The 49,382-nt window shown below is 69.4% G+C and carries 49 protein-coding genes; 13 read left to right on the top strand and 36 right to left on the bottom strand.

The annotated features are described in order from the left end of the window. Positions 1–208, top strand: a 208-nt coding sequence (locus RIC11_RS19455; RefSeq protein ID WP_350214061.1) for a hypothetical protein, incomplete at its 5' end; no start/stop codon positions are given. A gap of 183 nt (positions 209–391) precedes the next feature. Then, positions 392–556 (top strand): hypothetical protein, encoded by a 165-nt coding sequence (locus RIC11_RS19450; protein ID WP_350214060.1) that lies wholly within the window; start codon positions 392–394, stop codon positions 554–556. A 333-nt stretch (positions 557–889) separates the two neighbouring features. On the opposite strand, the gene RIC11_RS19445 is transcribed toward RIC11_RS19450, so the two are convergent. Both RIC11_RS19445 and RIC11_RS19440 read right to left on the bottom strand, forming a co-directional pair. Continuing rightward, the gene (locus RIC11_RS19445; protein WP_350214059.1) at positions 890–2,266 is read right to left on the bottom strand and encodes a tyrosine-type recombinase/integrase; all 1,377 of its coding nucleotides are present in this window, start codon (positions 2,264–2,266) and stop codon (positions 890–892) included. A gap of 61 nt (positions 2,267–2,327) precedes the next feature. Then, entirely contained in the window at positions 2,328–2,861 is a 534-nt protein-coding gene (locus RIC11_RS19440) for a hypothetical protein (protein ID WP_350214058.1), read from the bottom strand. A 340-nt stretch (positions 2,862–3,201) separates the two neighbouring features. Between RIC11_RS19440 and RIC11_RS19435 the strand changes: the two genes are divergently transcribed. Beyond that, the gene (locus tag RIC11_RS19435; protein WP_350214057.1) at positions 3,202–3,789 is read left to right on the top strand and encodes a hypothetical protein; all 588 of its coding nucleotides are present in this window, start codon (positions 3,202–3,204) and stop codon (positions 3,787–3,789) included. On the opposite strand, the gene RIC11_RS19430 is transcribed toward RIC11_RS19435, so the two are convergent. The 14 genes from RIC11_RS19430 to RIC11_RS19365 all read right to left on the bottom strand — a co-directional run bounded on the left by RIC11_RS19430 (position 3,758) and on the right by RIC11_RS19365 (position 17,842). After that, entirely contained in the window at positions 3,758–4,021 is a 264-nt protein-coding gene (locus RIC11_RS19430) for a hypothetical protein (protein ID WP_350214056.1), read from the bottom strand. The genes RIC11_RS19435 and RIC11_RS19430 overlap by 32 nt on opposite strands. Positions 4,022–4,024: 3 nt before the next feature. Continuing rightward, positions 4,025–5,560: a hypothetical protein gene (locus tag RIC11_RS19425; RefSeq protein WP_350214055.1), complete on the bottom strand. Its 1,536-nt coding sequence runs from the start codon at positions 5,558–5,560 to the stop codon at positions 4,025–4,027. 182 nt (positions 5,561–5,742) lie between these two features. After that, a complete protein-coding gene (locus RIC11_RS19420; protein WP_350214054.1) occupies positions 5,743–6,048 on the bottom strand; it encodes a hypothetical protein in 306 nt (101 codons plus the stop codon). 195 nt (positions 6,049–6,243) lie between these two features. Further along, positions 6,244–7,251, bottom strand: coding sequence for a hypothetical protein (locus RIC11_RS19415; protein ID WP_350214053.1), 1,008 nt, complete (start codon positions 7,249–7,251; stop codon positions 6,244–6,246). Positions 7,252–7,300: 49 nt separating this feature from the next. Next, positions 7,301–8,140, bottom strand: a complete 840-nt coding sequence (locus tag RIC11_RS19410; protein ID WP_350214052.1) for a hypothetical protein — start codon at positions 8,138–8,140, stop codon at positions 7,301–7,303. 13 nt (positions 8,141–8,153) lie between these two features. Next, positions 8,154–9,119 (bottom strand): S49 family peptidase, encoded by a 966-nt coding sequence (locus RIC11_RS19405; protein ID WP_350214051.1) that lies wholly within the window; start codon positions 9,117–9,119, stop codon positions 8,154–8,156. Next, complete coding sequence (locus RIC11_RS19400; RefSeq protein ID WP_350214050.1) at positions 9,119–9,331, bottom strand: hypothetical protein; 213 nt, start codon at positions 9,329–9,331, stop codon at positions 9,119–9,121. The genes RIC11_RS19405 and RIC11_RS19400 overlap by 1 nt, the downstream gene beginning before the upstream one ends. A gap of 10 nt (positions 9,332–9,341) precedes the next feature. Continuing rightward, complete coding sequence (locus tag RIC11_RS19395) at positions 9,342–9,596, bottom strand: hypothetical protein (RefSeq protein ID WP_350214049.1); 255 nt, start codon at positions 9,594–9,596, stop codon at positions 9,342–9,344. A 366-nt stretch (positions 9,597–9,962) separates the two neighbouring features. Further along, a complete protein-coding gene (locus RIC11_RS19390; RefSeq protein WP_350214048.1) occupies positions 9,963–10,433 on the bottom strand; it encodes a hypothetical protein in 471 nt (156 codons plus the stop codon). Between the two features lie 677 nt (positions 10,434–11,110). Next, positions 11,111–11,302, bottom strand: coding sequence for a helix-turn-helix domain-containing protein (locus RIC11_RS19385; RefSeq protein ID WP_350214047.1), 192 nt, complete (start codon positions 11,300–11,302; stop codon positions 11,111–11,113). Positions 11,303–11,443: 141 nt separating this feature from the next. After that, complete coding sequence (locus tag RIC11_RS19380) at positions 11,444–12,148, bottom strand: hypothetical protein (protein ID WP_350214046.1); 705 nt, start codon at positions 12,146–12,148, stop codon at positions 11,444–11,446. Between the two features lie 682 nt (positions 12,149–12,830). Next, complete coding sequence (locus tag RIC11_RS19375; RefSeq protein ID WP_350214045.1) at positions 12,831–14,387, bottom strand: alpha-N-arabinofuranosidase; 1,557 nt, start codon at positions 14,385–14,387, stop codon at positions 12,831–12,833. 260 nt (positions 14,388–14,647) lie between these two features. Beyond that, positions 14,648–15,994, bottom strand: coding sequence for a GDSL-type esterase/lipase family protein (locus tag RIC11_RS19370; RefSeq protein ID WP_350214044.1), 1,347 nt, complete (start codon positions 15,992–15,994; stop codon positions 14,648–14,650). Positions 15,995–16,207: 213 nt separating this feature from the next. Next, on the bottom strand, positions 16,208–17,842 hold the full coding sequence (locus RIC11_RS19365; RefSeq protein ID WP_350214043.1) for a sulfatase family protein: 1,635 nt from the start codon (positions 17,840–17,842) through the stop codon (positions 16,208–16,210). Positions 17,843–18,171: 329 nt separating this feature from the next. On the opposite strand from RIC11_RS19365, the gene RIC11_RS19360 reads away from it, so the two are divergent. From RIC11_RS19360 to RIC11_RS19350, 3 genes are all read left to right on the top strand, one after another. Next, entirely contained in the window at positions 18,172–21,168 is a 2,997-nt protein-coding gene (locus RIC11_RS19360; RefSeq protein WP_350214042.1) for a PSD1 and planctomycete cytochrome C domain-containing protein, read from the top strand. A gap of 35 nt (positions 21,169–21,203) precedes the next feature. Continuing rightward, complete coding sequence (locus RIC11_RS19355; RefSeq protein WP_350214041.1) at positions 21,204–22,682, top strand: DUF1501 domain-containing protein; 1,479 nt, start codon at positions 21,204–21,206, stop codon at positions 22,680–22,682. 114 nt (positions 22,683–22,796) lie between these two features. Continuing rightward, a complete protein-coding gene (locus tag RIC11_RS19350) occupies positions 22,797–23,894 on the top strand; it encodes a hypothetical protein (protein ID WP_350214040.1) in 1,098 nt (365 codons plus the stop codon). A 170-nt stretch (positions 23,895–24,064) separates the two neighbouring features. Here RIC11_RS19350 and RIC11_RS19345 read toward each other — a convergent pair whose 3' ends face one another. Then, entirely contained in the window at positions 24,065–24,319 is a 255-nt protein-coding gene (locus RIC11_RS19345) for a hypothetical protein (RefSeq protein ID WP_350214039.1), read from the bottom strand. A gap of 17 nt (positions 24,320–24,336) precedes the next feature. Then, positions 24,337–25,770: a threonine synthase gene (gene thrC, locus RIC11_RS19340; RefSeq protein WP_350214038.1), complete on the bottom strand. Its 1,434-nt coding sequence runs from the start codon at positions 25,768–25,770 to the stop codon at positions 24,337–24,339. Positions 25,771–26,130: 360 nt separating this feature from the next. Between thrC and RIC11_RS19335 the strand changes: the two genes are divergently transcribed. Both RIC11_RS19335 and RIC11_RS19330 read left to right on the top strand, forming a co-directional pair. Next, a complete protein-coding gene (locus tag RIC11_RS19335; RefSeq protein ID WP_350214037.1) occupies positions 26,131–26,481 on the top strand; it encodes a TraR/DksA family transcriptional regulator in 351 nt (116 codons plus the stop codon). Between the two features lie 33 nt (positions 26,482–26,514). Further along, positions 26,515–27,144: a signal peptidase II gene (locus tag RIC11_RS19330; RefSeq protein ID WP_350214036.1), complete on the top strand. Its 630-nt coding sequence runs from the start codon at positions 26,515–26,517 to the stop codon at positions 27,142–27,144. Here the strand turns inward: RIC11_RS19330 and RIC11_RS19325 are convergent. The 3 genes from RIC11_RS19325 to RIC11_RS19315 are packed head-to-tail and all read right to left on the bottom strand — an operon-like array spanning position 27,134 to position 31,789. Beyond that, entirely contained in the window at positions 27,134–28,159 is a 1,026-nt protein-coding gene (locus RIC11_RS19325; RefSeq protein WP_350214035.1) for a hypothetical protein, read from the bottom strand. The genes RIC11_RS19330 and RIC11_RS19325 overlap by 11 nt on opposite strands. Continuing rightward, the gene (locus RIC11_RS19320) at positions 28,143–30,122 is read right to left on the bottom strand and encodes a hypothetical protein (RefSeq protein WP_350214034.1); all 1,980 of its coding nucleotides are present in this window, start codon (positions 30,120–30,122) and stop codon (positions 28,143–28,145) included. The genes RIC11_RS19325 and RIC11_RS19320 overlap by 17 nt, the downstream gene beginning before the upstream one ends. Further along, on the bottom strand, positions 30,122–31,789 hold the full coding sequence (locus tag RIC11_RS19315) for a MotA/TolQ/ExbB proton channel family protein (RefSeq protein ID WP_350214033.1): 1,668 nt from the start codon (positions 31,787–31,789) through the stop codon (positions 30,122–30,124). The genes RIC11_RS19320 and RIC11_RS19315 overlap by 1 nt, the downstream gene beginning before the upstream one ends. A gap of 341 nt (positions 31,790–32,130) precedes the next feature. Between RIC11_RS19315 and RIC11_RS19310 the strand changes: the two genes are divergently transcribed. Together RIC11_RS19310 and RIC11_RS19305 are read left to right on the top strand one after the other, a co-directional pair. Next, positions 32,131–33,450, top strand: a complete 1,320-nt coding sequence (locus RIC11_RS19310; RefSeq protein ID WP_350214032.1) for a PEP-CTERM sorting domain-containing protein — start codon at positions 32,131–32,133, stop codon at positions 33,448–33,450. A 121-nt stretch (positions 33,451–33,571) separates the two neighbouring features. Continuing rightward, entirely contained in the window at positions 33,572–34,663 is a 1,092-nt protein-coding gene (locus RIC11_RS19305) for a M24 family metallopeptidase (protein WP_350214031.1), read from the top strand. 17 nt (positions 34,664–34,680) lie between these two features. On the opposite strand, the gene RIC11_RS19300 is transcribed toward RIC11_RS19305, so the two are convergent. From RIC11_RS19300 to RIC11_RS19280, 5 genes are read right to left on the bottom strand one after another with little or no spacing between them, the layout of a single operon-like run. Further along, positions 34,681–35,316, bottom strand: a complete 636-nt coding sequence (locus RIC11_RS19300) for a MarC family protein (RefSeq protein ID WP_350214030.1) — start codon at positions 35,314–35,316, stop codon at positions 34,681–34,683. Beyond that, a complete protein-coding gene (locus tag RIC11_RS19295; protein ID WP_350214029.1) occupies positions 35,313–35,927 on the bottom strand; it encodes an inorganic pyrophosphatase in 615 nt (204 codons plus the stop codon). Before RIC11_RS19295 ends, RIC11_RS19300 begins: the two co-directional genes overlap by 4 nt. Before the next feature lie 13 nt (positions 35,928–35,940). Continuing rightward, positions 35,941–36,210 (bottom strand): DUF6959 family protein, encoded by a 270-nt coding sequence (locus tag RIC11_RS19290; RefSeq protein WP_350214028.1) that lies wholly within the window; start codon positions 36,208–36,210, stop codon positions 35,941–35,943. Further along, a complete protein-coding gene (locus RIC11_RS19285) occupies positions 36,207–36,512 on the bottom strand; it encodes a nucleotidyltransferase domain-containing protein (protein WP_350214027.1) in 306 nt (101 codons plus the stop codon). The genes RIC11_RS19290 and RIC11_RS19285 overlap by 4 nt, the downstream gene beginning before the upstream one ends. Before the next feature lie 44 nt (positions 36,513–36,556). Next, positions 36,557–37,885, bottom strand: a complete 1,329-nt coding sequence (locus RIC11_RS19280; protein WP_350214025.1) for a 6-phosphofructokinase — start codon at positions 37,883–37,885, stop codon at positions 36,557–36,559. 213 nt (positions 37,886–38,098) lie between these two features. Here RIC11_RS19280 and RIC11_RS19275 point away from each other — a divergent pair, with 213 nt between their 5' ends. Beyond that, the gene (locus RIC11_RS19275; RefSeq protein WP_350214024.1) at positions 38,099–38,398 is read left to right on the top strand and encodes a Rho termination factor N-terminal domain-containing protein; all 300 of its coding nucleotides are present in this window, start codon (positions 38,099–38,101) and stop codon (positions 38,396–38,398) included. Between the two features lie 36 nt (positions 38,399–38,434). Here the strand turns inward: RIC11_RS19275 and accC are convergent, their stop codons facing one another. The 8 genes from accC to RIC11_RS19235 all read right to left on the bottom strand — a co-directional run bounded on the left by accC (position 38,435) and on the right by RIC11_RS19235 (position 46,514). Then, the gene (gene accC, locus RIC11_RS19270; RefSeq protein WP_350214023.1) at positions 38,435–39,787 is read right to left on the bottom strand and encodes an acetyl-CoA carboxylase biotin carboxylase subunit; all 1,353 of its coding nucleotides are present in this window, start codon (positions 39,785–39,787) and stop codon (positions 38,435–38,437) included. Positions 39,788–40,013: 226 nt separating this feature from the next. Further along, positions 40,014–40,532, bottom strand: a complete 519-nt coding sequence (accB, locus tag RIC11_RS19265; protein ID WP_350214021.1) for an acetyl-CoA carboxylase biotin carboxyl carrier protein — start codon at positions 40,530–40,532, stop codon at positions 40,014–40,016. Between the two features lie 287 nt (positions 40,533–40,819). Then, positions 40,820–42,265, bottom strand: coding sequence for a Gfo/Idh/MocA family protein (locus tag RIC11_RS19260; RefSeq protein ID WP_350214019.1), 1,446 nt, complete (start codon positions 42,263–42,265; stop codon positions 40,820–40,822). 113 nt (positions 42,266–42,378) lie between these two features. Further along, entirely contained in the window at positions 42,379–43,512 is a 1,134-nt protein-coding gene (locus RIC11_RS19255; protein WP_350214017.1) for a DUF6807 domain-containing protein, read from the bottom strand. A gap of 34 nt (positions 43,513–43,546) precedes the next feature. Next, the gene (gene hisB, locus RIC11_RS19250) at positions 43,547–44,134 is read right to left on the bottom strand and encodes an imidazoleglycerol-phosphate dehydratase HisB (protein ID WP_350214015.1); all 588 of its coding nucleotides are present in this window, start codon (positions 44,132–44,134) and stop codon (positions 43,547–43,549) included. Positions 44,135–44,351: 217 nt separating this feature from the next. Continuing rightward, positions 44,352–44,606: a hypothetical protein gene (locus RIC11_RS19245; RefSeq protein WP_350214014.1), complete on the bottom strand. Its 255-nt coding sequence runs from the start codon at positions 44,604–44,606 to the stop codon at positions 44,352–44,354. A gap of 84 nt (positions 44,607–44,690) precedes the next feature. Further along, entirely contained in the window at positions 44,691–45,629 is a 939-nt protein-coding gene (locus RIC11_RS19240) for an alpha/beta hydrolase (protein WP_350214012.1), read from the bottom strand. A 408-nt stretch (positions 45,630–46,037) separates the two neighbouring features. After that, the gene (locus RIC11_RS19235) at positions 46,038–46,514 is read right to left on the bottom strand and encodes a hypothetical protein (protein WP_350214010.1); all 477 of its coding nucleotides are present in this window, start codon (positions 46,512–46,514) and stop codon (positions 46,038–46,040) included. Positions 46,515–46,639: 125 nt separating this feature from the next. Here RIC11_RS19235 and RIC11_RS19230 point away from each other — a divergent pair, with 125 nt between their 5' ends. Continuing rightward, complete coding sequence (locus RIC11_RS19230) at positions 46,640–47,038, top strand: hypothetical protein (protein WP_350214008.1); 399 nt, start codon at positions 46,640–46,642, stop codon at positions 47,036–47,038. A 53-nt stretch (positions 47,039–47,091) separates the two neighbouring features. Here the strand turns inward: RIC11_RS19230 and RIC11_RS19225 are convergent, their stop codons facing one another. Beyond that, positions 47,092–47,577: a DinB family protein gene (locus tag RIC11_RS19225; RefSeq protein ID WP_350214006.1), complete on the bottom strand. Its 486-nt coding sequence runs from the start codon at positions 47,575–47,577 to the stop codon at positions 47,092–47,094. Between the two features lie 301 nt (positions 47,578–47,878). Here RIC11_RS19225 and RIC11_RS19220 point away from each other — a divergent pair, with 301 nt between their 5' ends. Continuing rightward, entirely contained in the window at positions 47,879–48,598 is a 720-nt protein-coding gene (locus RIC11_RS19220) for an SP85-like N-terminal domain-containing protein (RefSeq protein ID WP_350214005.1), read from the top strand. Between the two features lie 303 nt (positions 48,599–48,901). Here RIC11_RS19220 and RIC11_RS19215 read toward each other — a convergent pair whose 3' ends face one another. After that, the gene (locus RIC11_RS19215) at positions 48,902–49,093 is read right to left on the bottom strand and encodes a hypothetical protein (RefSeq protein WP_350214003.1); all 192 of its coding nucleotides are present in this window, start codon (positions 49,091–49,093) and stop codon (positions 48,902–48,904) included. Positions 49,094–49,382: the final 289 nt, after the last annotated feature.

Below are 49,382 nucleotides of genomic sequence, written 5' to 3'. Positions count from 1 at the left end.
CCGGCAAGAAACGTCGGAGCGGTACGTGGGCGACTTCTCGTGGAAGCCGGTCGAGCCCAGCAAGCGGGAGAAGTCGCCAGCCGACTACGAGCCGCCCAGCGGCGACGACTACGAGTTCCTGAAGCTCGAGGCGGCGACCGCCGCGCAGCTGGCCGCCGAAGCCGCGGCGGAGTGCGAGCGGCTGAGGCAAGCGATTCGAGACGAGTGACAGAGTGCGCCCGCGCGGTCGGGTCGAGGGTCAGGGGCTAGGGCCTTCGCCCCGAGCTTTCGGCCCGGCCCGCACGGGTGAGTGGTTCCCGCCGGTTCACCGGCTTTCACCTGGTGATGAACCCGATGCGTGACGCCAGACAAGTCGAGAACTGGATCGGCGACGGAACGCGGAGCCGAACCGATGGACTGGAAGCCCGGCTGCGGGCTGCCCGGTCCCGACGAAATCAGCGAAGCCTGCGCCGCGATCAGGGCGACGTGGGACGAGGCGACGCGGGCGAAGCGGGCCGTGGTCGACGTGCAGCCGGTCGAGTTGGCGATCGTGCGGGTGGCTGAGCTGGGGGAGTAGGCGCCGACGACGTTGTTGTCGACGACCAACACCAACACGCGGCGGTGACGCTCTGTCGGCCGCGTTTTAGAGGGCTCTTCTCTGTGAGCCCATAGGAGCCCGTCTCACGCGTTCTGGCGCAGGGGCGGCTCTGTTGTCACGGGTGGGGCTTCGGGCGCGCTAGGCGGCGCGTGCGGGGCTCGGTTTCTTGGCGACCGGGTTCTCGGCGCGCTGATCACCGCGAGCAACGGGCCGATCCTGACCGGTGCAGGCCAGCGGGGGTACGTGTACCCCCAACCCACTGCAAACGACTGGCAATCAACGCGAACGGTTGCAGCCTCCGCCCGTGATAGCTTAAGTTAGCACGGAGTTTCGGGGGTTCTTACACGTTTGCAGGGAGCAGGCGTCCCGCCAAGCCTGATAAGGTAGAGGTCCCAAGTTCGAGTCTTGGTACACCCACTCCCCGGCCATCTGCTGGATGGCCTCTTGGGCGGTAGTGAGCGGCATCGCGGCGGAACTCGCGGCAAGCTCGCGGTTTACGTCGCAGCCGTCCGGGGCGGGCTGCCGCTCGTTCCCGCTCAATGCCGGCAGGGTTTGCAGCGCATTTGCAGCGCACGCCGCGCGGGCGAAGTCGTCGTCCGTGATCTGCAGGTAGTGCTTCCGAGCGATCAGTCGGCTGTGGCCGATCCACTTCGCTTCCTTCGCCTCGCCGTACTCGTTCGCGACCTCCGTCGCGCGGGTCGCTCGGCAGTTCTGGAACAGCTTCGGCCAGGGCTCGACGCCGGCCCGCTCGACGATCCGCCCCATCTGCGTCCGCAGGTTGTCCGCTGAGTCGCGGGTCTTCGTGACCACGTTGCCGTCCCCCGGCGTCGCGAGCCCTGGCATGGTGGCCGCGTGAGCCTCTTCGAGGATCGAACGCACCTCGGGCCACAGCGGCACGAACCGCATCCCGTGGCCGTCGTGGTGCGCGGTCTTGTCGCTGCGAACAATGAACCGGTTCTGGTCCCACAGCACGTCGCCCCACCGCAGAGCGAGAACTTCGGATGGACAGCGGAGCCCTCCAAAGCGCGCGAGGCCGAAGATCAACTTCCACTCGACCGACGGGCAAGCGGCGAGCACCTTTGCGGCGTCGGCCACGCTCACGAAGTGCTCCCGCTCCCGGTTCTCGACCGGCTGCGACGGCATCCCGTCGAATGGATTCCGCTCGATCAGCTCGTCGGCGATCGCCGCGTTGAACAGCTTCTTAGCGTTGGCGACCCACTTCCGGAGCGTGTTCTCTGCCCTGCCCTTCGAAGCCGCAATCCGCCACCGCGCGGCGTCACCCTTTCGGATGTCGCGTAGCGGCTTGGCGTCGCCAAAGAACTTCCGCAGGTGCTTGTGGGTGGCTTCGGACGCGGCGATGGTCGACGCCTTCACCTTGGGGTCAGCTTGCCGCTGCTGCGTGTAGGCTTCGATGAACGCCCCCAGCGTGCCGCTGGACCGCTCCGGCGCGAGCCCGACCCTCGCAAGCTTCGCTGCGAGCCGGTCATTCAGGCCGGCGAGCCAACGGCTGGTTTCGAGGTCCAGCCCCATGCCGCACACGTGCGCAGCGATCACGTACTCGATCCGTCGCTTGAAGTCATTGGCGTGCCGCTTGGGCACCTTGCCGAGCGTCAGCGTCTGCCGGCGCCCGTCGCGGTCCTCGAACTGGATATACCAGCCCCCGCGGTTGTTCTTGGCGAGTGTCGCCATGATCCCCCCCCTGTACGAGAGAAAAGCCCGGCCGCCCCGCTCGGGGCGGCCGGGCGGGTTGTCAGTCTTCCACCTCAGCGAGCGGCTCCTCGCGGCCGGGCGGGTTGTCACTCTCGCCGCCCGTTCGCAGGCAGCGGAGAACCAGCGCGTCGAGCCGCTCCATGAGGTTCGCCGAGCGGTCGATCAGCTCCCAGCACCTCGCCCCATCGGCGGGAACGCCGTGGCTGTGCTGCGACAGCTTCTCGTAGAGCTTGTGAAAGTGCCGCTTGTCGTTCTTCGACCAGAATCCGTGCCTCCAGAGCAGGTGGCCGAGGTCCGTTGGCCGCTTCTCGGACCGCACCCGATCCCAGACCGGGGAGACCATCGCGGCGCGCCGGACCCTCGCCTCGATTGCGGCCCGGCAGAGGCAGACCGCGGCGTGGTGGTAGCCGGCCCGAGCGAGGAACCGGGCCTCGTCGATCTGGTCACCCGCGGCGAATTCGGCGCGGACCAGCGGCCGGTAGCGGCGGAGCATCGGCGCTCCATACCACCACGCCACGAGGGCTTGCGTCCAGCGGACCCGCAGAGGCGGGTCCGCCCATCCTGTAGCAGCCATCCAGGAGGCTCCTTTCGCCCGGCCAGAGCGGCCCAGGCGCAAAACAAGCGCGTCGCTGCGAAGGCGTTGTCAGGCGGCCGTTGAACCGCCCCCGGCCCTTACGGGTACCGGACACCTGCGCAGCGACGCGCTCGGTTTTCAACGGAATATTCGACATGGCTTCAACGGTGCAGGCGGGGCTGACAGGCCCCAGGTAGCTTTGACGGGGGCGATTTTCGCTCAGCGGGGCGGCGGGGTAAAGGCCGGTCTTGCGACAACCGGCGGGGGCGGCGAGGCTGCCGATCAGGCGAATCCCTGCACTTCAACTCCAAGGTCACCGGAGGCTAGGCGAAGTAATCGCATGGCGAACAAACACTCAGAACGTGAGTCAGCGCGTGACGCGCCCGCGCGGCTCGGGGCGTTGGTTGCATTTATCGTTTCACTGGCGGCGCTCTACATCGCGTGGTCCACCTCGCCGCTCTACCACGCTCCGCCTACCGCCTTGGACGCGAGCGTCGTCTATGCAAGCCGAAGGATTAACGACGGTGAGCGGCTTTCACTGGCGACCCTGCAAATCCAAAACACTAGCTCGCGACCAGCTCGATTCATTTCAGGGGAGATCGTTGCTGATGGGCGCGATGCGAGGCTCAGTCTCTCTCGCCCGGGGACAATCCATCGAGTCGTGGACGGCTTCGACACTCGATTCTATTTCGAAGTCTCACGCCTGAGCGGAGGCGACATGCTTGACATCACGTTGGAATTCGACCCGAAGCCTTACGAAGAGAGGTTCGTTCGCCTTGGGGGCAACGAGGAAGATGTGATGATTGGCTGGCCGGCTTTCCAGAACGTGGTATGCAGCCGAGGCGTCATCGGGGTTGATCAGCTTGGTGAGTCGCGGGTCGGCGCTCCAGTGCCCGCTACTGTTCCTCCGGCGAAGGGCGTGGACTAGTGACGAAGCTGACACGCTCTTCCAGCGCCCGAACGTCCTCCATGTACTCGAGCCGCAGCAGCTCTGCCTCACTGACGCCGGCCTGCTCGACCTTCGCGGCGAGGTCCGCGAGCCAACGGTCGGTCGCCTGACCGACAAGCAAGTCGCACTCGAGGTCCTCGTCGAGCGACAGCTTCTGTCTGACGACGGCCTTGAGGAACGCTTTCACAGTCGGGTGGGCGCCCACGCGCATGATTCACTCTCCGCCCGGGTTGGCGCCGCCCTCGGCCGCGTCGGCCGACCGCTCGCTCGCCTCGGCCGTCCGCTTGAGGTAAGCGCGTATCTGGTCCTCGAGGCCCTGTGACATGCCCTCCTTGCCGGTCTGCTGCTCGTAGACCGTGTCGGCGTCGAGTTCTGCCTGGAGGTACGCCCGATCACCGTAGGCGAACGCGGCCATATCGTTCATCCAGCCGCCCGCGTAGCCCACGCCGGCCGCAAACCGGTTCCCCCCCTCGTGGGCCCTCGCGATGCCTTCGTCTTCGATCGCTTGCCGCAACGCGGCGCCCGGGGCGAGCTCGGCCGTCTCGGCCACCAGCCGCCGGCCGCGCGCCTCGTCGGCCGCGAGCTGGGCCCCGAACACGGGGTCCTTGGCTAGCTCGCCGGCCCGCTGGCCGACCACGTCCCGCTCGGGCGCCGAGGCGATGAGGCCCTGTTGCTGGTCGAAGAACTCGAGCTGGTCGCGCAGGTTGCGGAAGCCGCTGAGCGAGCGGCTGTTGGTGAGGATGCTCGACTCCTCGGCGCCCGCGTCGACCCGCGACTGGATCGCGGCGATCGTCTCGCGGAGCGTCCCCTTGCCGAGCCCCTTCTTGTCGACCTCGCCGAGGAACGCCCGCAGCCGGTTGGCGGCGATGTCTTGGTTGGGGCTCTGCTGGATGATCGTGGTCAGCGCCGCCAGGCCCGAGTCGCCGGAGAAGCCTAGCGCGCCGAGCTCCGAGCCAAACCGCGTGCTGGCCGTGGCGATGCTGGTCGCGTCGGTGTCGGTCGCCTCGGAGGCTTGGAGGATTTTCTGAGTCGTGTTCTGGAACGAGCCGAAGCCGAGCGTCCCTTGGGCCTTCTTGACCTTGGCGGCGAACGTCGCCAGGTTGCCCGGCGCGACGAGCTTCGGGGCGGCCACCTCCTCGATCAGGAAGTCCCGCTCGGCCCCCTTCACGCCGGAGGAGCCGAGTTGGAACGCGATGCCGGCGCCCTGCGCCATGTCGTTGGCGATGCCACGCCGCACGAGGTCGGTCGCGAGCTCCTTGTTCCCCGAGAAATTGGCGAGCTGCTGGAGCTCCCCGACCGCGTCGATCGCCGCGCGGGCCCGCTCGACCGCTTGGTCGGCCGCCTGGGTGATCGCCTGGTAGAGCTGGCGCCCGGCCGACAGGGCCGTGTTGACGCTAATCAGGCCGGCCGCGTAGGTCCCCAGCTTCAAGACGGCCGACTCGCCGAAGGCGCGCTTGCCCGAGTCGCCGGTCCGGTCGAGTTGCCGCTGGTACTTCTGGGCGACCTTGGCGGCGTCCTCGATGCCGACCTTGCCCTGCGCCACCATTTGCGCGAGCTCCTCGAACTTGCGGTTGACGCGGCGTACGGGCTCGGCCTTCTCGGCGATCGAGCGGATCGCGCGTTCCTCGGCCGTGAGCTGCTTGACCGCCTTGCCCGTGGCGCCCTCTTGCTCCTTGATGAGCTTGTTGAGGTTCGCTAGGGCGCGCTCGGCCCCGCTCGAGTCGATTGTGTAAGTGTCCTTGAATGCCATGGCGTCACCTCGTGAGATCGAGTTCTGATTCGTCGACTGCTTCGGTTCGGGGCAGTTCCCACGTTGGCTCTAGTCCTACGTGGCGGCGCCGCCGGTCAGCCTCGGTCCAGGTGTCTCGGATTCGCTCGCACCCAGCCGCGATTTCCGCCGGCGTCGGGTCGGCGGGCCGGCGGTCGTGGTCGTCACTCGTCATCCAGGAATAGCGGGTCGAGGTCGAGCGGTTCGGCCGGCTTCAGCAGCCCGCGGAGGGCCAGCTCGATGCACCCGCGGCCGTAGACCCGCATCGGCCGCACGTCGCGCCGCACCATGTCGGCCGGCGCCCGGCGGAGCACCTCGCGGCGCACGTAGTCGATCGACACGTCGAGCGCGTCGGCCAGCTGGCGGACGGTGAGCCAGCTCGACTCGCGGCGCTCGTTGTTGACCTTGCCCATGGCGAAGCAGCACCCCGACGCGTTGTTACTTACCCAGACCCCGGCGCCCGTCCGCACAAAAAAAGCACTCGATTGCCGGCTACGCCGACCCCGGGAGGCCCGGCGGGGAAGAACCTAGGCCGCCCCCGGGGGGGCCGGCGCCGCTCCCCCAGGCCGCCCCTAGCGACGCCTCGCCGCCTTGGGGAGCGGGAGGCGTCGCAGGGCCTCCCCCGCCACGGAGAAGCGGGAGGAGGCAGCGGCGCGGGCCTGGGGCTAGGTCGGCTGCTCGGCCCCGTCGACCAGCAGCAGCCGCGCTCCTTCGGGGTAGAGCACCTTGTGCACGAACGAGCCCCGCGCCCGGACCACTACCGAGCTCGGCCGCTGCTCTTTGTACCGCTCGGCGCGGAACACAATCCGGTCGTCCTCGATGTCGCCGAACTGGTCCCAGACGATGGTCCGGCCGTAGCAGTACTCGGCCGGGTCGTCGGTCACCGGCACGCGGGCCAGCACCGCCTTGCCCTTGGGCCACAGCCGGACGAAGTCGCGCGACGGCAGGCGGTTGCGGGTCGCGTTGGCGACGAACACGAAGTCCAGGTCCAAGGCGATCGCCAAGCGGCGAGCGTTGACCGCCATCGTCAGTTCCGACGGCTGCACGTGGACCGCGCCGGGCAGCCGGGGCTGTACGTCGGCGGAAACCAACGCGTCCCGCATGTCCGACCGGTCGAGGAACAACGCGTTGGGCTCGCCGCCGAACTCGTCGAAGAACGCGTCCCGCTGGGCGTCGACGTCGGCGAACACCGTGGCGGCGCCGTCGCTCCAGGCGGTCAGGCCGCCTTTAATGCGGGAGACGTCGTAGCTGGCCTCGGCGGTCGCGGCCACGGCGATCCGCCGCTCGAACTCACGCCGCAACATGTTCAGCAAGCGGCCCTGCTCGGATCGCTCGGCGCTGAGCACGTCGTCGAAGCTGTTCGAGCGCTCGTCGTCGATGGTCGCCTCGTGGCCGTAGGTCTTCACCTCGTACGAGTCGGCGTCCCACTCGGCCGAGCTGCGTTTGAATGTCCCGTCCGGCTTCCGCTCGGTGCCGTAGTCCTCCAGGAACATCTCCTCCTCGGGCCGGAACTTCGGGTACTGGCCCGACCCTCGGGTCCGCAGGCTCAGCGGGAACAACCGGTGCCCCACGTAGCCCGCGGCGCCCATCGAGTCGTTGAACGCCCCGAGGGTGACCGAGTACTCGTCCCGGACCTCGAAGGCGGTGTTGTCGGCGGTTAGTGTTGCTGCCACGTTTTCCTCCTGAAGGGTGACGCCACCTGGCGGCGCTTCGGTGCTCGTGTTAGTTGCCGGGCGTGACGCCCTTCTCGACCCAGTCCCGTAGCGGCGCGTCGGCGAACTCGAGGAGCTTGTCGACCTCCGGCTCGAGCGCCGCGACCTCCGCCCTGGCGTCCGCGATCTTCTCCGCGGCGACGCGCCGCAGGTGGGTCTCGTAGCGAGCCGCGTCGAAGCTGTCGCCGCCGAACACGCCCGACGAGATCGCGCGGCCGTCGCCGTACCGCTGGAAGTAGGTCTTCAGCTGGCCCGACTTGTAGGCTTCCTCCAGGCGGTGGAGGACCGAGAACGTGTTTTCTTCGTCGACGAGGTGCTCGAACTGCTCGAGCGTGTTCCGGGCGGACTGCAATCGCTTCGCGGCCCCGGTCTGGTGCACGGCCCAGCGGCGGTGCTCGTGCTCTAGACGCACCGACTCGGGCGCGGCGTTCTCGAGCAACTGCAGGGCGTGAGACCGCTTCGTCTGGTCGGCGCGGCTCAGCCCCTCGGGCTCGGGGAGCGCCTCGAGCGTCGCGCGGGCGGCCCGGACGTTCCGGGCGGCGTTCACCAGCCGCGCCAGGTGGCCCTGTCGGTCGATGCCCACCAGCCCGACCTGGCGGAGCAAATGCCAATCTCCGGCCCGCAGGTAGAACGCGGCGGGGTTGGCGTCCGGGTACTGATCGACGAGGGCGCCCAGGAGCGCGTCGGCCGCGTCCAACAGGTCGCGGCCGGGCCGGTGGGCGTCGTCGACCTCGGGGGGCGACTGAACCGGAGCGACCTCCGGCGCGGCGGCCTTGCGGCGTGTCGGTCGCTTCTTGGGCTTCGCGCTCGTGCTGGTGAGGGCGCCTAGGTCGAAACCATCCGTGGCCATCGTGCCTCCGTGTTCAAAAGTAGATTCCGCGTCGATACCGTTCGTCGCGCTCGGACTGGCGCCGCCTCTCGGCGCTCCAAGCGTTGACCTCGGCGGCCAGTTCGGGGAACTCCCCACGGACCGCGTTGCGGACCGATTCGTCGGCCCTCCAGGCTGCCGACACGCCTGCCCTCTTCTCGATCAACTCGCAAAGCTGCTTGTAGGCCCGCTCCCCTTTGAGCTTCGCGTACTGCTGCCGGGGCGTGGGGGGCGTGGGCGCCTTCCGCATTCGAGTAAACACGTCCTCAGCCAGAGCGACCTCATCGACCATGGCCAGGCGGAGCGCCTGCCGCGCCGTGTAGACCTTGGCTTCCATCACCGTGCTGAGTTGGCTGCGGCTGAAGCGGCCGGACCGCTCGAGGCGGCGCTCGAAGCTGGTAGTGGCCAGGTCGACGCGCTGCTGCACGTCGGTGACCATCTCGTCGCTGATCGGGACGCCCGGGTGGCCGGCCGCCTTGCGCGGGTGGCTGGTCACCGGGATCACACGCAGCCCGGCCGCGGCGAGCGCCTGCGACGTGTCGACCAACATGCAGAGCGTGCCGCAGCTGCCCAGCAGGGAACTCGGCGTGGCGATGATCCGCGTGGCTTGCGAGGCCAACAAGTAGGCGAGGCTGCAGCAGTAGCCCTCGGCGAGGGCGACAACCTCGCGTCGCTTCGCGAGCCGCGCGATCAGCTCCGCGGTCTCCTCGCCGCCGCGCACCAGGCCGCCCGGGCAGTTGAAGTGCAGGACGAACGGCCGGCCGGTCACCTCCTGGGCCCGAAGCAGCCAACGCCGCAGCCGCTCGCAGTCGGGGGGCGTGAGCGCGCCGTCGACCGTCGCCACGTCGTACGCGTTGGCGCCGCTCGCCTCGCGGAACGTGAGGTCGCACAGGTCGTCGGCGAGCAGCCGCTGCGCCATCGCGGGCAGCACGGCCGCCACCTCGCCGCTGAGGGATCGCATCAACGGGCCTCCGCGAGCGTTTCGAGGTGGCGCCGCCGGATCAGCTCGAGGTCGGCCTCGCTGTAGTGCGCGACGCCGTTCAGAACCCACGTCGGCTCGATGCCGAGCGCGTCGGCGATCTCACCGATCCGCGCGGGCATCAGCTGCAACAACTGCGCGGCGGAGCCAACGGAGCGGACGCGGAGCGTGCTGTAAGGCAGTTCGAGTCTCATGGCGGCGAACCTACCAGGCGCGGGTGGTGAGATTTCCCGAAGCGGGAAACTCTTCGCAGATTCGGTACGGCTCGTGGCACGTGCGGCAGTGCACGAGCCGAGTGACGGACCCGTCGCCGCCCGACACGCTGCGGGTCCGGTCGTAACCGGCGCCGCCGCAGTGGGGGCAGACGGCGCGTTCCACGTACACGGTCGGCGCGGCCGACCAGTCGGTGCGTGGCTTGCGGCCCTCGCCGCGCTCCGGGGCGGGCTCACTCGCTCCCACACGGCGCCTCCTCGGCTACGCCGTACCAGACGGGAAAGCCTGCAGTGAGTCCGCACGCCGCGCAGTCGCGCCGCAGCGAGTAGCCTCCGTGAATCGGTCGGTCGACGCTGCTTGTCGATCCGCAGCGAATGCACTGCCACCCAGCAGCACCTTGAACCACCCGGGGCGGTGGCCCGCTGGCGTTCAGCAGGTAGGCGACCAAAGCCGGCTCGTAGCGGCGGACCAGGTCGCGGTCCTCGTCGCTGAGCGATTGCGCCGGGTCTTCGATTCGCAAGCTGCCATCGGGCTGAAATCGGAGCCACGCGCCTCGTTCGGCGAGAGCGCCGGCCAACATGGCCGCGGGGTTCACGTGATGGGCGAGACTGCTCACAGGACGGCCTCCGTTTGCCTGGCCGCGAGCGCGTCGAGCAGCGCGTCCTCTCGCCAGTTGGTGGGCATGCGACTGAGCTCCCGGCGCTGCCGCTCGTCGGGGATCGCTTCCCGTTCGAAGGCGGCGAGCTCGGCCGGCGTCATCGCCGCCAGCTGCGGCCGAACGGCTTCGCGGCGGCGCAGCTGTTCGATCTCGCGATCGCGTTTGTGTCGGAGCTCCTCGGCCGTTCCCGGCTTCCCTCGCTCTCGATCGCGGCGCCGCCGCTGCTCGCGGTCCGGGTCAAATGGAGGCCAGAAGTTCGACGCGCTATCGCCGGGCTGCAGGCGGCTGAGCCGGGCGGCGAGCACCCCCTCCGGCGACCGCCAGAGATCGCGGTGGCGGATCCACCAATCGAGGTGCGACTCGAACTCGTCGGGCGTGCAGCCGTTGGCCGCGGCGGCGGCCGCGCTCTCCGCTGCGGTTCGCACGCCGAGCCCCTCCAGCTTTCTGATCAGTCCCCCCCAATCCCCCGACGCCACGGAGGGGGTTGGGGGAGGTGGTTCATTCATTCCTTCTTTCTTTTGCGGTCCGTGTGTCGGTCCACATTCAGGTCCGGGCTCCGGTCCGAGGTTCGGTTCGCCGGCGGGAGCGAGGCCGCCGAAATCGCTGGCAGATTCCCGACTTACGCCGTTCGGGGTCTGGTCCGAGGTCCGGTCCGACCTTCGGTCTGAGGTCCGGTCCGACCTCTGGTCCGCCTCTTGGACCTCCGGTCCGAGGTCCGGTCCGACCTTCGGTCCGCCTCGCTGTGTCTCGTCGTAGCAACGTATTACGGTCACAGAGTTTGCGTTCATCTTCCTCCGGTCCACCCTCCGGGCCGTTTCTAGGTCGCGGAGGTACCTTTTCACCTTGCCCTCAGACCACCGCCACCTGGCTGCGAGCGTGGCGATGCTGTGACAAAGCTCGCCTCGCCGGAGGTCGATTCGCCGCCCACCGACGACGGCCGAGCCGGGCGCGTACCGGGCCAAGCTCACAAGGTCGATCCACGCCTGACCGCGCGTGAACGGCTCAGCGAGCCACTCGTCGGACTCGAGATGATCGCGCGGGACTATGATCCATCCAGGCATATCGCCGGCCTCCCTTGCCGATCACACCGGCCCTCATGGGGTCAGTGCAGGGAGATTCCGTCGCGATCAATCCGCTCGATCTCGGCGTCCGGCACGCGGATGGATCGTCCGAATCGGACGACTTTGAGTTTGCCCGACTGGTGCCAACCACGGACGGTCTTCTCAGAAACGCCGTAGCGTTTCGCAACCTCCGGCAGCGTCTTGTGTGCCGGCAGCTCTTGGGTACGAGTCACGACTTCTCCCTCGATGCTCTGGACGGGGCAGCCCTACCGCTGGCTGCCGCTCAGCACATCGAAGACAAGCGGCTGAACTAGCTCAACGCCCTGTTCGCGCGAACACCGAGAATGTTCGCGCGAACAGCCCGTGTTCGCGCCCTACCAAGCTACAGTTCCGCGTCGCTTAGCAGCGCGCAATCGGGCCAACACTCTCTTCGCGAGTTCCTCGTCGCCCAGTGTTTCCCGGGCAATCTGAGCCGCTGACTTGCTTCCGCCAGCTCCCTGTTTTAGGGCGAGGAGTAGGTCTCGGGAGTCTGGATCATCCGGCAGACTTTCTCGGGCTTTTCCATTGCTGTTCGCGCGGACACCCAGGATGTTCGCGCGAACATCACCTCGATCGCCCATTCCGAGGAGCCCGACGAACTTGCTGGCAGGGACGCCTTGCAGTGCCACGACCTTCGACGGGGGCGCCGCGTCACCTAGAAGCCCAGCACGATTTCCTTCGGCGCCAGCTTCAAGCAGGCAGTGCCTGAGCACCCTACACGCGTCAGCTACGAAGGCGGCGTTCAAACCCTCGGTAGCGGAAAAGAAGTCCCACTGCGGTTGCCAGAGCTTCCAGGAGGAGTGGGAGGTCTGAGCGTCGAGTTCGGCCTGCAGATCCGCACCAAGAGCAACGAGCTTAGACCATTCCAAGTGGGGCGACTCCGCCCATCGGCCCGCGGCTGCGATCAGCTCGGCGCTCGCCGCTCCGGTCTGGAAGATGCCGCTCAATCTGGCTCTGTTTACAATCGCTGATGCGAACAATCGCTCGAACTCATCGAGCTGTGCGATCGCATGGTTCGCAATTTCCGCCGATCCGGGCATCCCACAAGCTCCAGGCTGCCGGGCCCGGCAGCCCGGCGCCGCCGCCTGGAGAGGGCGACGCCGGGCGGCCGACGGCGGGAGCTAACCGCCTGGCCCGTGAGTCACGTTTCCGCGCGGCCGGCGGCCGAGCGGACCCTGGCATCCTACCGCGGCCGCTTCGGGCCGTCGGGCTCGATTTTGCAGCGCAATAGCAGCGCATCAGCCAGCGATCGCAGTAATTCCGCGGCCGCAGCGGGGTCGTTCGAGTCTTGGTACACCCATTCCCCGGCCATCTGCTGGATGGCCTCTAGGCCGGCAGCGAGCGGCAACGGGTTGTAACCCGTGGCAGGCCCACAGGTTCCGTTGGGGTCGCTCGGATAGGCCTGCGCTGCGGCCGCCCGTTCCCGGCAGGTTCTGCTGCCGATTTGCCGCGCGGGCGAAGCCGTCGTCCGTTATCTGCAGGCAAGGCTTCCGAGCTGCTTCCGAGCGGCTTCCGAGTGATCAGTCGGCTGAGGCCGATGCCACTTCGACTCGGGCACGCTGCCGTGCGCCTTCTCGGGCTCGACGGACTGCCACGTTGGCTGCAGCGGCTACGGGGCCATTGCGTGCAGAGTCGGAATGGCCGGTCCGTTGTTGCGAATCCGACGCGCTCACGACGGAAGTGACGCAGCCGCTCCGCGGGGCGGGGGCGGCTGGTCCGTCGCTACTCTTGCAGCGTCAGCACGACGACCGACCGGGGCGGCGCGTCGACGCGGAGCGCCCCGTCCCTCAGCCGCGCGCCGTCGAATTCTTTCGGCTTCAGGCGGTTGGGTTCGTCGAACGTGTTGTGCGCGTCGAGCTCGTCGGCCGTGAGCACGCGGCCCGACACCGAGCCGGCCTCCACGCCCGGCAGCTCGCAGTCCAGCCGCGCCCCCTCGGTCGCGTGCGCGTTGACGATCGACACGGTGACCGCGCCTCCCTCGGCGCGCGAGGCGGACACGCTCAGCGCCGGCATCGACCGCTCGCCGTGCCGGTACGGCGGCGTGTCGAGCTCGACGGGCAGGCGCTGCGCGTCGTGGTGCGGCTTGTAGAGGTCGAACACGTGGTAGGTCGGCGTGAGCAGCAGGTCCGGCCCGTCGGTCAGGACCATCGCCTGCAGCACGTTGACCGTCTGCGCGATGTTGGCCATCACCACCCGGTCGTTGTGCTCGTGGAAGATGTGCAGCGTGAGCGCGGCCACCAGCGCGTCGCGCAGCGTGTTCTGCTGGTAGAGCGCCCAGTCGGGCGTGCCGGGCTCGCCGCGGTACCACGTGCCCCACTCGTCGACGTACAGGCCGATCCGCTTGTCGGGGTCGACCGGGTCCATCGCGTCGGTCGTCTCGCCGATCGCGCGGCGCATGTTGAGCGAGTCGCTGAGGATGCCGATCCACGCGGCCTCGTCGAAGCCGGTCGCCGGCCGCTTGTCGCGCCACGGCGCGTCGACCGTGTAGTAGTGCAGCGAGTAGCCCTGCATCTGAGGGTTCGCACGCTGCATGACCACGTTGTTCCAGTTCTTGTCGAACCCGCTCGGGCCGCACGCGATCCGCACCAGGCGGGAACCGCCGAAGTCGCGGCAGTAGTTCGCGTAGCGGCGGAACAGGTCGGCGTAGTACTCGGGTCGCATGCTGCCGCCGCAGCCCCAGTTCTCGTTGCCCACGCCCAGGTACTTCAGCTCCCACGGCGCCTCGCGGCCGTTCTCGCGCCGCTGGTTGGCCAGCTCGCTGTCGCCGTCGTAGGTGATGTACTCGACCCAGTCGCGGAGTTCTTCCGGCGTGCCGCTGCCCACGTTGCCGGCCAGGTAGGGCTCGGCGCCGAGGGTCTCGCACAGGTCGAAGAACTCGTGGGTGCCGAACGCGTTGGTGTCGACCACCTGCCCCCAGTGGATGTTGACCCGCTTGGGCCGCTGGTCGCGCGGGCCGACGCCGTCGCGCCAGTGGTAGTCGTCGGCGAAGCAGCCGCCCGGCCAGCGGAGGTTGGGGATGTCGATCGCCCGGAGGGCCTCGACCACGTCGGTCCGCAGGCCGCCCTCGTTGGGGATGTCCGAGTCGGGGCCGACCCAGATCCCGTCGTAGACGCACCGTCCCAGGTGCTCGGCGAAGTGGCCGTACAAGTGGCGGCTGATGCGGCCGCCGTCCCGGTCGCCGTGGATGGTGGCCGTCGCCTCGACGGCGTGGACCGTGGCGGCAGTCGATAAGCAGAGGGCAGCGGCCAGGGCCGAGCAAAGGAAGCGGGGCACTTTCATGGCGTCGACTGAATCGAGAAGAGGCTTCTTGTAAGACGAGCAACCCGGCGGGCCGGGGCTCTCTTTTTAACCTGCCGCCGCCCCGGGGGGCGCCCGGGCCGTTCGTCCGTCGCGGGCGAAACCGCCGATCTCTTTGGCCGCCAAACGCGGCAAGCCGCTTGTGAAGCGATACAAACGCGACACTCTTATTTCGCGCGTGTAACGCTAAACGCGCCGCTTTTCGAGCTTAAGCCGTTGCGGCGTCTGGAGTTGGTGATCCGTTACACGGCCCCGCGCTGTAACGTTATTCCCCGGGCGGCGCACCGATCCAAAACCGGTCGATTGTCGCCCCCCCGCGCCCGGCCCGGCCGCGAATTGGCCGCGCGGGCGGGGCGGGAACCACGAAGCAACCCAGGAACGAAGGGTGGCGCCGCACGCGCCGCTACAACTCGCCGCCGGCCGGAGCGGCATGCGGCGGGCGCCGCCAGCAACAAGAGCAGCGTCGAAGCCGCCGGCTCGGGCGTCGGCGAGGGGGCCGCCGCGTCGGCAGGCGATTGGTAGCTCGCCGCCCAAGCTTGGTAGTCGGTGTTGGTGACCTGGCGGTCGCCGTTGGCGTCGCCCAGTTGGTACGGCGTCAGGTCCGTCAGGCCCAGGCTGTCTCGCCAGACGGTGTAGTCGGCCGCGTCGACCGAGCCGTCCCCGTTGAAGTCGGCCGGCGTGAACGCGGCTGCGGGGCTGAGCGCCTGCTGGTACAGGTCGTGGGCCGCACCGAGCACGGCGTAGTTGAGCAGGGTGTAGCCGCTCTTGCCGAGCGCGGCGTCGGAGAAATTGCTGCGGTACCCCGACGGGTTCGACGGGTGGACGCCATCGCCGGACACCAGGCGCTCGACGTCGTACACGCTGCCGGCGCCGTCGTAGATCAGCGCGCCGTTCCATTGGTCGCCCGGCGCGCGCGCGAGGATCTCGCCGTGGTAGTCGACCAGCGGCACGCCCTCCTCGAGCGCCAGGTCGGCCAGCGCTTCGGAGTACCGCTGGGCCGCGGCTTCGTAGCCGCTGCGTGGCGGTGGGCTGATCAGGATCGGCGTGGTCCCGTTGCTCTTGATCGCCGCGACGACTTCCCGCAGGTTCGCCGCGTAGTCCGCCGGCTCGGCCCCTCGCGCGAGGTCGTTGGTCCCCCACATGACCAGCGCGATCTCTGGGTTGAGCGTGTCGAGCCACACGTCGACGTTGCGGCGCCCCGGCTCGCCGCTCGGCTCTAGCGGCCACGCGCTGGTTGACCCCGACTTCGCGCCGGTCGCGGCGCTCTGCCAATTCCAAACGTCGGCCGGGGTGCGGCCTTGAAGCCAAGCGAGCGCGGCTTGCGAGTCGGCCGTCGTGTTGCTGTGCCGGTACCGAAGCGGACCGAAGTAGGCGCCGCTCACGGAGATGCTGTCGCCGAAGCGTGCGATCGTGCCGGCGCGGCCCGTGAAGTTGGCGTGGACCGCCTGCATGGGCTCGGTCCAGTAGGCCGCCGAGCCCTCGGCGTTGACGAGCAGCCCAGCGATCAACGCGGCCGCGAGCGGCGGCGCCAAGCGTCGGGCCGAAGCGGCGCCAGCCGAGAAGGAGGGCAGCAGCGATAGGTTTCTCATGCGGCCAGTTTACTCAGCGCGGAGCAACGGCCGCCAACCGCCGCGCGCCGGCGCCGGACGGCTTGCCGCAGCGGGGGTCGGTCGGCTCTTGCGATTCGGCCGCGAGCGGCCGGCGCCGGCTCTTGGTTCGCGGGCTGCGGATCGCCGCGCCCGCGAGTCGGTTCGTTCACCGCGGCGCGTGGGGGTCGCTCCGTTGCCGGTTCGGCGTCGGCGTCAACCGGTCTGGCTGGGCGCCGGCGCGGCGACGGGCGACACGTCGGTGTCGTCGCGCGCTTCGCTGGCGAGGCGCTCCAGCTGCTTCTTGAGCCGCGCGGCCAGGTCGGCGTAGGCGGGGTCGCCGTACAGGTTTTGCATCTCGTCGGGATCGGCCCGCAGGTCGTACAGCTCCCACTCGCCGCTCTCGTAGAAGTGGATCAGCTTGTACCGCTCGGTCCGCACGCCGCGGTGCTTGGCGACGTTGTGCACGTCGGGGTGCCCGTAGTAGTGGTAGAAGATCGCGTCGCGCCAGTCCTCGGGGGCGGGGCCGCCGGCGAGCAGCGCACGGAGCGAACGGCCCTGGACCTCGCTCGGGACCTCGGCGCCGGCCGCGTCGAGCAGCGTGGGCGCGTAGTCGAGGTTCTGGACCATCTGGTCGACCACCCTGCCCGGCCGCGTGACGCCGGGCCAGCGCACGACGAGCGGCATCGCCAGCGACGGCTCGTACATCCACCGCTTGTCGTACCACCCGTGCTCGCCCAGGTAGAAGCCCTGGTCGGACGAGTAGACCACCACCGTGTTCTCCGCGAGGCCGCTCTCTTCGAGGAAGTCGAGCAGCTTGCCGACGCTGCGGTCCACGCCGCGGATCGTCCGCAGGTAGTTCTTCATGTAGCGCTGGTACTTCTGGCGGACCCGCTGGTCGCCCTGCGGCGCTTCGGCGTTGAACCGCTCGTTCCCCGCGGCGAGCCCCGCGTCCCACGCCGCGCGTTGCTCGGGCGTCATGCGCGCGAGGTTATGATGGCCGGAGCGGTCGGCGGCGTAGCCGGCCTCCTCGGACGTGGGCTGCGTGTCGAGGAACAGGTCGTAGTTGGGGTGCATGTGCGTGCGGATCGACATCTCGGCCGCGCGGGCGGGGCTGGCGTTGTCGGCCAGGTCGTCGAACAGGTTGGGCGGCTCGGGGATGTGGTCGTCCTCGTAGAGGCCGAGGTCCTCCGGGGCGGGCATCCAGTTGCGGTGCGGCGCCTTGTGTTGGCACATCATCAAGAACGGCTTGTCGCCGCCGTCGACGCCGCGGTTCGCGCTCCAATCGCGCAACCACGACAGCGCCATGTCGGTCACGATGTCGGTGCAGTGCCCCTGGACCTCGATCGTCCCCTCGGGGGTGCGGAACTTCGGGTTGTAGTAGGCCCCCTGCCCCGGGAGCACCCGCCAAAAGTCGAAGCCCTGCGGGTCCGACCCCAGGTGCCACTTGCCGACGATCGCGGTCGCATAGCCGGCCTCCTGCAACTGCTTGGGGAAGGTCCACTGGTCGCCGTTGAAGCGGTCGCCGTTCTTGCGGAAGCCGTTCAGGTGGCTGTGCTTGCCGGTCAGCACAACGGCGCGGCTCGGGCCGCAGATCGAGTTGGTGCAGAAGCTGTTGCGGAACAACGCGCCGCTCTGGGCCAGCCGGTCGATCTGCGGCGTGGGGTCGAGCCCTGCGAGCCGCCCGCCGTACGCCCCGATGGCCGCCGGCGAGTGGTCGTCGGAGAAGATGAACAGCAGGTTCGGGCGGCCGGCGGCGCCGGGCGATTCGGCCGCGCACGCGTGGCTGCACAAGCTTGAAACTAGCAATGCCGCGGCCACGCAGGCAGCCGCCGGGCGGTTGGTCAGCATGAGTTGGATCCAGAGAAGAGGGTAGCGAGTCGGGCCGAGCCGCGGTCGGTCGCCGTTCGGCGGGCCCGAGGCGCCGGCCTTCCCACCTAAGGCTGGCCGGGGCTGCGCCGACGGTCAACTCCGGGCCGGGCCTTTTGGGGCGCGATTTAGGGCCGAACGGAACCCTGACGATCGCCGCCCAGCGGGTTATCGTTGTGGTTGAGCCGCGGCCCAGCGCGTAAGGCTGCGGGCCGCTCCTTTTCCTGATTGGCCAGTTCACCGGGCTCTCGATGCGACTCCGCGACGCTTCCTGTCGGACGATTCCGCCCCTTCGGCCGCTCGCGGTGGGGATGCTCTGCTTCACTCTGCTCGACGCGCTGCTTAGCACGGCAGCAGCGCGGGCGGCGGAGCCGGCGCCGAGCTTCGCGCACGAGGTCCGCCCGCTGCTGTCGGACCGCTGCTTCGGCTGCCACGGTCCGGGGACCCAAGAAGCGGCGCTGCGTCTCGACACGCAGGAGGGCGCGACCGAGTGGGCCATCCTGCCCGGCGACAGCGAGTCGAGCGAGGTCATCGCCCGGGTGTCGCTGCCCGAGGGGGACGACCTGCGCATGCCGCCCGAGCACGCCGGCAAGCCGCCGCTGTCGCGCGAGGAGGTCGACCTGCTCCGCCGCTGGATCGACGCCGGCGCGTCGTACGGCGAGCACTGGGCCTTCGCGCCGATCGAGAAGCCGTCCCCGCCCGACGGCGAGGCCGGCGCGTCGGAGATCGATCGCTTTTTGAATCGGCGGATCGAAGAGAAGGGGCTCGCGATCCAGCCGCAGGCCGACAAGCGCACGCTCGCGCGGCGGCTGACGCTCGACCTGACCGGCCTGCCCCCCACGCCGGCGGAGGTCGAAGCGTTCGTTTCCGACGACTCGCCCGAGGCGTACGAGCGGTTGGTCGACCGGCTGCTCGCGTCGCCACGCTACGGCGAGCACCGCGCGCGTTACTGGCTCGACGCGGTCCGCTACGGCGACACGCACGGCAAGCACCTGGACAACTACCGAGAGATCTGGCCCTACCGCGACTGGGTCGTGGCGGCGCTGAACGCGAACAAGCCCTACGACGAGTTCCTCGTCGAGCAGATCGCCGGTGACTTGCTGCCCGACCCGACGCGCGAGCAATTGATCGCGACCGGCTTCAACCGCTGCAACGTCAGCACCGCCGAGGGCGGAGTGATCGAGCAAGAGATCTACACCGACAACGTGCGCGACCGCGTCGACGCGTTCGGCACGGTCGTGCTGGGCCTCACGGTCGGCTGCGCGAAGTGCCACGACCACAAGTACGACCCCCTGTCGCGGAAGGAGTACTACTCGCTCTTCGCGTTCTTCAACAGCATCGACGGCGGACCCAACGACGGCAACGTCCGAGACCACGCCCCCGCGATCCGCGTGCCGAGCGATCAGCAACAGGCGCGGCTGGAGGAGTTGCAGGCGAAGCTCGGTGGCCTGCGGCGGGTCTACCTGCGGGACGATCCGCGGCTCGATGCGGCGCAGCGCGATTGGGAGGACGCGTTAGTCGCGTTGGCTGGGCCCGGGGTGGCCGAGGCCCTCGTGCCCACGCCGGTCCTCTACGCCAGCGAGTGGCGGACCGCCGGGCCCTTCACCGATAACCTCAAGAACGTGGTCCACGGCGCCGCCCCGGCGGAAACCGACGCGTTCGACCCCGATCAGACGTGGACCCTCAAGGACGGCCGCACCGTCGGCTGGGAGGTCCGCCCCGACTGGGTCGACGGCCGCCCCCACGCCGCGCTGCCCGGCAGGCTGGCGAGCAACGTCGTGTGCCGCACGATCACCGTGGACCGGCCGACGGAAGTAGAAGTCGCGGTCCGGTCCGACGACTCGCTCCGCGTCAAGCTCAACGGCGCCGCCGTTTACGACCACAAGGCGCAGCGGCCGCTCTCCGAGGGGCCCGACCGCTTCAAGATGACGCTCAAGCCGGGCGACAACTTCCTGACGCTCCGCGTCGGCAACGTCGAGGGACCGAGCGGGTTTGAGTTCGAGGTCCTCGACGCGACGGTCTTGCCGACCGAGCTCGTCGACATCGCCGGCACGGCGCCCGGCGAGCGTTCCGAAACGGACGCGCTCTTGATCCGGCAAGCCTTCCGCGCCCGCACGGCGGAGTTCCCGGAGCTGGAAGACTTGCGACAACAGGTCGCCGCCGTCGAGGCGGAGTGGCTGGCGGTGGATCGATCGGTGCCGTCGACGCTCATCTTCCGAGAGAGGCCCGAGCCCCGCGTGGCTTACGACCTGCTGCGCGGCGAGTACGACGCGCAGGGCGACCCGGTCGAGCGCCGCGTGCCGGCCTTCCTGCCCGCGCTGCCCGGCGACGCGCCGCAAGACCGGCTTGGGCTCGCGCGGTGGGCCGTGTCGGAGGACCAGCCGCTCACGGCCCGCGTCGCGGTCAACCGGTACTGGCGGCAGCTCTTCGGCGTGGGCCTGGTGCAGACGGCCGAGGACTTCGGCTCGCAGGGCTCGCCGCCGTCGCACCCGGAGCTGCTCGACTGGCTCGCCGCCGACTTCGTCCGGCACGGGTGGGACGTCAAGCGGCTCTTCAAGCAACTGGTGACGACCGAAGCCTACCGGCGGAGCTCCTCGGCCGCGGCCGAAGCGTGGCGGGACGACCCGCCGAACCGCTGGCTCGCGCGCGGGCCGCGGCACCGACTCGACGCGGAGGTCCTGCGCGATCAGGCGCTCGCCGCGAGCGGGCTGCTCGTGGAGCGGCTCGGCGGCCCGCCGGTCCGCCCGCCGCAGCCCGGCGGCCTTTGGAAGGCGGTCGCGTACGAGGCGTCCGACACGGCCGAGTTCGTCGCCGACACCGCGCCGGAGAAGGTCCACCGCCGCAGCCTGTACACGTTCTACAAGCGCACCAGCCCGCCGCCGCAGTTCACCGTGCTCGACGCGCCCACGCGCGAGTCTTGCACGATCCGCCGCGAGCGGACGAACACGCCGTTGCAAGCGCTAATGCTGATGAACGACCCGCAGTACGTCGAGGCGGCCCGCGGCCTCGCCGAGCGCGTGCTGCGCTGGGACGGGCCGCCCGGCGGAGGCCCGACCGACACCGCGCGGGCCGCCCGGATGCTGCTGCTCGCCACCGGCCGCCCCGCCGATGAAACTGAGGCCGAGTCGCTCGCCGAGGGCTACCGCGGAGAGCTCCGCCGATACCGCGGCGCGCCGGAGGCCGCTGCCGCGCTGGTCTCGATCGGCGCCGCGCCGCCCGACCCGGCGCTGGACACGGCCGAGCTCGCCGCGTGGACGATGACCGCGAACCTCGTGCTGAACCTGGACGAGGTCGTCACCAAGAACTAACGGCTGCACCCGACACGCCCTCAAGACCCAACGGTATGGACCACCACGCCTACAACGCGCTGCGTAGCGCGATGACCCGCCGCCACTTCTTCGCGCGCGGCGCGATGGGGCTGGGCGGCGCCGCGCTCTGGTCGCTCTCGCACGGCTCGGCCGCGGGCGGCGGGGCGGCCTCGCCGTCGCCGCTGTCGACGGGCGGCTTGCCCGGCGTGCCGCACTTCGCGCCGACCGCGAAGCGCGCGATCTACCTGTTCACGGCCGGCGCGCCGAGCCAGATCGACCTGTTCGACTACAAGCCGAAGATGGCCGAGATGTTCGACAAGGACCTGCCCGAGTCGATCCGCGACGGCCAACGCATCACCACGATGACCTCCGGCCAGTCCCGCCTGCCGATCGCGCCCACCAAGTACAAGTTCGCCCGGCACGGGGAGTCGGGCGCGTGGGTCAGCGAGCTGCTGCCCAACATCGCGAAGCTGGCCGACGAGGTCACCTTCGTGAAGACCGTCAACACCGAGGCCATCAACCACGACCCGGCGATCACCTACATCTGCACCGGCGACCAGCAGCCGGGCCGCGCGAGCCTCGGCGCGTGGCTCTCTTACGGGCTCGGCACGGCCAACGCCGACCTGCCCGCGTTCGTCGTGATGACGCCCCGCTGGAGCGCCAAACGCGACGCGCAGGCCCTCTACAGCCGCCTGTGGGGCAGCGGCTTTCTGCCCGGCAAGTACCAGGGCGTGTCGCTCCGCTCCGAGGGGGACCCGGTGCTGTTCCTGTCGAACCCCGACGGCGTCGACCGCGCGGCGCGGCGGCGGATGCTCGACCGGCTCGCCGAGTTCAACCGGCGCACGCTCCAGCGGGTCGGCGACCCGGAGACCCAGACCCGCATCGACCAGTACGAGATGGCCTTCCGCATGCAGGCCTCCGTGCCGGACCTGACCGACTTCTCCGACGAGCCGCAGAGCGTGCTGGACATGTACGGGCCGGAGGTGAACGAGCCGGGCACGTTCGCGGCCAGTTGCCTGCTCGCGCGGCGGATGGCCGAGCGGGGCGTGCGGTTCACGCAGATCTTCCACCGCGGCTGGGACCAGCACGGCGACATCAGCGGCGACCTACCCGCCCAATGCGGCGACGTCGACCGACCGACCTGGGCGCTCGTGACCGACCTCAAGCAGCGCGGCCTGCTGGACGACACGCTCGTCGTGTGGGGCGGCGAGTTCGGCCGCACGATCTACTGCCAGGGCGGCCTGTCGCGCGAGAACTACGGCCGCGACCACCACCCGCGTTGCTTCACGATCTGGATGGCCGGCGGCGGGGTGAAGAAGGGCCTCACCTACGGCGAGACCGACGACTTCAGCTACAATGTGGTCAAAGACCCGGTGCACATCCACGAGCTCAACGCGACGATCCTGCACGCCCTGGGCATCGACCACAAACGCCTGACCTACCGCCACCAGGGCCTCGACATGCGTTTGACCGGCGTGGAGCCGGTCGAGCCGGTGATGGAGCTGCTGGGGTGATCGGGATATGCTGAACAGACTGAAGTGGCTTTGCAGCGGCATGTTTCGCCCTGAAAGCCAATTATCGTCGAGCTCTATGCCGTACCGAACCGGCAACCGAATGGAGTCGAGCGGATGGCCGGACAGCAGAAACGCCGCCCATCGCCGCGGCCGTCTAGTTTCATCATTAATGGCAAGAACGGACCAATCGAAGTCCCCGTAATGCCATATCCATGGCCGGAGCCGGGTACGTTCTCATGGAAAATGAAGGAGAAAGGCTACCCCCTCCTGACACCGGAAATCGCGTCGATCACATCGCTAGCTCCGGAGCATCTGGAGTACATGCTCGGTTGCCGGATTGTCAACTATCACAGGGGAGGCTTCCGAGAGCTGCACGTTCCGCAGTACACGTCCGGCTTGAGCGCCGACATCTTGCGTTTCGCATTGGGCAGCGAATGGTTCGAAAGAGCGGTGAACGCGGAGTCGGCATCACCGATAACTGAATACCTTTGGCGGCCGCCGAACGATCATGCGGCCGAGGCTCGGACTCGCCGCCGCGCAACGGTGCTCGCAGAAGGCATCTTTAACTTGCAATCCGTCCCTGGACTGTCATATCGGACACGACTCATCGCGAAAAACCAGTCTGATCTGCAATCTGCAATCGGCGAATTCGAATGTGCGGGCGTCCTCGCATGCCTGAATCGGCAATTCTCGTTCGTTGAGCCGACTGGAAGGAAAGGGTGCGACTACGATGCCCATTTCCTCTCGCCCGCCGGCAGACAATTATGTTGTGAGATAAAGGCCAAGAGCACTTCTTCGTTGCCGTCACCGCAGACCATTCTAAATACATTGGAGTCTGCACGAAAGCAGCTGCCGAAGGAGCGGCCGTCAATTATATACCTCCGAGTACCAGAGCATTGGTCGAAAGAAACCGACCTAGAGGCTTGGTTCCTCAGAGCGACGGAGAAGCTTTTTCGTCAATCGAATCGCGTTGTCGCGGCTGTGCTAGCCGTAGAAACATGGACCGAGATCAAAGATCACTCCATTTGGCGCACGCGGTTAGAAACGTACCCGTACTACAACCATCGATCGCGGTTCTTCGACGAAGATGTACCACAAGCCCTGGAAGTCTGGCGGACCGATCGCGAAGTTGAGTGGTTCAGTTTGCAGAACTACGTTCGCGAAAGTCTGCCGCGCCTTTGCCAGCGAGTTTGGCCTCACATCGGGTTGTAGTGAAACTCACGACTGCTCCCGAAAGTTATACGCACGGCGACTCGTGGCCGGGCACATAGTGAAGCGGAGTTGCTAGCGATCTAGCTATACGCTTTCGCATGTTAGGCGCGGGTCGGCTCTGGGGGCGACGCCATGCGACTCTCTCAGCACCCGGTGAAGCACCAACCGAATCAGTGACTCGATTCGCCCGCCGACTCGGCGGCCGGTTCGCACGGCTCGACGGCCGTGACATGCAGCAGCGAGCAAATCTTGAACTCCGCGGGCACGCCGTCTTCCACGTCGATGCCCACAAGCAGCTGGCTCTTCGTCAGCAGGGCCATCTCTGGATGGCGGACCTCGTACTCCTTGCCACTCGACAGCGTCACCCGAAACGGCTTGAAGGGCCGCTCGGTCAGCAGTTCGTGAAACGTCTTGTAGCTGATCACTGACGTTCTCCCGGTTCTCAGCTGTTCAGCTGGATCGTCCGCACGATCGCGTCGAGGTCGTTGTCGACCTGCACGGCGCGGTTGGCGAACGTCGCGGTGCTGACGCCGCGGCTGCCCAGCACGCGGTTGAACTCGTTCTGGTCGCTAGAGTGGTACGCGACCGTCGCGGTGGGGTCCTTCAGCTGGTGACCGGTGAGCACGCACACGACCCGCTCGCCGCGGTCGATCACGCCCTCCTCGCGGAGCATCTTCGCGCCGGCCACGCTGGCGGCCGAGGCCGGCTCGCAGCCCAGCCCGTTGGCGGCCACGCGGGCCTTCGCGTCGAGGATCTGCTGGTCGGTCACCTCGCGCACCACGCCGTCCATGCACTCCAGCGCCCTGAGGCACTTCATCAGGTTCACGGGGCGGTTGATCTCGATCGCGCTGGCGATCGTGTCGGCGCGCTCGGAGGCCGCGTCGAGTTCGGCGTAGTAGCTGTCGACGATCTTCGTGTCCGGCTGGCCCTTGTTCCACCGCAGGCCGCGGTTCTCGTAGAGCTCGTACAGCGTGTCGGCGCCGGCCGCGTTGATGACCGCCAGCCGCGGCGTGCGGTCGATCAGGCCCAGCTTGTGCAGCTCGTGGAACGCCTTGCCGAAGGAGCTCGAGTTCCCCAGGTTGCCACCCGGCACGACGACCCAGTCCGGGACCTCCCAGCCGAGCGACTCAAGCACGCGGAGCATGATCGTCTTCTGCCCCTCGAGCCGGAACGGGTTCACGCTGTTCACCAGGTAGATGCCCAACTGCTGCGACACCTGGCGCACACGCATCATCGCGTCGTCGAAGTCGCCGGCGATCTGCACGGTGAGCGCGCCGTAGTCCAGCGCCTGCGACAGCTTGCCGTAGCTGATCTTGCCGGAGCCGATGAAGATCACGGCCTGCATCAGGCGGCTCATGCCGCAGTACAGCGCGAGCGAAGCGGAGGTGTTGCCGGTCGACGCGCACGCGGCACGCTTCGCGCCGATCAGGTGCGCGTGGGTGAACGCGGCGGTCATGCCGTTGTCCTTGAAGCTGCCCGACGGGTTCATCCCCTCGTACTGCAGCATCAGGCGGCCGGCGTCCATCCCCACGTAATCGCTCACCCCCGGCGACGGGTGCAGCGGCGTCTGGCCCTCGCCGATCGTGACGATCTTCTCGTCGGGGGCGAAGGGCAGCAGCTCGCGGAACCGCCACACGCCGGAGCGCTCCAGCGGCTCGTTCCGACGGGCCCACTTCGCCTCGAAGTCGCGGAGCGAGCGGGGCGCGGGCAGGCGGTCCCAGTCGTACGAGATGTCCAGCAGCGAGCCGCACGCGTCGCAGCTGGTGCGGACCTCGGCGATGTCGTACGTCGCGCCGCAGCCGGGCATGACGCACTGCTGGAACGCGGCGTCGGTCTTGGTCGCTTTGGCGGCGGCGTGAATAGCGGCGGCGGTCATCCGCGGGCTCCTGGCCGGGCGAGAGGGGGATTCGGAAGGACCTCGCGCAATCCTATCGCACGCGGAAAGCGGGGCGGCCCGACAATCCGCGCAATGCGTTTTTGTTCAACAACTTACGCAAAGTTTACTTCGGCCCGACCGCGTCCGCAACGTGACCCCCAATCCGCGCACCGGCGCGTCGCCCGTCGGCGAACCGCCCGGGTTCGGCGATCCGATAGACGCACAAGCCGACTCCTGCGTAAACTAGCGAGTCTATGCCGCCCTCACCGGGGCCGGCGGGCATCGGACGACCCGCCCGGCGGAGGGCCGCCCCCGTGATAGACGACCGCCGACCTAGCGAGAGGAACGGAGAAAGCCCGGATGAAGAAGGCAGACCTGCAGACCTACCGCGACCGCCTGCTTCAGCTCAGAGCCCGCCTGCAGGGCGACGTCAAAGCGTTGGCAGACGTGGCCCTGCACGAGGCGAACGGCAACGCGATGCCGATCCACATGGCCGAGCTAGGGAGCGAGAACTACGAGCAAGAGTTCACGCTCAGCCTGATGGAATCCGACGAGGGGGCGATCGCGTCGATCGACGACGCCCTCGCCCGGATCGAGCAGGGGACCTACGGCAAGTGCGCCGAGTGCGACGGCGTCATCCCCAAGACGCGGCTCAACGCGATCCCTTACGCCTCGATGTGCGTCGGCTGCGCGCAGAAACAGGAAGGCTGACGCCCCCGACCCACGAGACCCACGGAGCCGCCCGTGTCCAAGGGATTGGACCCCCGCCCCCCCGCCCGACGCGTCCCCGCGAGCCGCGGGGTGGCGTTCGCCGCCGTAGCGGCGGCCGGGCTCGCGGCGGACCTCGTGTCGAAGGCCATCGTGTTCGACTGGCCGGCCAAGCTGACCGGCGAGGTCGTCTACTGGTGGTGGCCCGGCTATGCCGGCATCCAGACGAGCCTCAACCAGGGGGCCCTCTTCGGGATCGGCCACGGCGCGGTGGGCGTGTTCGCCGCGGTGAGCGTGGTGGCGGCGATCGCGATCCCCGTTTGGCTCTTCTACGGCCGCGCGGCGCACGACTGGTGGCTCACGGTCACGCTCGCTCTGGTGATGGCCGGCGTGCTGGGCAACCTGTACGACCGGCTCGGCCTGCACGGCGAGGTCTGGCCGGACGGGCACCCGCTCGCCGGGCGGCAGGTCTACGCGGTCCGCGACTGGATCCTCTGGCAACTGAACGACCAGTGGCGGTGGCCCAACTTCAACCTGGCCGACGCGTTCCTCGTGGTCGGCGCCGGCACGCTGCTGGTCCGCGCGTGGCTCGAGCCGCACCCGGAAGCCGAGCGTGCGCCAGCCCAGCGGCCCGCAAGCGAACCGGCCGAGTCGGCTACTGCGTGACGGCGTCGTGGCCGTTGGAGCTGAAGCCGATCGGCGACCCATCGGACTTCAGCGATTGGGCCACCCGGAACCCCTCGTCGCGGAATCGTTGGCTGACTTCCGGAGCGGATTCGAAACTGTCCGCGTACACGATCAGCCGCACCACGTGCTCTTTCGGGTCGAGCAGTTCCAGCCGCGATCTCGTTTGGCCGGTCGGCGAGAACGCCTCCTCGAGCGACTCGCCCCGCAGCGGCACGACCTCGCGCAGCACCATCTGCGACAGGGTCACCTGGATGCCGACCCGGGGCCCGACCGCCTGCACGCTCCAGGCGATCTCGGCCTCGCCGCCGAAGCCCTCCAGCGGCCCGACCTTGTGCCGCGTGGTCACGGGCCGCGACGGGTTGGTGATCGTCGGCGGCTGCAGCTTGCTCTTCAGCTCGTTGGTGATCTCGTCGAGCGGCACGTAAACGAGCCGCTTCCCCTTGAGCCGGAACGACACCGTGTCGGTCGCGCGGCCGTCGACGATCGGCGTCGGCGAGATCTCGACGGTCTCGACCTCCGGTTCGGGCTCGACCGTCGCCAGGGCGATCCGCTGCGCTTCGAGCTCGTCCAGCCGGCGCCCCGCTTGCGCGAGGGCGGTGTGCACGTCGAGCTTTTCGCGGTCGCCTTCGCTCAGGGCGGCGCGGGCGTCGTCCAGTTCGGCGCGGAGCTTGGTCACGTACAACGCGCCGGCCTCGCGCACGTGCTCCCGGTTCTGCGCGTCGGTAGCGACCGAGCGGACCTGGCTCCGCAGGTCGCTCACGTCGCGCTCGTGCTCGCCGATCCGCCTCGCCAGCCGCTCGATCTCCGACTCGGTCTCGGCCAGGCGCTCGTTGGGCGACGCCGGGATCTCGACCCTCGGGGTGAACGCTTCGCGGCCCGCGCGCACGCCGACCACGACCACCAGCAACACCAAGATGCCGACGATGTTCGCGACGACGTCCAAGAACGAGTCGCCGCCGGGGATCTCTTCGCCGTCGTCAACGCCGCGTCGCATCGGGGCCTCCTAGGTTGACCGCCGCGCGGGCGTTGGCGTTCCGAGCGTTGAGCCCGGCGGCTTGCAGCAGCTCAACCAGCTCCGCCGCGCGGGCCGCGCCGTCGCGGCCGGAGCGGATCGAGAGCCTCGGGTCCCAGTACATGCCCGGGCCGGCTATGCCCCAGGACTCCGCGTGCTGCTCGAGCGACTCGAGCAGGTCGTTCAAGTGCGCGGGGGTGGGCCCGGGCATCGCGACCACCTTCACCGGCCGGTTGGTTTCGTCCGACAGCAAGACCACGCGCTCGCTCTCGACCAGCAGCTGAATCGGCCGGACCACCGGCACGCCGCTGCGGCCCGCCCGCCGCGTGCTCGCGCCGCCGCCGCCGCCCCCCTCCTGGGCCGCCGGGCCAGAACCCATTACGGCCGACACCGACGCCGGCGCCGAGCCCTCGCTCTGCTGCGCGGCGCTGGCGCTCATCGCCGAACCGCCCGAGCCGCCGGGGCTCTGGTTGTCGCCGCCGCCGGCGGGCCCCGCGGTCGCGGCGTCCGACGGCGCGGCCGAACCGACCGCCGTGGCGTCCGACGGCGCCGCCAAGCTTGGCGAGCCGGCCGCAACCACCTGGCCCGGATCGGGGGAATCGTTCGCTCCGCCGCCGAGGGCGTTGTCAGAGCCTTCGGCCGCGCCGGTCTCTTCGCCGGTCGGCGCGGGACCGGCGGCGCCCTCCGCGGCTGCGTAGGTCGCCACACCGCCTGGCAGGGGCCCGCCCTCGGGGTCCGGGCCGCCGGGGCCGACGGCCGCGTCGGGGGGCAAGCCGCCCGCCGGATCGCCGCCACCCAACACGGCGCCGACCGTCTGCGCCCCGCTCACGCGGAGGCCGCTGAACGGGTTGCTGGCGTTCGGGTCGGCCCGGCTGACCCGCAGGCCTGGCGCGCCGCCACCGGCGGAGTCGCCGCTGCCGCCGTAGCCGCCGATCTCTCTCGAATCGCCGCGGCCGAGCTGGTCCGCTGCCCGCATCGCCGTTGCGAGCTGCGGCGTGATCCGGCTCAACGCGGTTCGTTCCGACTGGGCGGTCGCGACCGCGTCGGTGACCCAGCGGTAGAGCACCGGGTTGGGGTCCCCGTACTCCATCGGCCAGTCGGCGCCGACCGGCTGGTAGCCGTAGTCGACGCCCGCCTCTTCCAGCGCGGCCCGCGTCATGTAGTAGGCGTTGATCCCGTCGGGCCGGACGATCAGCAGCGGGTAGGGCCGGCCCGCTTCGTTCGCGGCGCGGGCGTCGGGGTTCTCGCTGTAATAGCGCGCGACCGCCCGCTCCGCGGCGCCGACCGGGTTGCTGAACTGCGGGGCGATCAGGTCCTCCCACACCAGCCGCACCCCCTCCGGCTGCAGCACCACGCCCTCGGCGGTGCACTCGAAGTAGACCGGCGGGCGGACCGTGCCGGACGTCTTGTCGCGGAGCGGGACCACGGCGAATCGCCGCTCGCGACCGGCGGCCGCGTGCTTGTACTGATCGAGCTCGTCGACCGACTCGTTGATCAGGCGGTTGAGCCGCTCCAGCTCCTCGCGCGCGGCCTTCAGGTCCGCGCCGGCTTGCTGCTCGACCTTGAAGAGCTCTTGGGCCTCGGCTTGCAAGGCCTCGGCTTCCTCGCGCAAGCGGCGGACGTGGTCTTCCACGCCGGACAGCTTCTCTTGCTCCTCCTTCAGGCGCCGCTCCCCTTCGGCCTTGAGATCGGCCAGCCGCCGCTCGATCTGGCGGAGGCGCTCCAGCCGCTCTTGGGCCGCACCGAGAGACTCTGCCGACTCGGACTGACCGTCGGCCTCCGCCTGCGCGGCGACGCGGGCCTCGTCGGCCTCGGCGGTAGCTTGCTTGCGCGTGACCTCGGCGATCGCCACCAGCAGCACCACCAACGCTCCCATCGCGCACAGCAGCACGGCGAGGAACGGGAAGAGCGAGAACGCCGATTGCTCGCCGCGCTTCGGGCGCATCAGGCGGCCTTCTTGGGTGCGGCCTTGCTCGGGGCGGTCGCCGGGGCGCCGGCGGCGGGCTCGCGGCCGACGCGGGCGCTGAGCAACTGGATCGCGGCGGAGAGGCTCATGAGCGTCTCCTCGAAGTTGTGCGTGCGGCCGAGCGTCGACAGGTTCCGGTTCAGGGCCTCTTCCAGGCGGGCGACTTGGCCGGTCGACTCGACGACGCGCGTGAGCACCTCGCCTTGGCGGACCAGCTCCTTCTGTTGGTCGAGCGTCGCGGTGGCGCCGGCCACGAGGGCTTGCTGCATCTCGCGCACGACCTCTTCGCTGCGGCGGATGAGCTTCTCTTGCCGGTCGGCGGCCACGACCATCGCCTCGCCGAGCGCGGCCTCGACCTCGCCCAGGTGGCGGCGGTTCTCGCTGGCCAGTTCGTGCTCGGCGGCGGTGAGGGTCTCGCCGTGTTTCTCGAGGGCTTCGACGAGCAGCTCCGCCATCCGCTCGAGGCCGTCGCGCAGGTTGCCGAGCAGCCCGTCCGCGCCGGTCACGATCCGCTCGGTCTCGCGCTGGGTGGTGGTGCGGATCGCGTCGGCGTGCTCCGCGTGCAGCTTGGAGAGCATCGCGAACTGATCGCGGATCGCGGCGCCCACCTGGCTCTGCTGGCCGCGCAGGCCCTCGGCCAATTGCGCGAGCTGCTTCTCGACGCCGTTGGTCAGTCCGGTCGCGTGGTCGCGGAGGCCGTCGCGGAGGCCGTTGGACAGCGTGGTCGTCAGCAGCTCGCCCACGCCGGCCGTGGCCTCGCGCCACTTCGCGTTGGTCTCGTCGATCGCGTCGCGCCAGGAGTCGACCTGGGTCGCCGTGAGGCGGTCGATCGCGCCGACCACCTGCTCGCACATCCGGCGCACCGCGGCCACGTTCGGGTCGTGTTGAGAACCGTACTGCTGGAACCGCCCGATCAGCTGCCGCGCGGCGGCGCGATCGATCTCGTTGAGCAGACGCTCCTCGACCTGCTCGACACCGAACATCGCGAACCACAGCACCAGCATCAGCCCCATGGCTTGGGTCGTGGTGATGAACGCCACGGCCAGCGCGGGGATCATCTTGTTGAGCGAGTCTTCGAGCTGGTCGGCCGCTAGCGAGAGCGTGCCGAGGGCCATCGTGATGCCAACCACCGTGCCCAGCATGCCCACGATCGGCAGCACCGCCCGCACCAGCCGCGGCAACGCGTAGGCGGTCGCCGCGCGGTCGCGGTCGGCCTCGGCCAGCCGCGCGAGCTGCTCGTCGAGCGTGTCGGCCGATCCGGAGTCGCGGATGTACTCCAGCGCCTCGCGGAGCCGGGCCACGAGCCGCGACCGCCGCACCGGCGCGCGCAGCGCGTCCAGGCGCGACAGCAGGGCCGCCGCGTCGGTAGCCGGGACCGGCGCGGCGGGCGCCGGGCCGAGCGGCTCTAGGCGGGTCGCGCCGAACTGCCCCGCCAGGCCCACCAGGCGCATCACGAGCGACGCCGAGCCGACGAAGAACAGCAGCGTCGCCACGTACTCGATCGGGTGCGACGCGAAGTACTCCTGCATCGTTTTGCCCGGCAGCAAGCCGGTCTGCAACGACGCGTAGAACGCGAGCGTCGCGAGCCCGCCCCACAACAAGGGCAGCCGGAGCAGCCAATTTGCTAGCACGTTGATCGGCGCCATCGGATTCCTTTCCGGTTGGGCTCAGCAGACGTTGGGGCGCGTGTATAGCTCTTGCCCGCCGGGCTGTGGAGCCCGCTCTATCGGCTTTGTCGGCGCCACCGGCGCAACCGGCTTAATCAATCCGGCCAAGCCCGCTTATTCCAGCCGGTTGCGGGGGGCGCCGGATGCCCCGGATCGGGGGCTCGGCCGGGCGGCGCCGGAACTGCCTGCTGGCGTGACGACCGCCCCGGCGTGACGGCCATCTAGTTGCCCAACTTACGCGTTCGGGCCTACGATAGGTGGGGCGGTCCCGCCCCCCAGGCGGGCCCCCGCAACCGGAACAGGCGAACAGAGGACACTAGGTGGCACTTTCATTCCACGGCGCACTGGCGCCCTACGGCGGACTGGCCCGACTCGGCGGACTGGTTTGCGTCGCTGGGCTAGCGATGCTGCTCGCTCCCGGTGCGGCCGACGCGCTGGTGATCAAGAGCTTCGATCCCTACGAGCCGGGCCAGGTCAACCCGAACCCGGACCTCATCAACACCGACCCGCCGGGCAACGGGCTCGACTTCGCGAACCTGGCGACGAACCGGTCGGGGATCTACCTCGGCGACCATTGGTTCCTCACCGCTTGGCACGCGCAGCCCGGTGGGAGCACGCCGACCGGCAATGTGCAACTCGCCGGCAGCAGCTTCCCGGTGATCGCCCAGAGCGCGGTCCGGATCGCCAACAGCGGCGGCGGGCTCGACGCGTCGTCCGACCTGCTGATGTACCGGATCGGTCTCGATGCGGCGGGCAACTCGCCCGAGGACCTCGACTCGGGCATCCAGTCGATCGTCATCGCCGATCAGCTAGCGTCCACCGGCACGACGCTCACGATGTTCGGCCGCGGCGCCGCCCGGCGACAGAACGAAGACAACACCCAGACCGGCACGTACCAGTTCAGCTCGAGCGGCGCGATCCTGGAGAGCGGCACGGGCGCCTACGAGGGCTTCCTCACCAGCTCCTCCGGCAACGTCTGGCAGTGGGGCGAGAACCGCCGCTACGGCGGAACGCGCACCTTCAGCGCAGGCCCGCTGGTGAACGACACCCGCGGCTTCGTCGTCCGCTTTGATGAGTTCGGCCTGGAGCACGAGGCCCAGGCGGCCAGCGGCGATTCGGGCGGACCGGTCTTCTGGCAGGACGGCGGCCAGTGGGTGCTCGCGGGGCTGCACCACGTGGTGTTCTCGGCGAGCAGCACGTCGAGCAGCGTCAACCTGCAAACCGCGTTCAACGCCCAGACGGGCATTTCGGACCTCTCGAACTCGTTCTACCGCAGCCAGATCCAAGGGCTGCGCGACCAGACCGAGTACTCGCTGCTCGGTGACATCGACCTCGACGGCGCCGTGACCGGCGAGATCGTCGGCGGCGTGGCCACGGGCGACCTCGCCGCGATGGCCGCCAACTGGATGCACTCCGCGCCCGAGGGGGACCTCAAGACCTGGGTCCGCGGCGACATCAATCAAGACGGCATCACCGACCTGGACGACTTCGTGCTGCTACGCGACGCGCTCGGCGGCGCGATCGAAACGGCTGATTTCGCGGCCGTGGTTTCGGCCTATTCCGCCGCGACGCCAGAACCCTCGGCGGCGGCGCTCTTGCTGACCGCCGCCGCGGCGGCCGCCGCACGCCGGCGCCGCTGAACGGCCGGGTTGGCGCCCGGGCGGGGCACTTGCGGCGGGGCACTTGCGGCGGAGACTCGGCAGCGGGGATACTCCCACGCTTTTCGCCCCCAGGGCGAGTCCCGCCCCCCGCGAGCCTGCGATGCCCTCGGACCACGCGAAACGGCGCCAGAAGCTGCAGAAGCTGCTGTCGCGCGAGAAGCTCGACGCGCTGCTGGTCACGAGCTTCACGAACGTCACCTACCTGACCGGCTTCACCGGCGACGACAGCTACCTCATCGTCACGCCCGACGACGCCGTGCTGGTCACCGACCCGCGGTACACCGAGCAGCTCGAGGGGGAGTGCCCCGACCTAGCGCTGCACGTGCGCGACCCCGGCGTGAAGATGACGCCGGCCACCGCCGAGGCGCTCCGCGGCGTGGGCGCCGAGCGCGTCGGCTTCGAGGAAGACTCGCTCACGGTCGGCTCGCTCAACCGGCTGACCGAAGAGCTGAAGGGCGTCGACCTCGTCGGGGTGTCGTCGGCCGTCGAGTCGCTGCGGCTCGTTAAGGACCGCTCCGAGATCGCCGCCATCCGCCACGCGGCGGAGCTGGCCCGGCGGGCCTTCGACGTGGTCCGCGCCGCGTGGACCCCGGGGGCCGCCGAGCGCGACCTCGCGCGGGAGCTGGAGTATCAGGCGCGTCGTTTTGGCGGCGCGAGGCTGAGCTTCGCGGCGATCGTCGCCGCGGGGCCGAGGTCCGCCCTGCCCCACGCCACCCCGACCAGCGCCAAGGTCGGCGACCACGACTTCACGCTGATCGACTGGGGCGTGTTCGCGCCGCTGTACGCGAGCGACCTGACGCGGATGGTGCTGCACGGCGCTCCGTCGAAGAAGTTCGAGAGGGTCTACAACACGGTCCTCGAAGCCCAGCTGGCCGGCATCGAAGCGATCCGCCCCGGCGCCGTTTGCCAGGACGTCGACCGGGCGGCACGCGACGTGATCGAGAAGGCCGGCTACGGCAAAAAGTTCGGCCACGGCCTCGGGCACGGCTTGGGCCTGGAGGTCCACGAGGGCCCGCGGCTGGGCCGCAACCAAGAGACCGAGCTGCGGCCGGGGATGGTGGTGACCGTCGAGCCGGGCGTCTACCTGCCCGGCTGGGGCGGCGTGCGGATCGAGGACGACGTGCTCGTCACGAAGTCGGGCCACGAGCTGCTGAGCGACGTTCCGAAGCGGCTCGAGGACTGCCGGATCTAGCGTGCCCGCGGCAGCCGTCACGCGGCGCGGGAGTCTAGGAACGCGTCGACGCCGTCGAGGATCATCTGCACGGAGATCACGATCAGGAAGATCCCCATCAGGCGCTCCAGGGCCACCGCGCCGCGGCGCCGGAGGAGGCTCATCAGAAACGGCGCCAGCGCCAGGATCAGCGTCGTCGCGCCGACCGACAGCGCGATGGCGGCGGCCACCACGCCGGGCGGTTGCCTCTCTGCGAAGAGGATCACCATCGAGATCGCGCTGGGGCCGGCGATGAAGGGCATCGCGATCGGCACGATCAGCGGCGACGGGTTCGGGTCCTCGTCGGTGATCCGCTTCGCCGGGAAGACCATCCCGACGGCGATCAGGAACAGCACGATCCCGCCGGCCAGGCTCAGCGCGGGCTCGGTCAGACCGAGCTGGTCGAGCAGCGTCCGACCCACCAGCGCAAAGACCGCCAGCAGCACGCCCGCGATCGCCCCCTCGCGCACGATCACGCCGACGCGGGCCGGCGGGGGAAGGCGCGACAACAGGTTGTTCACAACGACCATGTTCCCGAACGGGTCCATGATCAGCACGAGCAGCAACGCGATCGACAGCACGCCGCTCGGGCCGTTGTCGCTGACAGCGGCGATGGCGAGCGGCGCGGGGCTCACTCGCCGAACTCCTCGATGTAGTCCGCCATCGCCGCCTCGACGACTTGCAGCGCGTGGTCCCGGTGGTAGGCATCGGCGATCTTCACCGGCACGGCCTCCTCGGGCGTGAGCGCTTTGTAGATGCTGAAGTAGTGGCGCAAGCGGTCGACGAGCACCTTGGGGAGCTCCTCGATGTCGGTCACGCCGGACCACATCGCGTCGTTCTCTAGCACGGCGATGATCTTGTCGTCGGCCTCGCCGCGGTCGAGCATCGGCAGGCCGCCCACGACCCGCGCGTTGACGATCGTCTCCGGGTTGGTGATCGGCCGCTCGCTGATCACGCAGATGTCCAGCGGGTCGCCGTCGCCCTCGTTGGCCTCGGGCATCAGGGCCTTCACCCGCTTGCCGCAGAACGTGCGGGGGATAAAGCCGTACAGCGTCGGCGCGAAGGCCGACGTGCGGTTCGGGCGGTCGACACGCAGGTAGCCGGTCTTTTTGTCCAGCTCGTACTTGACCCGGTCGAACGGCGTCAGCTCGATGTACGCGTGCACCACCGTGGGCGGGCTGGGACCGAGGTCCAGCCCGTGCCACGGGTGCGGGCGCCAGCGGTAGAAGGGCTGCGGGAAGCTCATTGGGGCGGTTTCCTCAATCCGATCTGGCCTTGGGCGAAGCCCCGACTGCGGCCTCGTAGCTGTCGAGATAGCCGCCGAGTAACTCGTCGACTTCATTGGCGAGGTCGCCCGCCTCGGCGTAGCGGCCCGCCTCGATTTGCTTGACGATCTCACCCGCGAGCGACGCCAAATTGCGGAGCGAGTCTCCCTGCACCACCACCCCGGGAAGTTTACGCTCCGGGAGCTGGACCACGGGGGCGTTGGTCGCGGCAGACAGTCGCTTGATCTGCGGCTCTTCGATCATCGCGGCGGCCTCCTCCCTTTGGGGGTGAACGTGACGTGGGGGAGCGACCGGTCAAGGGAGTCCCGGAAAACGTCGATGCCGGTCTCGCCGCGCGTGGGGTGGAGCTCTCCGCCGGCCACGCCCCGGGGCAACTCCCGCCGGGCCTTCTGACGCAAGCGGCTCGCCGATCCGGTCTCGCCCAACAGGTAGTCGTAGTCCGATTCGGCCCGCGCCGTGCCGGCGGCTCGGCTTCCGACCACGTGCACGACGACTTGGTTGGCGTCCGCGAACTCGTGGATTGGCGCCGCGTCGGCGGGCGTCAAGCCTAGCCGCCCGGAATCCCCGGAGTCCATGGCAGATCCACCGCTCAACCCACGAGGTCTTCCTCGTTCACGTAGGTCTCGAGGAACCGGGTCAGCTTGTGGAAGTCGCTCTCTTGGTCGATGTAGCGCACCACGGTGACCAGGGTTTCCGGGTCGACGAGGTCTTCGAACGGCACGTAGAGCAGCTGCAGCTGACCCTCGACCGAGACCATCACGCCGTTGAGCTTGTTCTCAACCAGGGCCCGGTACGCGCCCACGCCGAGCTGGCTGCCGAGCATCACGTCGAACGCGTGCGGCTGCGTGCAGCGGGCCTCGTAGCCGAGCTGCACCGGCTTCACCTGCCGTTTCTTGCCGGTCTGCTTCTCGTAGGCCTTCTCGATCAGCTTGGCGAACAGCGTGTACAGGCTGATGTCGCTGATCTTGATGTGGCCGTGGTCGTCGCGCGGCACACCCTCCAGGTGCGCGTAGGGCAGCAGCTCGGCGAGGCCCTCGGCGATCACCACGATGCCGTAGCCTTTGCCCTCGCGCTCGCGGGTGGTCATCGTGAGCACGATGCGGCGGATCACCTCCTCGAGGTTCATCACCTCGCGGGTGTGGGTCTCGCCGGTGCTGGGGTCGGTGAACTCCTCGGTTGTGCGGTACTTGCCGGCGATGTCCTCGACGCTGATGACGAGGCTCGCCTCGCCGGCGATCGCCACGCCGTACGCGAGCCAGCCGGCCGAGCGGCCCATCGACTCGACCAGGAAGTAGTTGTTGTTCGCCTCGGCGTCGGCCAGCAGGTTGCGGACCTCCTTGGCGAGGAAGTCGACCGCGGTGAAGTAACCGAACGTGAAGTCGATGCCCCGGTAGTCGTTGTCGATCGTCTTGGGCAGGTGGACCACCGGGATCTTCTTCGAACCCTCCGGCAAGCGGTCCTGGTACATCTTGAACTTGTTGGCCGTCTTGAGCGTGTCGTCGCCGCCGATCGAGATCAACGCGTCGACGCCGATCGAACGCAGCCCCTCGTACACGTTCTTCAGCGGCCGCGAGCGCTCGGGGTCTTCCAGGTGCGACGGGTGCGAGACCAGCTTCCCCGGGTTGGCCCGCGCGGTGCCGATCATGATGCCTTGCCGGTTGCGGGTGCGGCTGAGCATCTGGTGGTCGATCATCACGTAGTCCGCCCCCTCGACCAGCGGCGTGCCCTCTTGGTAGTCGATCAGGCTCGAGTAGCCGTGCTTCACGCCGACCACCTCGATGTCGTTCCGCAGGAACGACACGGCCGCCGCCGAGATCACCGCGTTGGCCGCCGGCGCGGGGCCGCCGGCGAACAGGATCGCCACCCGCTTCAGGGGCGACTCGTGCTTGGTCGGGCGGGCGAGGCTGCTCTTGCTCATGACACGCTTTGGGAGGGGAACCGGAGGCGGGACAGCGGGCGGGGCTCGGCGATCGGTTCGACGGACCGCCGGCGCCGCAGAGTCTAACCTCGCCGCCGAGCGGCGTTAAGTAGCCGCGCGGCCAGCGAACAGCGGCCTTGGCCCAGCGTTTGCAAGCGTAGCCCGTAGCAGTTCTTGCCTCTTCTCAAGGCCAGCCCACCGAGGGACCCTCCCATGCCCGACGCTTGGAGCGACAAAGACGAACGCCAGTACGAGCACATCCGCGACAGCCAGCTCGACCGCGGCTCGAGCCGCGAAGAGGCCGAGGAGGTCGCCGCCCGCACGGTCAACAAGCACCGCCGCGAGCGCGGCGACACGCCTAACAAGACGACCCAAGGGACCGGCAACCCGAACAAGCCGCTCGGCGAGCGGTCCAAAGACGAGCTGTACAACCGAGCCAAAGAGCTGGGCGTCGAGGGCCGCAGCAAGATGAGCAAGGACGAGCTCGTCCAGGCGATCCGCAAGCGGGAGTGAACGCGTCGCCCCGCCCCCGAGGCGCCGCAGCGGCGCCTACGCCTTCTCGCCGGTGAAGGTCCGCTCGACGAACGTGGTGTCGATCCGGGCCTCGCTGAACGCGGTGTGGCTGAGGATCTCTTGGTGCAGTGGGATCGTGGTCTTGATCCCGTCGACCTTCAGCTCCCGCAGCGCGCGGAGCATGCAAGCGATCGCTTCGGCGCGGGTCGGCTGGTGCACGAGCAGCTTGCCGATCATCGAGTCGTAGTACGGCGGCACCACGTAGCCCGAGTGCGCGTGCGACTCGAAGCGCACGCCGAAGCCCCCCGGCACGATCAGCCGCTCGATCCGCCCCGGCGAGGGCTGGAAGTTCCGCGCCGGGTCCTCGGCGTTGATGCGGCACTCGATCGCGTGGCCGCGGCGCGGGATGTCGTCCTGCGTGAGCCACAGCTCCTCGCCCGAAGCGACGCGCAGCTGCGCCTTGATGAGGTCGACGCCCGAGATCAACTCGCTGACCGGGTGCTCGACCTGGATCCGCGCGTTGACCTCGATGAAGTAGTAGTTGCCCTCGCCGTCGACGATGAACTCGACGGTGGCCGCGTTGTGGTAGTCCGACGCGAGGATCATCTTCACGGCCGACTGGCACATCGCCAGGCGGGTCGCTTCCGACACGTTCGGGCTGGGCGACTCCTCGATCAGCTTCTGGTGCCGCCGCTGCGTCGAGCAGTCGCGTTCCCACAGGTGCACCGCGTTGCCGTGCTTGTCGGCGAGGACCTGCACCTCCACGTGCCGCGGGTGCTCGACGTACTTCTCGAGGTAGACCGCCCCGTTGCCGAAGGCCGCCTCGGCCTCGACCTGCGCCTGCTGCAGCGCCGACTTCAGCGACAGGTCGTTCGACGCGACCCGCATGCCGCGGCCGCCGCCGCCGGCGGTGGCCTTGATCAGCACCGGGTAGCCGACCTCGTGGGCGAAGCGGAGGGCCTCGGACTCGTCGGTGATCACCCCCTCGCTGCCGGGCACGACCGGCACGCCCGCCTCGCGGGCGATCGCGCGGGCCGTGTTCTTGTCGCCCAGCTTGGCCATCGCCTCGGGCGAGGGGCCGATGAAATCGATCTGGCAGTTGCGGCAGATCTCGTTGAAGTGGGCGTTCTCGCTGAGGAAGCCGTACCCGGGGTGGATCGCCTCGACGTCGCCGACCTCGGCGGCGGCGATCACGTTGGCGATCTTCAGGTAGCTGTCACTCGCCCGCGCAGGGCCGATGCAGTAGGCCTCGTCGGCCAGTGTCAGGTAGTTCGCCCCGCGGTCCCCCTCGCTGAACACGGCGACCGTCTCGACGCCCAGTTCGCGGCAGGCGCGGATCACCCGCAGCGCTATTTCACCGCGGTTCGCGATCAGGATGCGTCGGTACATGGGGGGTGGGGGGGAGGGCTGGCGGCGTCGGGCGGAGCCGGAGGGAGCGATCGAGCCGCCGATGGCTACGGGGCTTCGTGCCGTGGAGTTGGGGGGATGCCCGCTCGGGCGTTTGGCGACAACCGGCTCAACCTACGCTGACTTGCTGAACACCGAGTGGAGCCTCGCGGCCTTCCAAAGAGAGTCGCGCCGGCGACGACAGGCCTCTCCGAGGCGCCGTCGCCGCTCACTCGAGCCGGAACAGCGGCTGGCCGAACTCGACCGCCGCGCCGTTCTCGACCAGCACCGCCGCGACCTTGCCGCTCTTCTCCGCGGGGATCTCGTTGAACACCTTCATCGCTTCGATGATGCAGACCGGCGTGTCGGGGCCGACCTGGTCGCCGACCTTCACGAACGGCGCCGTGTCGGGGCTGCTCGACGTGTAGAACGTGCCGACCATCGGGCTGTTGATCGTCGTCGCGGCGGCGGCCGGCGCGGCGCTCGGCGCAGGGGAGCTGGGCGCGGCTGGGGGAGCGGCCGGCGCCTGGGGCGGCGCGGCGGCCGGCGCCGCCGCCATCGGCGGCGCGTCCGGGCCCCGCCGCAGCCGGATCCGCTGCTCGCCCTGCCGGAGGTCGATCTCCGACAGGTCGTGGTCGTTCATCAGTTCGACCAACCGCCGCACCTTGCGGACGTCGAACACCTCCGAAGGCGTGGGGGCGCCGCTGTCCGCCTGCCCGCCTGTGCTTTGCGTGGCGTCGTTCTCCACCGGGGAAGCCTCGTGATCGCGAAAGGGGTTGGAGCTAGGCCGCGGCTCGTGCGGCCCGCCGTGCGACTGGAAGTCGACGAGCCGCCCCGCGGGAGGCTCTTCCGAGCGGCGTAGTCTACCCAGCTCCTCAACGGCTCACTAGGCCGACGCGCAAGCGCGCGTCCGATTCGGCGGCACTTTCCACCCGACGCGACGCGCGCGGCGGCTCGTCAGGCAGCGCCGAGAAAGCGGCGACCGCGTCAGGTGACCCGTCAGGCCCCGTCAGGCCCCGTCAGGCCCCGGCCCCGTCAGGCGCCGAGGTCGGCGACCGCGTACCCTTGGCGGGCGTCCCGCTTGAAGTGAGCCTGCGCCGCCGTGTTGTCGACGAACTGCTCGGTCTGGGGATCGACCTCGAGCCACGGGCCGAGGGTCAACTGGGCCGACGAGTCGATGTCGACCTGGTTGGCCCGCAGGTGGCCCGCCATGCGTTCGAACGCGTCGGAGAACAGCGGATCGGCGGCCAGCTCGTCGGCGATCACCTCGGCGGTCGCCTTCTCACCGACCAGGTGCGAGACGCCGCCCGTGTGGCACAGCGAGCTGGACAGGTGGCCCTCTTGGACCTCGCCGTTGAGGATCGAGCGGTCGTTCTGCTGGATCGCCTCGACCCAGTTGGCGAAGTGGTCGCCGCCGCCGCTCCACTCCTTGACGACCTTGCCCGACCGATCGAACGCCGTCACCGACGAGTAGCTCGGGATCACCAGGTGGCCCCCCTCGCACTGGACGATCACGCCGATGCCCGACCCGCGGTAGCGGTCCATCGAGCGACCCCACTGCTTCTGGCCTTCCTTGCTGCGGGGCAAGCCGCGCGTCTCGAACAGGAGCGGCGCCGCCTCGTAGTCGTGGTACACGACCTGGGTGTTGGGCGTGTTGCCGGCGTCGTCGTAACCGAGGCGGCCTCCCACGCTCCGCGACCGCGGCGCCAGGCGGTCCTCGCCGAGGAACCAGCGGGCGATGTCCATCTGGTGGATGCCCTGGTTGCCCATGTCGCCGTTGCCGGTGTTCCAGTCCCAGTGCCAATCGTAGTGCAGCTGGGGCCGGTACAGGTCTTCCTTGGCGGCCGGGCCGCACCAGAGGTCGTAGTCGACCGCCTTGGAAATCGACAGCGGCTTGTCGAGCTCGCCGATCGGCGGACGCGGCTTGTAGCACGTGCCGGTCGCGTACTGGATCGACCCCAGTTCCCCGGAGTGCAGCCACTTGACCGCTTGCTGCAGGCTCGGGCTGGAGCGCGACTGGGTGCCGCACTGCACGATCCGGTCGTGCTTCCGCGCGGCGGCCACCAGCTGGCGGCCCTCCCACGTGTTGTGCGAGATCGGCTTCTCGACGTACACGTGCTTGCCCGCCTGCATCGCTTCGACGCCGATCCAGCAGTGCGTGTGGTTGGGAGTGGCGATCGCGACGCCGTCGATGTCGGCCTTGTCGAGCATCTCCCGGAAGTCGACGTACTTCTGTGCGTCGACGCCGCGTTCTTCCAGGTGCTTCTGGTGCTGCTCGTCGAGCACGTCGCGGTCGGCGTCGCACAACGCGACGACCCGCTTGCCGAGCCCCGCTAAGTGCGACTTGCCGCGGCCACGCAAGCCGACGACCGCGATACGCAAGTCGTTCTTTTCTGCGGCCGCCCAAACCGGCGCGGCGCCCATAGCGGCCCAACCGGCGGCCGCCGAGGCGGCCAAGAAGTCGCGACGATCGAGGGGCATGACAAGACCTTCAAAACGGGATGAGTTGTACGGATCGATAAGCCGCTCGCCCGCCCGCCGGGCGTGCTACGCCGCGGCATTCTACAGCGGCGCGAGGTCCCGTGGGGCTGGGCCTACGGCAACGCGGGGTCGGTCGATGCGGCGAACCGCTCGAACCAACGGCCCGCGTCGGCGGCCGATGCGGCGCCGTCCACCAGCACCAGGCGGTACCGCAGCCGCAGGCGATCGCCGGGCTCTAGCGTAACCTCCCCTTGCGTGGATTCGCCAGCGGGGAAGTCCTTCGCCCCGAACGGGTTGGCCGCGAACAGCCCGTAAGTCCGAACGTGCCAGCGGCAAACCGGGCGGAACGAATCGGGGTGGCTCATGATGACCAGGCCGCCGGTCGGGGCGTCGGCGCCGGGGCGGAGCGGTCCTTGGTAGAGGACCCACTCGGCCGGCTGGCCCCAGGCCGCCTCGTCGGTCTGGCCGACGCTGTTCTGGATCGCCCCGCCCAGTCGGGCGTCGACCTTCATCGGCCCGGGCACGCGGACCGCGAACGAGCCCTCCTTGGTGTCGCCCAGCGTGACCGCATCGGCTGCCGGCTCGAGTTCGACAGCGAAGTCGATCCAGCGGTGCGGCGTCGGCGAGTCGTCCTCGGCCGCGAAGACGAGCGTCCGCCTATCCCGCAGGAGCGTCCTCCCCCCGGCGCGCCAGGCGTTGCGGGTTTCGATCACCACACGGCCGCCGACCTCTTCGCTGCGGAGCCCTTCCACCTGGTCGATCCGCGGCGCGTCGGCCGGGGCGTCGGGCCGGACGTTCCAGAAGTCGATGCCGTTGACCGCCCCGTGCGTGAACCACAGCGACTGATGGTGCGGGTGGTCCTTCTGCTCCTTCGGGCCCGCCGGGCCGAGCGGGAAGCTGCGGGTCATCGGCAGGCCCGCCGCATTGTACAGCGGCCACACCACCGGTTGCCGGGCGATGTCGGTCCGGTAGTCAGCAAACGGCCCGTCGCCAACGGTCACACGCATGCCGCCTGAAATCGATTCGAGCGCGACGCGGCTGGTGGGCTCGGCGGATTCCGCCGAGAGCGCCGCGAACCGCCCCGGCAGCGTGCAGCACGAGGCCGGGGCCTCGGCTTTGTCTTGCGTGCCGCGCTCGACATCGACCGTCGGCGCCGCGAGCCCTGGCGCGGCGGCCAGGAGTGTGCCGAAGGCCGTGAAAATGGCGAGTCGCGCGGCGGCCGGCGTGCTTTGGGCTGGGGTTCGCATCGCCGTAATATACGCGACCGCTCGGGATTAGGCGCTAGAGCACGCCCTTGGTGCTGGCCGGGCCGGTCAGCCGCGGATCGGGCTCGACCGCGTCCCGCAGCGCCCGAGCGATCGCCTTGAACGCCCCCTCGGCGACGTGGTGCGTGTTGCGTCCGTGGTGGAGGACCACGTGCAGGTTCGCGGCGGCGTTCACCGCGACCGACTGCCAGAAGTGCTCGATCAGCTCGCTGTCGAACTGGCCGACCTTCGCGCTGGGCATCGGGCACCGCCACTCGAACGCGTACCGCCCCCCGAGGTCGACCGCCGCGGTGACGAGCGTCTCGTCCATGGGGAGGGTCATCGCGCCGTAGCGGCGGATGCCGGACTTGTCGCCGAGGGCCTTGGCCAGCGCGTGGCCGAACACGATGCCCACGTCCTCGACCGTGTGGTGGTCGTCCACGTGCAGGTCGCCCTCGGCTTTCACCCGCAGGTCGATCGACGCGTGCTTCGCCAGCAGCTCGAGCATGTGGTCGAAGAACCCCACGCCCGTCGACAGGTCGGCGTCGCCGAGGCCGTCGAGGTCGAGCTCGACGCGGACGTCGGTCTCACGGGTCTGGCGGTGCAGCTTGGCCGTTCGGGACATCGGCGTCGCGGGCTAGCGGGCTGGTCGGGCGGGGCCTGGCGGGCGGGGCCGGGCGATCCCCTGCTCAACGATACCCGATCGGGCCGGCCGGTTCGCCGCTGCTGCCGGGGCGAATGCCGCGGAGCGGCGGTCGCGTCGTGCCGCTTGTAGGGCCCGCGGGGGCTGCCCGGCCGGTCGGCCGAAAATATCCAAGCAACGCCGGCGCCCCCAGACCGGGTCACGCCCAGTCGAGGCCGGTCTCCCTGCGGATCCGCTCCTCAAACTCGCCGAGCAGGCCGCCGATGACTTCCCAGCCCTCCGGGCGGCGGACCTCGATGTCGCCCTCGCGGTTCACCCGGACGATCGTCCGGTCGTCGACCCCCGCGGCGCGGAGGTCGTCGTGGTGCAGCTCGTCCTCGACGAGGAGTTTGTCGAGCGTCTTGCCGGTCATCTCGATGAAGGCCATCGCCTGGGCTCCGTTGGTGGTGCGCATCAACCTACGGTGGCCCCGACCACCCGCCAAGCCGCCCCGGCCGGCTTGGCCTCGCACGACTCACGTCGTGGGCTCGCTGTCCCCTCATCCCTCATCCCTCGCCTTCACTGCCTCGACGATCCGCGGCCACTGCCGGTCGAGCGGCGCCTCGTGCCCGCTGGCGTCGAGCACGACGAGCCGCTTCTGCTCGGCGCCCAGGCGCTGGTAGTAAGCGGCCGCCGCCGGCGTGTCGACGATGCGGTCTTCGGCGGCCACGAGCATCGTGACCGGTGTGGTGAGCTGCTCCGCGTCGGCCAGGTTGCGGTCGAGCAGCTCGAACAACGCGTCGATCACCTCGCGCGACGCGAACGGCAGGCGGCCCGGCCAGTCGGTCCGGCCCGGCACGCGGCAGTCCATCGGGAACGGCGCCACCAGCACGCGGCTGAAGACCAGCAGGCCCTCGGCGATCTCGTGCCACGCGCGGGTCGGCAGCAGCGGGCTCCGCGCGCCCGACACCGCGATGGCCGGCGCCACAAGCACCGCCCAATCGGCCGCCGCCGGGTGGTCGATCACCGTGCGGATCGTGACCGCTCCGCCGAGCGAGTGGCCCACCACGCCGACCCGCTCGTGCTCGTGCCGCAGAGCGGCCAGCTCCGCGGCGACCGCCGCTACCCACTGGTCGGCGTCGCGCTCTTGCCAAAGCGATTGCGGCTCGGCGAACCCCGGCAGCCGCATCACCCTGACGTGAAAGCCCTCGTCGGCCAATTCCGGAGCGATCAGGTCCCAGTGCCGCGGCGACGCGTTGAACCCGTGCACCAGCAGCACCGCGCCGCGGCTCGAGGCGCCGTCGGCCGGCGGCAGCGTGTAGGCCTCGCAACCGACGAGCACCCCGTCGTCGGTCAGCCGCTGCTCCGACACCCAAGCTTGGTACGACCAGGCGATGTAGGCCGCGTGCACCCCGTCGGCCACGACCCACACCACCGCGACCGCCGTTAAGCCGCCGACGACCCAAGCGGTCCGCCGTTTCCAACCCGCGCGGGCCATCGCCTCCTCCGAAGTCGCCCCGGACTAGCGGCTACCCGCATTCCTTTTGGAACAAACAAACACCCACACGCAACGGCCGTGATTGTAACGAAACCTGTCACGAAACCCCCTCCCATTCCCTTCCCGGTAACGACTTACGGTTTCATTACACCGGGTCGAGTGCGACGGCGTTGACCGCCGCCAGCGCGGGCTGGAACGCGCCGCATCGGGACCGAGGGGCGGGCGAACCCGTCAATTATCGCCGATCGATGAGCCCCCGATCGGGCAATCGGCCAAGCCGGCGTTGGTTGGCGCGCTGGCGCGGGGTCGCCACGGGCGGCGCTTTTCGGTGGGCGGGTGGCGAGCGCGCTCCGCGAAGCGGAAGCCCTCGGGCGGGGACCATCCGGGCCGGCGCCGCGGCCGGCCGCTTCAGCCCCGGTCGCCGCGCAGCGACTCTTCGCCGAGCCGCTGGCGCAAGGCCTCAAGCTGCCTGTGCTGCTCTGCAGACGCTTCGGCTAATTTGGCGTAGGCCACCGGCGGGGTCAGGTCGCCGGGCTGCAGCTTGTCGCGCAAGACCCACAGCGCCCGCTTGCCGAGCACGGCCAGGCTGAGGCTCTCGACCGCTTGGAACTCTCCGAACTTGCCCCGCACGCCGGGCCCCAACTTCAGTTGGCTAGCCACGCCCGACACCCACCCCGCTGCCTGCTTGGTCAGTGGCTTGCCGGCGTCGAGCAACTCGATGATCCCTTCGAGGATCGATGCTTCTTCGGCGACCTGCGTGTGTATCCGGCAGACACAGTCGCGGACCTCCTCGTCGGAGGTCTGCTCGACGAGCGACTCCATCAGCTCCAACGCGCCGGCCGAGGCGCCCTTGTGGTCGTTCAGGTAGGTGTGCAGGTTCTGCATCGGAGGCCTCCGCGGCGGTGGACGATCGGCGTCGCGCGGCGGAGTGGAATGCAACGCTCGTGCCGCAGCAGCGGCGCCCCGACAAGCCGACACCCCCTCAACCGAACCCCCTTTTGACGGCCGACATGCTCATCCGATGGTTGCTGTGGGTAGACTGCCTGGGGGCGGCGCTGGCCGGCGTTCTTGTCGTCGCGCTAGCCGAATGGCTCGGCCGCTTGGAGGGGCTCCCGCCGCGGGTGTTGCTGCTGACCGGCGCGGCGAATTTGTTGTACGGGTCGTACTCGTTCTCGCTCGCCGTGCGGACGCGGCGGCCGCTGCGCGGCGTCGAGCGCCTGGCGATCGCCAACATGGCGTGGCCGGCGGTGTGCGTCGCTCTGTTGACGGCCTACGCCGAGACAGCGACTCCCTTCGCTTATGCCCACCTCGGCGGTGAGGCCGTGTATGTCGCCGGCCTGGGCCTGCTCGAATGGACCTACCGCCACCGGCTCGCGGCGGTCGATCAGCCGCACGCCGCCCCGGCGTGAGCCTCCGCGCCGCCCGGCCAGGTCGGGTCTCCCGTCCCCCGGGCTCCCGCCTGTCAAAACATCGGCGGCCGGCCCATTTGGCGGCGCCACTCCGACAGGTGGCCCAGGTGCATGCCCGCGTGGGTCGTGAGGATGTGGGCGAGCAGGTCGCCCTGGGTGGGCAGCGCCGCGGCGAGCAAGCCGATTGGGTTGGGCTCGGTGAGCGTGGCCAGGTCGACGCGCCCTAGCGCGTCGCAAACGGCCGCGTGCGTGGTGCGGAGCTGCTCGAGCAGCTCGTCCTTGCCCGGCGCCGGCGCGAGGTCGGGCACGGGCTGGCTGCCGGGGCCGAAGCTCTCCAGCCAGCCACCGGGCAGCGCGGCCTCGCCGCCGAGCATGCGGAGGGCCATCGAGTTGACAACCGCCAGGTGCCCGAGCTGCCAGCCGGGCGGGTTCCCGCCGCCGGGGAGCTGCCGCCAGAGCTCTTCCTCGGCGACGTCGGCCATCAGGCTCTCGCACGCAGAGAGCGTGAAGCGGTAGAGCCGCAGCAGTTGGTCGTTCACTCTTGGCAAACTCCAGAAGTGGAGGGAAACAACGCGGTTTACGGCGATCGGGGAGCGACTCTCGGTCTGTCCCGGGGCCTTGTGGTCAGCGTCGTGCGGCGAGGATCCGGAAGCTCCAATGCCCGCCACGCCCCCCCGATATAACCCAACTATCGCAATTACCCTTAAATTCCTTGCTTTACCAGCCGAGCCAGCGCATAAGGAGAGCTGCTGGTGGTTTCCCGCAAGGACCGGGCCCCGCCGGCGACCCCCCCCTCCTCCTTGCTCGCATGGACGTTAGCGGCCTAACAGCAGCACAGCAATGAACGCGAACAAGTCTCTTCCGGCGTTGGTTACGGCCTGTCTGCTGATCGGCGCGAGTAGCGCGCCGGCCGCGATCGAGGTCTCGTGGGACGTGTCGAGCACGAGCGTCGTCAACGCCTCGAAGCCGGGCAACCCGCCCACGCCGGCCCCGCACGGCCTGTGGACGAACAACTTCATCAACGGCAGCGGCTACCAGAACTACTTCGACATCCAGGCGGGCACGAAGTTGGTGCAGAACCTCACGGCCGGGACGGCCACGCTGATCGGCACCGCGGTCAACCTCGACGGGCTGTCGGCAACGATCGATCTGGTCCTCTCGGGTTTCGCCGACACGATCAGCCCCAGCGACTACAAGGCGGGCGGCGGCCCCTACGACGGCGCCACGCAGGACTTCTACAGCACGGTCACCGGCACGATCACGATCGGCAACCCGTTCGGCCCGGTCGACATCCTCTCGGTCGCCGGCACGACCTACTTCCAACTCGGGCCCGGCGCGAACGACAAAGACCTGCAGTTCGGCGCGTCGACCTGGGTGATCCCCGAGGACCCCGCCGACAGCACCAAGAAACTCAACCACTGGGACCTGAACCTGGCGCTAACACGCACGCGGATCCCGCCCTCGTCGTTCGAGCCGGTTCCGGAGCCGGCCGGTCTGCTCGTGTGGTCGTTGCTGACCACCGCGGGCGCCGCTTTCGCTCGCCCGCGGGCGAAGCGCTAGGCGCGGGCCGGGTCCCTTCGCCCGCGCTCCGCAGAGCGGAAGACCTCGGGGAAGACCCTCCCGGCCAAGCGGGTAGCCCCGACAGCCGCGAGCGAGCGGCTGTGATTGCGTCATCGCGACGCCCGACCGGTCGTCGCGGCCGCGTAGCGGCAAGTGGCCGGCCGGTTGGACCCTCGGCCACCGAGTCGCCCTGCGCGATCGCCGTCTGTCGCGCTGCGACCCCGACAGGCCTCCGAACGGCCCGGCGACGGCTGGCGACGGGGTGTGCAGGACGGTCGGGGCTACCCTCAGATTGCCCGCGAATTACGCGAATCGACGCGAATCAGAAGCGGCGTCGGCGCCGAACGTTTCGAAGTGGAACCTGGCGGCCGACTGCGCGTCGGCGAGGGCCGCGTCGCTCGTGTCGCCCTGCCCGACCACGACGCCCCAGAGGCCGAGCGGGTAGGCGACGAAGCCGTCGGCGCGTTGTTCGATGATGAACTTGAGGTGGGTCATGGCAGGGCGTTAAGCACGGCCTGACCTACATAACCTAAAGATTGGGAAGCGAGGCTACGCCAAAGGTCAATCTGCTCAAATCACGCGCCTCTGATTGACGAGATTATTCGTCGGACGTCGGCCAGCTCCGCGATAAGCCTATTCTTTCGGTACTTGTTTACCGCCCGTCATCCCACGAGCGTTAGCGGGGTGACGGTGCGTCGGGCGTTGGCGAGCCAGCCGACCGGGTCGATCGCTTGTTGGGCGAGGGTGACCAGCACGGTGGCGAGGGTCGCCTGGGCGGCGGCGC

It is taken from the genome of Botrimarina sp., assembly GCF_040219535.1.
In the GTDB taxonomy this organism is placed as follows: domain Bacteria; phylum Planctomycetota; class Planctomycetia; order Pirellulales; family Lacipirellulaceae; genus Botrimarina.
Note: the sequence above shows the minus strand (reverse complement) of the source record. Positions and strands in the feature narration are given on the sequence as shown.

Bases quoted from the DNA above. Each gene is read 5' to 3' on its own strand.
- RIC11_RS19290 (WP_350214028.1), bottom strand. From the start codon at position 36,210: ATGATCGAAGAGCCGCAGATCAAGCGACTGTCTGCCGCGACCAACGCC.
- RIC11_RS19405 (WP_350214051.1), bottom strand. From the start codon at position 9,119: ATGCGATCCCTCAGCGGCGAGGTGGCGGCCGTGCTGCCCGCGATGGCG.
- RIC11_RS19435 (WP_350214057.1), top strand. From the start codon at position 3,202: ATGGCGAACAAACACTCAGAACGTGAGTCAGCGCGTGACGCGCCCGCG.
- RIC11_RS19220 (WP_350214005.1), top strand. From the start codon at position 47,879: ATGAACGCGAACAAGTCTCTTCCGGCGTTGGTTACGGCCTGTCTGCTG.
- RIC11_RS19280 (WP_350214025.1), bottom strand. From the start codon at position 37,885: ATGAGCAAGAGCAGCCTCGCCCGCCCGACCAAGCACGAGTCGCCCCTG.
- RIC11_RS19445 (WP_350214059.1), bottom strand. From the start codon at position 2,266: ATGGCGACACTCGCCAAGAACAACCGCGGGGGCTGGTATATCCAGTTC.
- RIC11_RS19450 (WP_350214060.1), top strand. From the start codon at position 392: ATGGACTGGAAGCCCGGCTGCGGGCTGCCCGGTCCCGACGAAATCAGC.
- RIC11_RS19305 (WP_350214031.1), top strand. From the start codon at position 33,572: ATGCCCTCGGACCACGCGAAACGGCGCCAGAAGCTGCAGAAGCTGCTG.
- RIC11_RS19230 (WP_350214008.1), top strand. From the start codon at position 46,640: ATGCTCATCCGATGGTTGCTGTGGGTAGACTGCCTGGGGGCGGCGCTG.
- RIC11_RS19375 (WP_350214045.1), bottom strand. From the start codon at position 14,387: ATGAAAGTGCCCCGCTTCCTTTGCTCGGCCCTGGCCGCTGCCCTCTGC.
- RIC11_RS19245 (WP_350214014.1), bottom strand. From the start codon at position 44,606: ATGCGCACCACCAACGGAGCCCAGGCGATGGCCTTCATCGAGATGACC.
- RIC11_RS19235 (WP_350214010.1), bottom strand. From the start codon at position 46,514: ATGCAGAACCTGCACACCTACCTGAACGACCACAAGGGCGCCTCGGCC.
- RIC11_RS19315 (WP_350214033.1), bottom strand. From the start codon at position 31,789: ATGGCGCCGATCAACGTGCTAGCAAATTGGCTGCTCCGGCTGCCCTTG.
- RIC11_RS19360 (WP_350214042.1), top strand. From the start codon at position 18,172: ATGCTCTGCTTCACTCTGCTCGACGCGCTGCTTAGCACGGCAGCAGCG.
- RIC11_RS19380 (WP_350214046.1), bottom strand. From the start codon at position 12,148: ATGCCCGGATCGGCGGAAATTGCGAACCATGCGATCGCACAGCTCGAT.
- RIC11_RS19400 (WP_350214050.1), bottom strand. From the start codon at position 9,331: ATGAGACTCGAACTGCCTTACAGCACGCTCCGCGTCCGCTCCGTTGGC.
- thrC (WP_350214038.1), bottom strand. From the start codon at position 25,770: ATGACCGCCGCCGCTATTCACGCCGCCGCCAAAGCGACCAAGACCGAC.
- RIC11_RS19260 (WP_350214019.1), bottom strand. From the start codon at position 42,265: ATGCCCCTCGATCGTCGCGACTTCTTGGCCGCCTCGGCGGCCGCCGGT.
- RIC11_RS19370 (WP_350214044.1), bottom strand. From the start codon at position 15,994: ATGAGAAACCTATCGCTGCTGCCCTCCTTCTCGGCTGGCGCCGCTTCG.
- RIC11_RS19350 (WP_350214040.1), top strand. From the start codon at position 22,797: ATGGCCGGACAGCAGAAACGCCGCCCATCGCCGCGGCCGTCTAGTTTC.
- RIC11_RS19440 (WP_350214058.1), bottom strand. From the start codon at position 2,861: ATGGCTGCTACAGGATGGGCGGACCCGCCTCTGCGGGTCCGCTGGACG.
- RIC11_RS19365 (WP_350214043.1), bottom strand. From the start codon at position 17,842: ATGCTGACCAACCGCCCGGCGGCTGCCTGCGTGGCCGCGGCATTGCTA.
- RIC11_RS19295 (WP_350214029.1), bottom strand. From the start codon at position 35,927: ATGAGCTTCCCGCAGCCCTTCTACCGCTGGCGCCCGCACCCGTGGCAC.
- RIC11_RS19325 (WP_350214035.1), bottom strand. From the start codon at position 28,159: ATGCGACGCGGCGTTGACGACGGCGAAGAGATCCCCGGCGGCGACTCG.
- accC (WP_350214023.1), bottom strand. From the start codon at position 39,787: ATGTACCGACGCATCCTGATCGCGAACCGCGGTGAAATAGCGCTGCGG.
- RIC11_RS19275 (WP_350214024.1), top strand. From the start codon at position 38,099: ATGCCCGACGCTTGGAGCGACAAAGACGAACGCCAGTACGAGCACATC.
- RIC11_RS19410 (WP_350214052.1), bottom strand. From the start codon at position 8,140: ATGGCCACGGATGGTTTCGACCTAGGCGCCCTCACCAGCACGAGCGCG.
- RIC11_RS19320 (WP_350214034.1), bottom strand. From the start codon at position 30,122: ATGCGCCCGAAGCGCGGCGAGCAATCGGCGTTCTCGCTCTTCCCGTTC.
- RIC11_RS19215 (WP_350214003.1), bottom strand. From the start codon at position 49,093: ATGACCCACCTCAAGTTCATCATCGAACAACGCGCCGACGGCTTCGTC.
- hisB (WP_350214015.1), bottom strand. From the start codon at position 44,134: ATGTCCCGAACGGCCAAGCTGCACCGCCAGACCCGTGAGACCGACGTC.
- RIC11_RS19240 (WP_350214012.1), bottom strand. From the start codon at position 45,629: ATGGCCCGCGCGGGTTGGAAACGGCGGACCGCTTGGGTCGTCGGCGGC.
- RIC11_RS19355 (WP_350214041.1), top strand. From the start codon at position 21,204: ATGGACCACCACGCCTACAACGCGCTGCGTAGCGCGATGACCCGCCGC.
- RIC11_RS19255 (WP_350214017.1), bottom strand. From the start codon at position 43,512: ATGCGAACCCCAGCCCAAAGCACGCCGGCCGCCGCGCGACTCGCCATT.
- RIC11_RS19335 (WP_350214037.1), top strand. From the start codon at position 26,131: ATGAAGAAGGCAGACCTGCAGACCTACCGCGACCGCCTGCTTCAGCTC.
- RIC11_RS19425 (WP_350214055.1), bottom strand. From the start codon at position 5,560: ATGGCATTCAAGGACACTTACACAATCGACTCGAGCGGGGCCGAGCGC.
- RIC11_RS19430 (WP_350214056.1), bottom strand. From the start codon at position 4,021: ATGCGCGTGGGCGCCCACCCGACTGTGAAAGCGTTCCTCAAGGCCGTC.